General features: G+C 58.9%; 60 protein-coding genes (1 of these 60 only partly in view). 45 read left to right on the top strand and 15 right to left on the bottom strand.

The window, feature by feature from the left end:
• Positions 1-532, top strand: the 3' portion of a protein-coding gene (ispD, locus tag ACQKPC_RS21005; RefSeq protein WP_427626117.1) for a 2-C-methyl-D-erythritol 4-phosphate cytidylyltransferase. 176 nt of this gene lie to the left of the window's left edge; only the last 532 of its 708 coding nucleotides appear in the window; its start codon lies off the left edge, out of view; its stop codon occupies positions 530-532.
• Between the two features lie 154 nt (positions 533-686).
• On the opposite strand, the gene ACQKPC_RS21000 is transcribed toward ispD, so the two are convergent.
• Positions 687-1583: a LysR substrate-binding domain-containing protein gene (locus ACQKPC_RS21000; protein WP_008072678.1), complete on the bottom strand. Its 897-nt coding sequence runs from the start codon at positions 1581-1583 to the stop codon at positions 687-689.
• A 106-nt stretch (positions 1584-1689) separates the two neighbouring features.
• Here ACQKPC_RS21000 and ACQKPC_RS20995 point away from each other — a divergent pair, with 106 nt between their 5' ends.
• The 8 genes from ACQKPC_RS20995 (at position 1690) to rpoS (ending at position 8835) form a co-directional block, all read left to right on the top strand.
• A complete protein-coding gene (locus ACQKPC_RS20995) occupies positions 1690-2802 on the top strand; it encodes an S-(hydroxymethyl)glutathione dehydrogenase/class III alcohol dehydrogenase (protein ID WP_007907184.1) in 1113 nt (370 codons plus the stop codon).
• Positions 2803-2810: 8 nt separating this feature from the next.
• Entirely contained in the window at positions 2811-3656 is an 846-nt protein-coding gene (gene fghA / locus ACQKPC_RS20990; protein ID WP_427626116.1) for an S-formylglutathione hydrolase, read from the top strand.
• Positions 3657-3709: 53 nt separating this feature from the next.
• Entirely contained in the window at positions 3710-4183 is a 474-nt protein-coding gene (ispF, locus tag ACQKPC_RS20985; RefSeq protein ID WP_038979164.1) for a 2-C-methyl-D-erythritol 2,4-cyclodiphosphate synthase, read from the top strand.
• Complete coding sequence (truD, locus tag ACQKPC_RS20980; RefSeq protein WP_008072681.1) at positions 4180-5238, top strand: tRNA pseudouridine(13) synthase TruD; 1059 nt, start codon at positions 4180-4182, stop codon at positions 5236-5238. The genes ispF and truD overlap by 4 nt, the downstream gene beginning before the upstream one ends.
• Positions 5226-5975 (top strand): 5'/3'-nucleotidase SurE, encoded by a 750-nt coding sequence (gene surE, locus ACQKPC_RS20975; protein ID WP_427626115.1) that lies wholly within the window; start codon positions 5226-5228, stop codon positions 5973-5975. The genes truD and surE overlap by 13 nt, the downstream gene beginning before the upstream one ends.
• 41 nt (positions 5976-6016) lie before the next feature.
• The gene (locus ACQKPC_RS20970; protein ID WP_177318845.1) at positions 6017-6652 is read left to right on the top strand and encodes a protein-L-isoaspartate(D-aspartate) O-methyltransferase; all 636 of its coding nucleotides are present in this window, start codon (positions 6017-6019) and stop codon (positions 6650-6652) included.
• A 211-nt stretch (positions 6653-6863) separates the two neighbouring features.
• Positions 6864-7721 carry a peptidoglycan DD-metalloendopeptidase family protein gene (locus tag ACQKPC_RS20965; protein ID WP_218398415.1) on the top strand — a complete coding sequence of 286 codons (858 nt, stop codon included), beginning with the start codon at positions 6864-6866 and terminating at the stop codon, positions 7719-7721.
• Between the two features lie 106 nt (positions 7722-7827).
• Positions 7828-8835: an RNA polymerase sigma factor RpoS gene (gene rpoS / locus ACQKPC_RS20960; protein WP_008072688.1), complete on the top strand. Its 1008-nt coding sequence runs from the start codon at positions 7828-7830 to the stop codon at positions 8833-8835.
• Between the two features lie 485 nt (positions 8836-9320).
• Here rpoS and fdxA read toward each other — a convergent pair whose 3' ends face one another.
• A complete protein-coding gene (gene fdxA / locus ACQKPC_RS20955; RefSeq protein ID WP_008154011.1) occupies positions 9321-9644 on the bottom strand; it encodes a ferredoxin FdxA in 324 nt (107 codons plus the stop codon).
• Between the two features lie 142 nt (positions 9645-9786).
• Positions 9787-12366, bottom strand: a complete 2580-nt coding sequence (mutS, locus tag ACQKPC_RS20950; RefSeq protein WP_427626114.1) for a DNA mismatch repair protein MutS — start codon at positions 12364-12366, stop codon at positions 9787-9789.
• Positions 12367-12564: 198 nt separating this feature from the next.
• Between mutS and ACQKPC_RS20945 the strand changes: the two genes are divergently transcribed.
• The 28 genes from ACQKPC_RS20945 to recX all read left to right on the top strand — a co-directional run bounded on the left by ACQKPC_RS20945 (position 12565) and on the right by recX (position 33851).
• Positions 12565-13299 (top strand): XRE family transcriptional regulator, encoded by a 735-nt coding sequence (locus tag ACQKPC_RS20945; RefSeq protein WP_008072692.1) that lies wholly within the window; start codon positions 12565-12567, stop codon positions 13297-13299.
• Between the two features lie 522 nt (positions 13300-13821).
• Positions 13822-14169, top strand: a complete 348-nt coding sequence (locus ACQKPC_RS20940; protein ID WP_427626113.1) for a phage holin family protein — start codon at positions 13822-13824, stop codon at positions 14167-14169.
• A gap of 129 nt (positions 14170-14298) precedes the next feature.
• Positions 14299-14883: a phage tail terminator protein gene (locus ACQKPC_RS20935; RefSeq protein ID WP_427626112.1), complete on the top strand. Its 585-nt coding sequence runs from the start codon at positions 14299-14301 to the stop codon at positions 14881-14883.
• Positions 14880-15062, top strand: coding sequence for a DUF2635 domain-containing protein (locus tag ACQKPC_RS20930; RefSeq protein WP_192344230.1), 183 nt, complete (start codon positions 14880-14882; stop codon positions 15060-15062). The genes ACQKPC_RS20935 and ACQKPC_RS20930 overlap by 4 nt, the downstream gene beginning before the upstream one ends.
• Positions 15062-16558 carry a phage tail sheath subtilisin-like domain-containing protein gene (locus ACQKPC_RS20925; RefSeq protein WP_427626111.1) on the top strand — a complete coding sequence of 499 codons (1497 nt, stop codon included), beginning with the start codon at positions 15062-15064 and terminating at the stop codon, positions 16556-16558. The genes ACQKPC_RS20930 and ACQKPC_RS20925 overlap by 1 nt, the downstream gene beginning before the upstream one ends.
• A gap of 67 nt (positions 16559-16625) precedes the next feature.
• Positions 16626-16973 (top strand): phage tail tube protein, encoded by a 348-nt coding sequence (locus ACQKPC_RS20920; RefSeq protein WP_007907215.1) that lies wholly within the window; start codon positions 16626-16628, stop codon positions 16971-16973.
• Complete coding sequence (locus ACQKPC_RS20915) at positions 16970-17266, top strand: phage tail assembly protein (RefSeq protein WP_427626110.1); 297 nt, start codon at positions 16970-16972, stop codon at positions 17264-17266. The genes ACQKPC_RS20920 and ACQKPC_RS20915 overlap by 4 nt, the downstream gene beginning before the upstream one ends.
• Positions 17212-17397, top strand: coding sequence for a hypothetical protein (locus ACQKPC_RS20910; protein ID WP_105340307.1), 186 nt, complete (start codon positions 17212-17214; stop codon positions 17395-17397). The genes ACQKPC_RS20915 and ACQKPC_RS20910 overlap by 55 nt, the downstream gene beginning before the upstream one ends.
• Positions 17397-19172, top strand: a complete 1776-nt coding sequence (locus ACQKPC_RS20905; RefSeq protein WP_427626109.1) for a phage tail protein — start codon at positions 17397-17399, stop codon at positions 19170-19172. Before ACQKPC_RS20910 ends, ACQKPC_RS20905 begins: the two co-directional genes overlap by 1 nt.
• Positions 19159-20397 (top strand): DNA circularization protein, encoded by a 1239-nt coding sequence (locus tag ACQKPC_RS20900; RefSeq protein ID WP_427626108.1) that lies wholly within the window; start codon positions 19159-19161, stop codon positions 20395-20397. The genes ACQKPC_RS20905 and ACQKPC_RS20900 overlap by 14 nt, the downstream gene beginning before the upstream one ends.
• Before the next feature lie 3 nt (positions 20398-20400).
• Positions 20401-21444, top strand: coding sequence for a phage baseplate assembly protein (locus tag ACQKPC_RS20895; protein ID WP_427626107.1), 1044 nt, complete (start codon positions 20401-20403; stop codon positions 21442-21444).
• Between the two features lie 228 nt (positions 21445-21672).
• A complete protein-coding gene (locus tag ACQKPC_RS20890) occupies positions 21673-22182 on the top strand; it encodes a phage baseplate assembly protein V (protein WP_427626106.1) in 510 nt (169 codons plus the stop codon).
• A complete protein-coding gene (locus tag ACQKPC_RS20885) occupies positions 22182-22580 on the top strand; it encodes a phage GP46 family protein (protein WP_123719829.1) in 399 nt (132 codons plus the stop codon). Before ACQKPC_RS20890 ends, ACQKPC_RS20885 begins: the two co-directional genes overlap by 1 nt.
• A complete protein-coding gene (locus ACQKPC_RS20880; RefSeq protein WP_427626105.1) occupies positions 22570-23613 on the top strand; it encodes a baseplate J/gp47 family protein in 1044 nt (347 codons plus the stop codon). Before ACQKPC_RS20885 ends, ACQKPC_RS20880 begins: the two co-directional genes overlap by 11 nt.
• The gene (locus ACQKPC_RS20875) at positions 23601-24200 is read left to right on the top strand and encodes a YmfQ family protein (protein ID WP_007907236.1); all 600 of its coding nucleotides are present in this window, start codon (positions 23601-23603) and stop codon (positions 24198-24200) included. Before ACQKPC_RS20880 ends, ACQKPC_RS20875 begins: the two co-directional genes overlap by 13 nt.
• A gap of 11 nt (positions 24201-24211) precedes the next feature.
• A complete protein-coding gene (locus ACQKPC_RS20870; protein WP_063342657.1) occupies positions 24212-25360 on the top strand; it encodes a hypothetical protein in 1149 nt (382 codons plus the stop codon).
• Positions 25357-25872, top strand: coding sequence for a phage tail protein (locus ACQKPC_RS20865; protein ID WP_427626104.1), 516 nt, complete (start codon positions 25357-25359; stop codon positions 25870-25872). The genes ACQKPC_RS20870 and ACQKPC_RS20865 overlap by 4 nt, the downstream gene beginning before the upstream one ends.
• 137 nt (positions 25873-26009) lie before the next feature.
• Entirely contained in the window at positions 26010-27050 is a 1041-nt protein-coding gene (locus ACQKPC_RS20860) for a phage tail protein (protein WP_427626103.1), read from the top strand.
• Between the two features lie 7 nt (positions 27051-27057).
• Positions 27058-27630, top strand: coding sequence for a tail fiber assembly protein (locus ACQKPC_RS20855; protein ID WP_063342660.1), 573 nt, complete (start codon positions 27058-27060; stop codon positions 27628-27630).
• 85 nt (positions 27631-27715) lie between these two features.
• Positions 27716-28612 (top strand): gp53-like domain-containing protein, encoded by an 897-nt coding sequence (locus ACQKPC_RS20850; RefSeq protein WP_063342661.1) that lies wholly within the window; start codon positions 27716-27718, stop codon positions 28610-28612.
• A complete protein-coding gene (locus tag ACQKPC_RS20845; RefSeq protein WP_427626102.1) occupies positions 28613-29059 on the top strand; it encodes a phage tail assembly chaperone in 447 nt (148 codons plus the stop codon). It begins immediately after the preceding gene.
• Positions 29060-29165: 106 nt separating this feature from the next.
• The gene (locus ACQKPC_RS20840; protein ID WP_427626101.1) at positions 29166-30374 is read left to right on the top strand and encodes a carbohydrate-binding protein CenC; all 1209 of its coding nucleotides are present in this window, start codon (positions 29166-29168) and stop codon (positions 30372-30374) included.
• Positions 30375-30386: 12 nt separating this feature from the next.
• Positions 30387-30584, top strand: a complete 198-nt coding sequence (locus ACQKPC_RS20835; protein WP_427626100.1) for a hypothetical protein — start codon at positions 30387-30389, stop codon at positions 30582-30584.
• 10 nt (positions 30585-30594) lie between these two features.
• Positions 30595-31158 carry a glycoside hydrolase family 19 protein gene (locus tag ACQKPC_RS20830; protein ID WP_427626099.1) on the top strand — a complete coding sequence of 188 codons (564 nt, stop codon included), beginning with the start codon at positions 30595-30597 and terminating at the stop codon, positions 31156-31158.
• A complete protein-coding gene (locus ACQKPC_RS20825) occupies positions 31140-31658 on the top strand; it encodes a lysis protein (protein ID WP_427626098.1) in 519 nt (172 codons plus the stop codon). Before ACQKPC_RS20830 ends, ACQKPC_RS20825 begins: the two co-directional genes overlap by 19 nt.
• A gap of 80 nt (positions 31659-31738) precedes the next feature.
• Positions 31739-32239 (top strand): CinA family protein, encoded by a 501-nt coding sequence (locus tag ACQKPC_RS20820; protein ID WP_008072702.1) that lies wholly within the window; start codon positions 31739-31741, stop codon positions 32237-32239.
• Between the two features lie 83 nt (positions 32240-32322).
• Positions 32323-33375: a recombinase RecA gene (gene recA / locus ACQKPC_RS20815; protein ID WP_007907270.1), complete on the top strand. Its 1053-nt coding sequence runs from the start codon at positions 32323-32325 to the stop codon at positions 33373-33375.
• An 8-nt stretch (positions 33376-33383) separates the two neighbouring features.
• Positions 33384-33851 carry a recombination regulator RecX gene (recX, locus tag ACQKPC_RS20810; protein WP_008010154.1) on the top strand — a complete coding sequence of 156 codons (468 nt, stop codon included), beginning with the start codon at positions 33384-33386 and terminating at the stop codon, positions 33849-33851.
• Between the two features lie 42 nt (positions 33852-33893).
• Here recX and ACQKPC_RS20805 read toward each other — a convergent pair whose 3' ends face one another.
• Positions 33894-35012: a TIGR00730 family Rossman fold protein gene (locus ACQKPC_RS20805; RefSeq protein WP_427626097.1), complete on the bottom strand. Its 1119-nt coding sequence runs from the start codon at positions 35010-35012 to the stop codon at positions 33894-33896.
• Positions 35013-35500: 488 nt separating this feature from the next.
• Between ACQKPC_RS20805 and ACQKPC_RS20800 the strand changes: the two genes are divergently transcribed.
• Complete coding sequence (locus ACQKPC_RS20800) at positions 35501-35695, top strand: hypothetical protein (protein WP_007907277.1); 195 nt, start codon at positions 35501-35503, stop codon at positions 35693-35695.
• On the opposite strand, the gene ACQKPC_RS20795 is transcribed toward ACQKPC_RS20800, so the two are convergent.
• On the bottom strand, positions 35696-36121 hold the full coding sequence (locus tag ACQKPC_RS20795) for a PA3611 family quorum-sensing-regulated virulence factor (protein ID WP_008072709.1): 426 nt from the start codon (positions 36119-36121) through the stop codon (positions 35696-35698).
• A 189-nt stretch (positions 36122-36310) separates the two neighbouring features.
• Between ACQKPC_RS20795 and ACQKPC_RS20790 the strand changes: the two genes are divergently transcribed.
• The 3 genes from ACQKPC_RS20790 (at position 36311) to ACQKPC_RS20780 (ending at position 38382) form a co-directional block, all read left to right on the top strand.
• A complete protein-coding gene (locus tag ACQKPC_RS20790) occupies positions 36311-37054 on the top strand; it encodes a tRNA-uridine aminocarboxypropyltransferase (RefSeq protein ID WP_427626096.1) in 744 nt (247 codons plus the stop codon).
• A 239-nt stretch (positions 37055-37293) separates the two neighbouring features.
• Positions 37294-37944 (top strand): response regulator transcription factor ErdR, encoded by a 651-nt coding sequence (gene erdR, locus ACQKPC_RS20785; RefSeq protein WP_007907284.1) that lies wholly within the window; start codon positions 37294-37296, stop codon positions 37942-37944.
• A gap of 75 nt (positions 37945-38019) precedes the next feature.
• Positions 38020-38382 carry a diacylglycerol kinase gene (locus ACQKPC_RS20780; protein WP_007907286.1) on the top strand — a complete coding sequence of 121 codons (363 nt, stop codon included), beginning with the start codon at positions 38020-38022 and terminating at the stop codon, positions 38380-38382.
• Here ACQKPC_RS20780 and ACQKPC_RS20775 read toward each other — a convergent pair.
• Entirely contained in the window at positions 38379-39305 is a 927-nt protein-coding gene (locus ACQKPC_RS20775; protein WP_007907288.1) for a LysR family transcriptional regulator, read from the bottom strand. The genes ACQKPC_RS20780 and ACQKPC_RS20775 overlap by 4 nt on opposite strands.
• Before the next feature lie 121 nt (positions 39306-39426).
• On the opposite strand from ACQKPC_RS20775, the gene fpr reads away from it, so the two are divergent.
• Positions 39427-40206 carry a ferredoxin-NADP reductase gene (gene fpr / locus ACQKPC_RS20770; RefSeq protein WP_427626095.1) on the top strand — a complete coding sequence of 260 codons (780 nt, stop codon included), beginning with the start codon at positions 39427-39429 and terminating at the stop codon, positions 40204-40206.
• Positions 40207-40304: 98 nt separating this feature from the next.
• On the opposite strand, the gene tsaA is transcribed toward fpr, so the two are convergent.
• From tsaA to rimO, 6 genes are all read right to left on the bottom strand, one after another.
• A complete protein-coding gene (gene tsaA, locus ACQKPC_RS20765; RefSeq protein ID WP_427626094.1) occupies positions 40305-41009 on the bottom strand; it encodes a tRNA (N6-threonylcarbamoyladenosine(37)-N6)-methyltransferase TrmO in 705 nt (234 codons plus the stop codon).
• Positions 41010-41194: 185 nt separating this feature from the next.
• Positions 41195-41965, bottom strand: a complete 771-nt coding sequence (locus ACQKPC_RS20760; protein ID WP_427626093.1) for an SDR family oxidoreductase — start codon at positions 41963-41965, stop codon at positions 41195-41197.
• Positions 41966-42128: 163 nt separating this feature from the next.
• Complete coding sequence (locus ACQKPC_RS20755) at positions 42129-42599, bottom strand: DUF1456 family protein (protein ID WP_008010137.1); 471 nt, start codon at positions 42597-42599, stop codon at positions 42129-42131.
• A 75-nt stretch (positions 42600-42674) separates the two neighbouring features.
• Positions 42675-43385 (bottom strand): rRNA pseudouridine synthase, encoded by a 711-nt coding sequence (locus ACQKPC_RS20750; RefSeq protein ID WP_427626092.1) that lies wholly within the window; start codon positions 43383-43385, stop codon positions 42675-42677.
• Between the two features lie 187 nt (positions 43386-43572).
• Positions 43573-44046: a GNAT family N-acetyltransferase gene (locus ACQKPC_RS20745; RefSeq protein WP_427626091.1), complete on the bottom strand. Its 474-nt coding sequence runs from the start codon at positions 44044-44046 to the stop codon at positions 43573-43575.
• 104 nt (positions 44047-44150) lie between these two features.
• Positions 44151-45488, bottom strand: a complete 1338-nt coding sequence (gene rimO, locus ACQKPC_RS20740; RefSeq protein ID WP_123499342.1) for a 30S ribosomal protein S12 methylthiotransferase RimO — start codon at positions 45486-45488, stop codon at positions 44151-44153.
• A 290-nt stretch (positions 45489-45778) separates the two neighbouring features.
• Here rimO and ACQKPC_RS20735 point away from each other — a divergent pair, with 290 nt between their 5' ends.
• Positions 45779-47680: a potassium transporter Kup gene (locus ACQKPC_RS20735; RefSeq protein ID WP_008072725.1), complete on the top strand. Its 1902-nt coding sequence runs from the start codon at positions 45779-45781 to the stop codon at positions 47678-47680.
• Positions 47681-47922: 242 nt separating this feature from the next.
• Here the strand turns inward: ACQKPC_RS20735 and ACQKPC_RS20730 are convergent, their stop codons facing one another.
• Positions 47923-48249: a DUF3077 domain-containing protein gene (locus ACQKPC_RS20730; RefSeq protein WP_427626090.1), complete on the bottom strand. Its 327-nt coding sequence runs from the start codon at positions 48247-48249 to the stop codon at positions 47923-47925.
• A gap of 515 nt (positions 48250-48764) precedes the next feature.
• Between ACQKPC_RS20730 and ACQKPC_RS20725 the strand changes: the two genes are divergently transcribed.
• Both ACQKPC_RS20725 and ACQKPC_RS20720 read left to right on the top strand, forming a co-directional pair.
• The gene (locus ACQKPC_RS20725; protein WP_008010129.1) at positions 48765-49055 is read left to right on the top strand and encodes a Phd-YefM; all 291 of its coding nucleotides are present in this window, start codon (positions 48765-48767) and stop codon (positions 49053-49055) included.
• Between the two features lie 11 nt (positions 49056-49066).
• Entirely contained in the window at positions 49067-49354 is a 288-nt protein-coding gene (locus ACQKPC_RS20720) for a type II toxin-antitoxin system RelE family toxin (protein ID WP_123360592.1), read from the top strand.
• 204 nt (positions 49355-49558) lie between these two features.
• On the opposite strand, the gene ACQKPC_RS20715 is transcribed toward ACQKPC_RS20720, so the two are convergent.
• On the bottom strand, positions 49559-50854 hold the full coding sequence (locus ACQKPC_RS20715; protein ID WP_427626089.1) for an AcvB/VirJ family lysyl-phosphatidylglycerol hydrolase: 1296 nt from the start codon (positions 50852-50854) through the stop codon (positions 49559-49561).
• Positions 50854-53496: a bifunctional lysylphosphatidylglycerol flippase/synthetase MprF gene (mprF, locus tag ACQKPC_RS20710; RefSeq protein WP_427626088.1), complete on the bottom strand. Its 2643-nt coding sequence runs from the start codon at positions 53494-53496 to the stop codon at positions 50854-50856. The genes ACQKPC_RS20715 and mprF overlap by 1 nt, the downstream gene beginning before the upstream one ends.
• Positions 53497-53868: the final 372 nt, after the last annotated feature.

The raw sequence follows: 53868 nt of genomic DNA, 5'->3' as shown, positions 1-53868 counted from the left end.
TATCGATGATCCTTACTGGCCGAACCTGGCATGTGCTGGCGATCCGCGTATTCAGCGGGTCGAAGGTGGCGCAGAGCGCTCCGGATCGGTACTCAATGCCTTGCTGCATTTGCATGCCCAAGGCGCTGACGATGAGGATTGGGTGTTGGTGCACGATGCTGCACGACCGAATCTGGCGCGTGATGATCTCGATAAATTGCTCAGTGAGCTGGCTGATGATCCGGTTGGCGGTCTATTGGCGGTGCCTGCGCGCGACACCCTCAAGCGGGTCGACAAGCATGGGCGCGTGCTGGAAACGGTGGATCGCAGCGTGATCTGGCAGGCCTATACGCCGCAGATGTTTCGCCTTGGCGCGTTGCATCGGGCATTGGCCGATAGTCTGGTGGCCGACGTTGTCATCACCGATGAAGCTTCGGCCATGGAATGGGCGGGTTTGGCGCCGCGCCTGATTGAAGGGCGATCCGATAACATCAAAGTCACTCGCCCCGAAGACCTTGAATGGTTGCGCCAGCGATGGGCTAACCGTCGCTAAGCCCGAGTCGCGCCTTTCGCGAGCAAGCCCGCTCCCACATTTGATCTCCGTCGGTTATGTGTTTGGGGTATGAAACAGAACCAATGTGGGAGCGGGCTTGCTCGCGAAAGCGGTGGTCCAGTCAACGAATCTATCGCTGAATGCATTGGCAGGTCTAACCCCGATACTCCGGCCGTTCAGCCAACCCTTCCTTCAAGTAGTCCACCAACTTGCGCACCTTCGGCGACAGATGCCGTTGCTGCGGATAAAGCGCCCACACGGCGGTGTTCGGCGGCTGATGGGCTTCCAGCAGCGAAATCAATTCGCCGTTTTTCAGGTATTCCAGCACGTAGTAATCCGGTAACTGACACAACCCAACCCCTTGTAATGCGGCATCCAGCACTGCCTGCCCACTGTTGCAGCGCCAGTTTCCCTGTACTCGCTGGGAAAATTCCCGCCCGTTCTGTTCCAGTTGCCAGATGTCCGAGCTACCGATGAGGCAGTTATGGCGACTCAATTCCGACAAGCTGTGTGGGCGACCATACCGTTCCAGGTAGGACGGTGAGGCGCACAGGTACATGCGCCGTGGTGCCAGGCGCGTCGCGACCAATCTGGAATCCTGCAAGCGGCCGAGGCGGATGGCCAGGTCCAGCCCTTCATGCACCAGATCGAGCGGGCGATTGCTCAGCTCGATGTCGACGCGCAGTTGTGGATACAGCCCCATGAAGCGCGTCACCAGCGGCACGATGAATCGTTCGCCGTAGGCCACGGCACAGGTCATGCGCAGCATGCCCTTGGGTTCGCTGGTCAGGTCGCCGACAGCGCGCAAGGCTTCTTCGCGACCGTCCTGCAAACGCTGGCAATGCTGCAAAAAGGTTTGCCCGGCCTCGGTCAGCGTGACTCGGCGGGTGCTGCGATAGAGCAAACGGGTTTGCAGGCGCTCTTCCAGCCGTACGATTTGGCGACTGATATGAGAAGAAGACACCCCAAGGCGTTCGGCCGCGGCAGTGAATTGGCTGCACTCAGCGACGGCGACGAACTCATCGATGCCTTCCCAGCGGTTTTCGGACATCAGGATTATCCCTGTGTGGCAATAATGTTTTGCTTTTGTCCCGATTATTCATCGTAAGCCGCTGTATTACACTCCTTGTCTTGTTTTTATTCACTGGAGAGTCAGCATGATCAAGTCGCGCGCCGCCGTTGCCTTCGAGGCCAAGAAACCCCTCGAGATCGTTGAAGTCGATGTCGCCATGCCCAAGGCTGGGGAAGTTCTGCTGCGCGTCGTCGCCTCCGGTGTTTGCCATACCGATGCCTACACCCTCTCGGGCGCTGACCCGGAAGGTATCTTCCCGTCGATCCTGGGTCATGAAGGTGGCGCGGTGGTCGAAGCGATTGGCGAGGGCGTGACTTCGGTCGCGGTCGGCGACCATGTGATCCCGCTGTACACCCCGGAATGCGGCAAGTGCAAATTCTGTCTGTCGGGCAAAACCAACCTCTGCCAGGCAATTCGTGCGACGCAGGGTAAAGGCCTGATGCCGGATGGCACTTCGCGTTTTTCCTACAAGGGCGAAACGATTTTCCACTACATGGGTACCTCGACTTTTTCCGAGTACACCGTGCTGCCGGAAATCTCCGTCGCCAAAATTCCTAAAGAAGCACCCTTGGAAAAAGTGTGCCTGCTGGGTTGTGGCGTCACCACAGGCATCGGCGCGGTAATCAACACCGCCAAGGTCAAACCGGGTGACACCGTCGCCATTTTCGGTCTGGGTGGCATCGGTCTGTCGGCTGTGATTGGCGCGGTCAAAGCGAAGGCTGGGCGGATCATCGCCATCGACATCAACCCGGCCAAGTTCGAGATCGCCAAGCAACTGGGTGCGACCGACTGTGTGAACCCGAAAGACTTCGATCGTCCGATTCAGGAAGTGATCGTCGACATGACTGATGGCGGCGTCGACTTTTCCTTCGAATGCATCGGAAACGTCCAGTTGATGCGTGCTGCACTTGAGTGCTGCCACAAAGGTTGGGGGGAGTCGGTAATCATCGGCGTGGCCGGCGCCGGTCAGGAAATCTCTACCCGTCCGTTCCAGTTGGTGACCGGTCGAGTCTGGCGCGGTTCGGCGTTTGGTGGTGTGCGCGGGCGTACCGAGTTGCCGAGCTATGTCGAAATGGCCCAGACCGGCGAGATCCCGCTGGATACCTTCATCACCCACACGATGGGCCTCGAAGATATCAACAAGGCGTTTGACCTGATGCATGAAGGCAAGAGCATCCGTTCCGTCATTCATTTCTGAGGTCGGTCATGAGCCTGGAAAATATCTCCTGTCAGAAAAGCTTCGGCGGCTGGCACAAGCGCTATCGGCACCGCTCCGACGTGCTCGGTTGCGACATGGTGTTTGCCGTGTACTTGCCGCCGCAAGCGGAGCAGGGCGGTAAGCTGCCGGTGCTGTACTGGTTGTCCGGCCTGACCTGCACCGACGAGAACTTCATGCAAAAGGCCGGCGCCATGCGCATGGCCGCCGAGCTGGGGCTGATCATCGTCGCACCGGATACCAGCCCACGCGGCCCAGATGTGCCGGGTGACCCGGATGGCGCCTGGGACTTCGGTCTCGGTGCCGGATTTTATCTGAATGCTACGCAGGAACCGTGGTCCCGGCACTATCGGATGCATGACTATGTCGTGCAGGAATTGCCGGCATTGGTCGAAGCGCATTTTCCGGCATCGGACAAGCGTGGCATCAGCGGTCACTCCATGGGTGGCCACGGTGCGCTGGTCTGCGCGTTGCGCAATCCGGGGCGTTATCTATCGGTGTCGGCGTTCTCGCCGATCAACAATCCAATTGATTGCCCTTGGGGCCAGAAAGCCTTTTCCCGTTACTTGGGCGAAGACCGTTCGAAGTGGCGCGAGTGGGATGCCTGTGTGTTGATCGCCGAGGCGGAAGAGAAATTGCCACTGCTGGTCGATCAAGGTGATCGCGATGATTTCCTGGCCACCCAGCTCAAGCCTGACGCCTTGCAACAGGCCGCCAAACTGGCGGGGCATCCGCTGACGTTGCGTCTGCAGCCGGGCTACGACCACAGTTATTTCTTCATCGCCAGCTTCATTGACGACCACCTGCAACATCATGCGCGCGCGCTAAGCGCCTAATGTCCGACAAAGCAGGTAGAATCACGCCCTGACAAAAATCGGGGCGTTTTTTTATGCGTATTGGCCACGGCTATGATGTGCACCGTTTCGCTGAAGGCGATTTCATCACTCTGGGCGGCGTGCGGATTGCACACAGCTTCGGGCTGCTCGCCCATTCCGACGGCGACGTCCTGCTGCACGCCTTGAGCGACGCGTTGCTCGGCGCTGCCGCGCTGGGTGATATAGGCAAGCATTTTCCGGACACCGACCCGCAATTCAAGGGCGCCGACAGCCGTGTGCTGTTGCGTCATGTTGTCGCGCTGATCCACGCCAAGGGCTGGAAAGTCGGCAACGTCGATAACACCATCGTCGCCCAGGCCCCGAAAATGGCCCCGCATATCGAATCGATGCGCGCGCTGATTGCCGCGGATCTTCAAGTTGAGTTGGATCAAGTGAACGTGAAAGCTACCACCACCGAAAAGCTTGGCTTCGTCGGTCGCGAAGAAGGCATTGCCGTGCACTCCGTTGCCTTGTTGCTGCGCGCATGAACGAGGCGCAATTGCTTGGCCCCCGGGCCTATGGTGAAGCCCTGGGCAGCGCGGTACTGAAAGCCACAGCAGAAGATTTCCAGGTCGACGAAGTCCTTGATATCCCCCTCAGTGGTGACGGCGAACACCTGTGGATCTGGGTGGAAAAGCGCGGTCTGAATACTGAAGAAGCGGCACGGCGCATCGCCAAGGCAGCGGGTGTGCCATTGCGCACCGTCAGCTATGCCGGCCTCAAGGACCGTCAGGCGCTGACGCGCCAGTGGTTCAGTGTGCAACTGCCGGGCAAGGCTGATCCTGATCTGTCGGCGGCGGAAAACGACACGCTGAAAATCCTCAAGACCGGTCGGCATAAACGCAAACTGCAACGCGGTGCCCACTCGGCCAACGGCTTCACCTTGCGCTTGACCCAGTTCACCGGTGACAAGGCGGCTATCGAAGAGCGTCTGCAACTGATCGCCAAACAAGGTATTCCCAATTATTTCGGTGCCCAGCGATTCGGCTTTGATGGCGGCAACGTCGTCGACGCCCGTGCCTGGGCCGCGCGCAAGGCCCTGCCGGAGCAACGCAATGTGCGTTCGCGGCTGCTCTCCACCGCCCGTAGTTTTCTGTTCAATCAAGTGTTGGCGGCGCGCGTCGCCGATGGCACCTGGCAGCGCGCGCAGGTGGGTGATCTGCTGGCGTTCACCGACAGCCGCAGTTTCTTCCCGGCGGGTGAAGCCGAATGCAGCGATCCTCGTCTGGCGATTCTCGACCTGCACCCGACCGGCCCGCAGTGGGGCGAAGGTGACTCGCCGACGTCAGGCGCAGTCCATGAACTGGAGCAGGCAATCGCCGCGCGCGAAGCGGATTTGCGCGATTGGTTGATTAACGCCGGAATGAGCCACGAACGTCGCATCCTGCGGCTGCCCATTGGCGGGTTGACGTGGCATTATCCCGAGCCTGACATTCTGCAACTGGAATTCGTCCTGCCGGCCGGATGCTTCGCCACCGTATTGGTGCGTGAACTCGTCGATCTGGTGCCGGTGGGGCAGACGGACAGCCCATGCGTATTCTGATTTCTAACGACGATGGGGTAACCGCACCCGGTCTCGCCGCGCTTTATGCTGCGCTGGCGGATTACACCGAATGCGTGGTTATCGCCCCGGACCAGGACAAAAGCGGCGCCAGCAGCTCGCTGACGCTCGACCGTCCTTTGCACCCGCAAACCCTGGTGAACGGCTTTATCAGTCTTAACGGCACACCCACCGACTGCGTGCACCTGGGCCTTAACGGCTTGCTGGAGCTTGAGCCGGACATGGTGGTTTCCGGCATCAACCTGGGGGCCAACCTGGGGGATGATGTGCTGTATTCCGGCACTGTGGCGGCGGCCCTCGAGGGACGTTTCCTTGGGCGTCCTTCGTTTGCCTTTTCGCTCGTCTCACGGCAAGTAGAGAACCTTCCCACAGCCGCTTATTTTGCGCGCAAACTGGTAGAGGCTCACGCGGACCTTGATCTGCCACCGCGCACGGTACTGAACGTGAACATTCCCAACTTGCCGCTGGAGCACATCCGCGGTATCCAGCTGACCCGCCTCGGCCATCGCGCCCGCGCCGCGGCACCGATGAAAGTGGTCGACCCGCGTGGTAAATCCGGTTACTGGATCGCCGCGGCGGGGGACGCTGAAGATGGTGGCCCGGGTACCGATTTCCATGCGGTGATGCAAGGCTATGTTTCAATCACGCCACTGCAACTGGACCGCACCTTTAATGATGCCTTCAGAAGTCTCGATGGCTGGCTGGAGGGTCTGCGTTAATGTCTCGTGAACAAGACCATATTCTGCATCGCGGTATCGGGATGACCTCCCAACGGACCCGTGAGCGTCTGATTCAGCGCCTCTATGAAGAGGGAATATCCAACGCCAAGGTGCTGGAAGTCATCCGCCGCACCCCGCGTCACCTGTTCGTCGATGAGGCGCTGGCTCATCGCGCCTACGAAGATACAGCGTTGCCGATCGGGCATAACCAGACCATTTCCCAGCCTTATATGGTGGCTCGCATGAGCGAGTTGCTGCTGGAGGCCGGTCCGTTGGACAAGGTAATGGAAATCGGTACCGGTTCGGGTTACCAGACGGCCGTGCTGTCGCAATTGGTCGAGCGGGTTTTTTCCGTGGAGCGCATCAAGGTTCTGCAGGACCGGGCCAAGGAGCGCCTGGTGGAACTGAACCTGCGCAACGTGGTGTTTCGCTGGGGCGATGGTTGGGAAGGCTGGCCGGCATTGGCGCCTTACAACGGCATCATCGTCACCGCCGTGGCCACCGATGTGCCTCAGGCACTGCTCGATCAGTTGGCACCGGGTGGGCGACTGGTGATTCCGGTCGGCTCCGGTGAAGTTCAACAATTGATGTTGATCATCCGTGAGGAACAGGGCTTTTCCAGACGTGTTCTGGGGGCTGTGCGCTTTGTGCCATTGCTCAATGGGCCGTTGGCCTGAGCATTTGTTTAAGCACGCTGAATTCTCTTCGAATGCCCGGGTCTTACAGCGGCATCGATTGGTTAAACGCAATTCATCTTCAGGCAGCAAACGTGTGCGCGAAGCGAATCCGCTTCATTAAAGTTAAAGCCTGTTCGGCCCGTTATACTTGCGACATTTCGTGCCGGAGCACGGCAATCCATATTTTCAGCCACCACAAAGGGAGCGGCGGGTGAGTCTCACAGTCATTGCGCAGCGAATGGGTATAACGAGCTTTCAGCGTCTGGTGACTGGCCTTGTCTTGAGTACCTTGCTGGTCGGATGTTCCAGCACCAAATCAGGTAGTGCGAGCGTCGTCGATCGCAACAACGCGGTCGCCCAGCGTCCGGCCGTGACCACCGGCCAATATGTTGTCCGACCCAAGGACACTTTGTTCTCCATCGCTTTTCGCTACGGTTGGGACTACAAAGCCCTCGCAGCACGGAACAACATTCCTACGCCTTACACGATCCATCCGGGTCAGACGATTCGCTTCGACGGTCGCAGCGGTTCAACGCCGACGGCGGTAGTGAGTTCGTCCAGTTCCTCGCCTTCGTCGTCGAGTAAAACCACCGTAATTCGGCGCCAGGCAAATGGCGCTACAACCACTACAACAGTGCTTGCACCGTCCGTCGCCAACAAGCCGGCACCCGCTCCACTGCCTCCTGCCGGTCCGGCCCCGACGGGCTGGGGGTGGCCTTCTAATGGCATTCTGATTGGTAAATTCTCTTCAAACGGTAGTTTGAATAAAGGAATTGATATCGCCGGAGATTTGGGACAGCCTGTTTTAGCTGCGTCTGATGGGACGGTGGTATACGCCGGGAGTGGCTTAAGGGGCTACGGCGAATTAGTCATCATCAAACACAGCGATACCTACGTCAGTGCCTACGGACATAACCGCAGGCTGTTGGTTCGGGAGGGGCAGCAGGTCAAAGTCGGACAGACAATTGCCGAAATGGGGTCAACGGGTACAGACCGGGTGAAACTGCATTTTGAGATTCGCCGACAAGGTAAACCTGTAGATCCGCTGCAATTCCTGCCACGTCGTTGATTTGTTAGCCAGCCTGTTCCGTCACGTAGAGGGAACAGGCTCCAGCGTTGCCAGGGATCAAGGCGCCGCTTGAGCTTGAGGTCGAACTCACCAAAGGACTATAACAATGGCTCTCAGTAAAGAAGTGCCGGAGTTTGACATCGACGATGAGGTTCTCCTGATGGAGACCGGCATCGCCACGGATTCGATGTCGAATGATGAAGGGGATGCACCACCTTCCGTTCGTGCCAAATCCAAACACTCCGCTTCGCTTAAGCAACACAAGTACATCGATTACACACGGGCACTCGATGCCACTCAGCTGTACCTCAACGAAATCGGCTTTTCCCCATTGCTCTCCCCGGAGGAAGAAGTTCATTTTGCGCGCTTGTCGCAAAGTGGCGATCCGGCCGGGCGCAAGCGCATGATTGAAAGCAACCTGCGGCTGGTGGTGAAAATCGCCCGTCGTTACGTCAATCGTGGGCTGTCGCTGCTGGACCTGATCGAAGAGGGCAACCTCGGCCTGATCCGGGCAGTAGAAAAGTTCGATCCTGAACGCGGTTTCCGCTTTTCGACCTACGCCACCTGGTGGATTCGTCAGACCATCGAGCGCGCGATCATGAATCAGACCCGGACCATCCGGTTGCCGATCCATGTGGTCAAAGAGCTCAATGTGTACTTGCGGGCTGCACGGGAGCTGACTCAAAAGCTCGATCATGAACCCTCACCCGAAGAAATCGCCAACCTGCTGGAGAAACCGGTAGGCGAGGTCAAGCGCATGCTAGGCCTGAACGAGCGGGTTTCTTCGGTCGACGTCTCGCTGGGTCCGGATTCGGATAAAACCCTGCTGGACACCCTTACCGATGACCGCCCGACCGATCCATGCGAACTGTTGCAGGACGACGATCTGTCACAGAGCATCGATCAGTGGCTCTCGGAGCTGACCGACAAGCAACGCGAGGTGGTCATTCGCCGCTTCGGCTTGCGAGGTCACGAGAGCAGCACGCTTGAAGACGTAGGCCTGGAAATCGGCTTGACCCGGGAGCGGGTCAGGCAAATTCAGGTTGAAGGCCTCAAGCGTCTTCGGGAGATTCTCGAGAAAAACGGCCTGTCGAGTGAGTCGCTGTTCCAATAAGCAATTCGCTCAACCGGTAACAAATAGCCCCGACTGGTTTGGGGCTTTTTGTTGCCGGGAATATGAGAGGTGCGTTGTTTTTTGCACCACCTCAGGTTTGTAGTCTCGTGTTGTAAGTCTTTGCTTACTCTTTCGTAAGTGTTCGTTATTTTTACACCCTGGCAGTTGTCTATTTGACTTGCGGTATTCGTTTATGCCATTGATTTATATGATTATTTTTTTAGATTAACAGCGTGTGACAGACGCTTTCAGCGACAGAGGCCGATTGCTCTTAATGGGAAATTCTCTAGTATCTGAACTGTGTCGACGGATAGACACGCCCTTCAAGGAAGAGGGGAACGGACATCGCAGGAAGCGATTCATCAGGACGATGAAAAGGAACACAAGGAATAGGGAAAAAATGTGGGCGGGTCATACCGCCCCTTTTTTTTGCCTGCAGAAAAGCAAAAAGGCCCACAAGGGGCCTTTTCGAGAACACGGGGTAATCAGCGTTCGAGGTCTTTGATCTTGCCTTTGACGCCATCCCACTCTTCGGCATCGGGCAACGATTCTTTCTTCTCGGTGATGTTGGGCCAGATTTCCGCCAGCTCAACGTTCAGCTGAATGAATTGCTGCATATCTTCCGGAACTTCATCTTCGGAGAAGATGGCCACGGCAGGGCATTCTGGTTCGCACAGTGCGCAGTCGATGCACTCATCCGGGTGAATCACCAGGAAGTTCGGGCCTTCGTAAAAGCAGTCCACCGGACAGACTTCTACGCAGTCGGTGTACTTGCACTTGATGCAGTTGTCGGTGACGACGAAGGTCATTTCTAATTTTCTCCTCAGGCGGCGGCAGCGGAGCCCCTTCACGTTGGGGTCGCCAGGTTCGGGAGCGATAGTCTGCAGGTCAGGCTATTGGCCTGCAGCATCCCAAACCGCGCGAGATTCTAACAGCTTGCAGGCAAGTGCGTTAGATCCGTGTCTTTAGTGTATAGAGCATTTCGAGCGCACGACGCGGTGACATGTCGTCCAGATCAAGTTTGGCCAGTTCATCCAGCACCGGATGTGGCAGGCTGGCGAACATGTCGCTCTGCTGCGGCGTAACCGGTTTGCCTTTGGCAGGCTTCGGAACTTCATGAGGCAGCGCTGTGGATTCCAGTCGGCTCAGATGTTCGCGAGCACGCACGATCACTTCGCTCGGCACACCGGCCAACTGCGCAACCGCCAGGCCATAGCTCTGGCTGGCAGGCCCAGGCAACACGTGGTGCAGGAACACGATGCGTTCGTTGTGTTCGGTGGCATTGAGGTGCACGTTGGCCACCAGTGGCTGGGCTTCCGGCAGCACCGTCAGCTCGAAATAGTGGGTGGCGAACAGGGTGTAGGCCCGCAGGTGCGCGAGACGCTCAGCCGCCGCCCAGGCCAGGGACAGACCGTCGAAGGTGCTGGTGCCGCGACCGACTTCGTCCATCAGCACCAGGCTGCGTTCGGTGGCGTTGTGCAAAATGTTCGCGGTTTCGCTCATTTCAACCATGAAGGTCGAACGCCCGCCCGCCAAGTCATCGCTGGAACCGATCCGGGTGAAGATTCGGTCGACCAGGGACAATTCGCAACTGGCCGCCGGCACGAAACTGCCGATATGCGCCAGTAGCACGATCAACGCGGTCTGACGCATGTAGGTGGATTTACCGCCCATGTTCGGACCGGTGATCACCAGCATGCGGGTATTGTCGTCAAGGCTCAGGTCATTGGCCACGAATGGCGTAGTGAGTACTTGCTCGACCACCGGGTGACGACCCTGGGTGATGCGCATGCACGGCTCGCTGACGAAGCGTGGGCAGTTCAGGTCCAGATTCAGTGCACGCTCGGCGAGGTTGCTCAGCACGTCCAGCTCGGCCAATGCGGCGGCGGTGTCTTGCAAGGGCGGCAGCTGGGCAATCAAGTCTTCGAGCAACGCTTCGTAGAGCATCTTCTCGCGGGCCAGGGCGCGGCTCTTGGCCGACAGCGCCTTGTCTTCGAACGCCTTTAGCTCCGGCGTGATGAAGCGCTCGGCACCTTTGAGGGTCTGCCGGCGAATATAGTCTGCGGGCGCCGATTCGGCCTGCTTGCTCGGCAACTCGATGAAGTATCCGTGAATCCGGTTGTAGCCGACCTTAAGGTGCGACAGGCCGGTGCGGGCCTTTTCGCGCGCTTCGAGATCGATCAGGAACTGCCCGGCGTTTTCGCTGAGCGATTGCAATTCGTCGAGTTCGCTGTCGTAACCGGTTTTCAACACACCGCCGTCACGGATAACGGCGGGCGGGTTATCGATAATGGCTTTTTCCAGCAATGCCGCCAGTTCCGGATAGGTACTGGTGGTCGTCGCCAATTGAATGATGTGCGGGGCTTCAAGCTCGGCCATCGCCACTTGCAACTCTGGCAGTGCACCGAGGGCGTCGCGAAGGCGCGCCAAGTCACGAGGACGGGCATTGCGCAGGCCGATCCGCGCCAGAATCCGCTCGATGTCACCGATTTCCTTGAGCTGCGGTTGCAGTTTTTCGAAGCGGTAACCATCGAGCAGGCAGGTGATCGAACTCTGACGCGCCAGCAATACGGTCAAATCCCGCAGCGGACGGTTCAGCCAGCGAGTCAGCAGGCGGCTGCCCATGGCGGTCTGGCAGCGGTCGACCACCGATTGCAAGGTGTTGTCACGACCGCCGGCCAGGTTGGTGTCCAGTTCCAGGTTGCGACGGCTCGCGCCGTCCAGCACCACGGTGTCATCCAGACGTTCATGACGCAGGCTGCGCAAATGCGGCAGGGCGGTGCGCTGGGTTTCCTTGGCGTAGCTGAGCAGGCAACCGGCGGCGCCGATCGCCAGGGTCAGGTTCTCGCAGCCGAAACCTTTCAGGTCCTGGGTGGAAAACTGCTGGCAAAGACTTTTCAGTGCCGAGTCACGTTCAAAATCCCACGGCGCACGGCGACGAACCCCACGACGTTTTTCCGCCGGCAGGTCTTTCGGCCAGTCGTCCGGGATCATCAGCTCTACCGGATTGACCCGCTCCAGTTCCGCCAGCAGGTTTTCCCAGCCTTTGATCTCCAGCACGGTGAAGTTGCCGCTGGTAATGTCCAGCACCGCCAGACCGAACAGACGCTCATCACCCAGCACCGCTGCGATCAGGTTATCCCGACGTTCATCCAGCAGCGCTTCATCGCTGACTGTGCCGGGGGTAATGATCCGCACCACCTGACGATCCACCGGGCCTTTGCTGGTGGCCGGGTCGCCGACCTGCTCACAAATCACCACTGACTCGCCGAGCTTCACCAGTTTCGCCAGATAACCTTCCGCGGCGTGGTAAGGAATCCCACACATCGGAATCGCCTGACCCGCCGATTGCCCACGAGCCGTCAGGGTGATGTCCAGCAACTTGGCGGCCTTCTTCGCGTCTTCATAGAAGATCTCGTAGAAGTCACCCATGCGATAGAACATCAGCTGATCAGGGTGCTGGTTCTTCAGGCGCCAGTACTGCTGCATCATCGGCGTGTGGGAGGACAGATCGGAGAGGGCTTTATTCATCGGATATAGGCAAATTCGTTGAAAGGTGTGGGGCAAAAGGAGGGCATCGGCCCGGCTTTTCCGCGATGGGCGCAAGGTTAACATGGGCAGTCCGACCTACGCAGGCATGAAAGCTCCAAGGCACATTTCTGCTGTCTATGCACGATCTATGCAAATCAGCATTTGTCTTCCGAAAAAAGATCAAGCACTATGCGCGTTATGCAAAAACGCAACGTTTCTACCGTCTTAAGAGCACTGCTCGATCAGCACGGGATCTCCCCCACGGAGCTTCACCGTCGCACCGGCGTGCCTCAATCCACTCTCTCGCGGATCCTCAGCGGGAAGATCGTCGATCCTTCGGATAAACATATTTCGAAGATTGCCGAATACTTCGCCGTGAGCACCGACCAGTTGCGTGGCCGTGCGGATGTCGCGCACGCCGCCAGCGCCGGGCGCGATGAGTCGCATTCGGAACTCAAGGACATAAGCCTGTGGGACGACGATACGCCAGTCGATGACGACGAGGTGTCGGTCCCCTTTCTTCGCGAGGTTGAATTGGCTGCTGGATCAGGAAGATTCGTCATCGAAGAGAGCGAACGCTCTAGCCTGCGCTTCGGCAAGCGCAGCTTGCGCCACAACGGCGTGCAGTTCGACCAGGCCAAATGCGTGACTGTGCGCGGCAACAGCATGTTGCCGGTGCTGCGTGATGGCGCCACGGTCGGGGTGAATGCCGGTAAATGCGGGATTGGCGACATCGTCGACGGTGACCTCTACGCCATCAACCACAACGGCCAGTTGCGGGTGAAACAGCTTTATCGCCTGCCGACAGGGATTCGCCTGCGCAGCTTCAACCGCGATGAGCACCCGGACGAGGACTACAGCTTCCAGGAAATCCAGGAAGAGCAGATCGTCATCCTCGGTCACGTCTTCTGGTGGGGCATGTACGCCCGTTAACCTCACCGCTGTCAGATAAAACCCGCTGCCCGGCGGGTTTTTTTTCGCCTATCGAACAACCGCCAACGCCTTTGCTTGTGGGGCTTTCATGCGTCTGTGCATTTCTTGTGCATAAATAAATGCATTTATGCATTGACTGTATATGCATCCATGCATATTCTTTGTCTCAAGCCGCCCAACAAGGCGGCTCGAAACGAAGCTCTTTAGTTCCACCACAAAGGCAGCGATGAACCGGCCTCAACGGTTCAGAGGGTTGGCAACTGACCCGGGTGTGCAGCGTAAAGCACCAGAAGCAGTTATCCGGCGGGCAGGGACCGCGGTCGGAAAAACAATTTGAATGGACTCGTACCGCGCCAGTAGCGCCGAAAGGTCAGCTTCCTTTTTTGTACACAGGATTAAAGGAAGGCGAAGGACCGCATTACTGAAAAGCCTGGGCGACCGGGCTTTTTGGAATGCCTGCCTCAAGAGACATCGCTTGAATCCAACACACATCACTCATCAATCACCCCCAGGAGGCGTGACATGACAAACGAGCAACAAGCGTTGCTGGACATGCCGATCTGGCTGGTCATCGTTCTCGCCCTGGTGGGCGGGGTGTCCGGCGAAATGTGGCGGGCCGACAAGGAGGGCGCCCGTGGCTGGTCGCTGCTGCGGCGCCTGGCGCTGCGCTCCGGGGCCTGCATGATCTGCGGGGTCTCGGCCATCATGCTGCTGTACGCCGCCGGCGTGTCGATCTGGGCTGCTGGTGCCTTTGGCTGTCTGACGGCGATGGCCGGGGCGGACGTGGCCATCGGGCTTTATGAACGCTGGGCCGCCAAGCGGATTGGCGTTTGCGAAGTGCCACCGCGTGATACGCCTCAGGATCATTGAGACCCCAACCTGAAGGAGCGTCATCCACAGTGCAAACCGCACTGACCCGCAAGGACGCGGGTTTCCCACGGCCAGTACCGTTCACTCAAACCCGCCGCGACGGGTTTTTTTATTGCCCGGTGAAATTTTATGAAGATCACAGCCCTGATCACGCAGTTGCGTGAGCAATGCCCGACTCTGGCCAATCGCATCGCGGCCGGCATCGACCTCGCCACGTTACAAGCCAACACCCCGCTGCAAACACCTTGCGCTTATGTGGTGCCCCTCGCCGATGTGGCGAGCAAGAGCCTCGCGCAAAACCTGATGCTGCAATCAATCCGCGACCGCTTCGAAGTGACGCTGGTGCTCGATACCGCGGACGCCGCAGCAGCGCTGGATCAATTGCACAACTTGCGTGCCGAGCTGTGGCGCGCACTGGTGGGTTTCAAGCCCGGCAGCGACTACGACGACATCGAGTACGACGGCGGCGAACTGGTTTCCATCAACAGCAGCCGCGTGCTGTATCGCCTGCGCTTTTTCGCCGAATTCCAGCTCGGGCGCAATCTGCCGGGTCAACCGGCGGAGAGCTGGCACGAGCGTGAACTGGACGGTTTGTCGTCCTTTACCGGGGTCACCGTGCGGGTCGATGCGATCGATCCGGCGGACCCCAATCTGCAACGCCCAGGCCCCGACGGGCGCCTGGAACTGACTTTCTCTGGAGACGTAACCCCATGAGCAAACGCATCACCGTGCTGCCGGCCCCTGGCCGTGTCGTGCCGGACCCGGAAGCGGGCGATCTGTTGCCCCCGGAGGGCCGTGAAGTGCCGGACAACGCCTGGTGGCGTCGACGTCTGGCCGATGGCGATATCACTACCAAAGCCGTGAAAGCGGCGAAACCACAGGGAGCCAAATAATGGCGATCGGATTCAGCAACATCCCCGCGGACATTCGTGTTCCGCTGTTCTATGCCGAAATGGACAACTCGGCCGCCAATAGCGCGTCGTCGGCCATGCGCCGCCTGATCGTCGCTCAGGTCAACGACAACATTGCGCCGGCCGATGTCGGCAAACTGGTGCTGGTGTCCAGCGTGGCGCTGGCCAAAAGCATTGGCGGCCAGGGCTCGATGCTCGCCTCGATGTACGAAACCTGGCGCAAGACCGACCCGATCGGCGAGATCTGGTGCCTGCCGCTGCACAACACTGAAGGCAGCATTGCCAAAGGCGTGCTGACCCTGACCGGTGCGGCGACCCAGAGCGGTGTGCTCAACCTGTATGTCGGCGGCGTTCGTGTTCAGGCGGCCATCGTCAACGGTGCCACTGCGGCGCAAGCGGCCACGGCCCTGGCGCTGAAAATCAATGCCTCCGCCGACCTGCCGGTCAGCGCTGCAGCGGTCGAAGGTGTGGTCACCCTGAGCGCCAAATGGACTGGCGACAGCGGCAACGACATCAGTCTGCAATTCAATCGCCTGGGCAAGAGCAACGGCGAAGAAACCCCGGCAGGCTTGACCTCGGCTATCACCGCCATGACTGGCGGTGCCGGTGTGCCGGATCAAGTGGCCGCTGTGGCGGCGCTGGGCGATGAACCGTTCGAGTTCATCTGCATGCCGTGGTCGGATCTGTCGACCCTCAACACCTGGCAAGCCGTCATGGATGACAGCACCGGACGTTGGTCCTGGGCCAAGCAATTGTTCGGTCACGTCTACAGCGCCAAGCGCGGCACCATCGGTACTCTGGTGGCGGCCGGTCAGGCGCGTAACGATCAGCACATGACCATTCAGGCGCTGGAACCGGGCGTACCGCAACCGTTCTGGGTGCAGGCCGCTGCATTGGCTGCGCGCACTTCGGTGTTCATCTCTGCCGACGCCAGCCGTCCGACCCAAAGCGGCAGCCTGCCCGGTCTCGACCCGGCACCGGCGAGTGAGCGTTTCACCCTGACCGAGCGTCAGTCGTTGCTCAACTACGGCATCGCCACCGCGTACTACGAAGGCGGCTACGTGCGCATTCAGCGTTCGATCACCACCTATCAGAAGAACGCCTACGGCCAGGCAGATAACTCCTACCTGGACAGCGAAACCATGCACCAGTCGGCGTTCATCGTGCGTCGTCTGCAAAGCGTGATCACCAGCAAATACGGTCGCCACAAACTGGCCTCCGACGGTACTCGTTTCGGCGCCGGCCAGCCGATCGTGACCCCAAGCACAATTCGCGGTGAGCTGATCGCCCAGTACGCCAAGCTCGAACTGGAAGGCCACGTGGAAAACGCCGAACTGTTCGCCGAGCACCTGATCGTCGAGCGCGACGTGCAGGACCCGAGCCGGGTCAACGTGCTGTTCCCGCCGGATTACATCAACGGCCTGCGCGTGTTCGCGCTGCTCAACCAGTTCCGTCTGCAGTACGACGACGCAGCCTGATCGCTGCCTTTGACTGTGTGATTTCAGCCCACCTCGCGTGGGCTTTTTATTTGAAGGGAGAAACACCATGGGTCAACTGATTGCGGGCACCTGCTACGTCAAAGTGGACGGCGCTCAACTGACCATCAACGGCGGCTGCGAAGCGCCCTTGATGGCCGTTAAACGGGAAACCGTCGTGCCGGGCTTCTACAAGGAAACCGATATCGCGCCGTCGTTCAAAGTGACGGCGCTGCACACCGCGGACTTCCCGCTCAAGCAACTGATCGCAGGCACTGACATGACCGTCACCTGCGAATTCAGCAACGGCAAAGTTTACGTATTGGCCGGCGCCTATCTGGTGGAAGAACCGGTATCGAAAGGCGATGACGCCACCATCGAACTGAAATTCGAAGGCATCAAGGGGACCTGGCAATGAGCAGCGCCGTGAAGCTTCAAGTGGCGATCGAAGCCCACGGCGAGTCCTTGACCGAACTCAACCTGCGCCGTCCGACGGTGCAGGAAGTGCGGGCGATCAAGGCGCTGCCGTACAAGATCGACAAGAGCGAAGAGGTCAGCCTCGACATGGACGTCGCGGCCAAATACATCGCCGTGTGCGCCGGCATTCCGCCGTCGTCGGTCAACCAGCTGGATCTGGCTGACCTCAACGCGCTGAGTTGGGCCGTCGCGAGTTTTTTCATGAGTGCGGCGTCGGCGCCATCACCGACCTGATCGCAGTCGCCTATGACCTGGCCTGGTTCTGGAAGGTTGACCCCGAACAGATGATGGCCAGGCCACTGGATGTGCTCCGCGAATCGCTGGAGCACGCGCAACGGATCAATGCGATGCAGCAGGTGCAGTGATGGCGAACATACAACAAAGCATGAACCTGACGAACATTCAGACCACGGTGAACATGTCCGTGGTCGTGATTAACGCCCAGAAACTGGACACCCAGCTCAAGGGCATCAAGGCCAGGATCGGCGCATTCAAGAAAAGCATCGAGGACAGTCTCGGCACTCTCGATGCGGGCGCTTTCATCAATGGGGGCGGGCTGCTGGAGCCCTTCATCAGCGGCATCAAAAAGGCAATCAAGGCAGAAGATGAACTCGAGGGAAAATCCAGTAAAACCACGACGCTGAAAGCGCCTGAGGTCTCGCTCGGTAATACAGCGACCAACCTCAAGCAGTTCAACGATGCGGTAGATGGTATTTCCTTGAAAATGGGGCAGGCGCTGCTGCCGGCCGTCAACAGTGTGGTCACCGGCCTGATGCCGTTGATCACTGCCGTTGGCGAATTTGTCGCCAATAACCCTTCACTGGTCGAAGGGTTGGCGGCGGCAGCCGTGGCCTTTACGGTGGTCACCGCTGGGGCCATGGGGCTCGTTGCTGTGATGGGGCTGCTGACTTCGCCGATTGGCATCGTCGCGGCAGTGATTGCCCTGACAGCGGGTTTGATTGTGGCTTACTGGAAGCCGATATCGGGATTCTTCAAAGGTATCTGGCAAGCGATGCAAGGGGCGGCGGAGTCGACGTTTGCAGCGTTCCAGAGCCTGTTCAACTGGAAGCCGCTCGAGGCGCTGAAGGAGGCGTGGGCACCGATCAGTGGCTTTTTCGGTTCGCTCTGGCAGGAAGTAAAAAACCTGTCCGCACCCATCTTCGATTTTTTCAAGACGCTGTTTTCCTGGCATCCGCTCGTCATCGTTGCCAGTAATTGGCAGCCGCTGGTGGGGTTGTTCTCCGCGCTCTGGGATTTGCTCAGGGCTTTGGCGGTACCGGTGATCAGCTTTTTCAAGAAGCTCTTTGACTGGAGCGTGCTGGACAACGTCGCCCGTACCTGGCAACCGGTGGTTGCGTTCTTTTCGGCGACATGGGATGTGCTTCGTGCGCTGGCCGCGTTGGCGGTCGATTTTCTCAAAGGCCTGTTCGACTGGTCGCCGTCTGAGGCGTTCCGTGCAGCCTGGGACCCGGTGAGCATTTACCTCTCGGGGATGTGGCAGAACCTGCAAGTGCTGGCGCAACCGACGGTGGACTTTTTCAAAGGCCTGTTCGACTGGTCGCCGTCTGAAGTGTTTCGTGCAGCCTGGGACCCGGTGAGCAATTACTTCTCGGGGATGTGGCAGAACCTGCAAGTGCTGGCGCAACCGACAGTGGATTACTTCAAGGGACTCTTTGATTGGTCACCCCTGGACATGTTCAAGGCAGGTTGGGAGCCGGTCACCGAATGGTTCTCCACTTGGTGGGGCAAGCTGCAAGAACTGATCGCGCCGGTCAAGGAAATGTTCAACGGTGGCTTTGGCGGTTTCATTACCAGTGTTACCGGTCAGGTCGAAGGCCTGACCGCGGCGCAACAGAAAACCAATGCCGAAGGCAAGGGCGAGCTCTCACCTGCGTTCTTTGGTGCCAGCAATGACACGGCGCTGCTGCCGAACAACCTGGCCCAAGGTTCCAACGCCTTGGTGCAGCAAACCGCCGCCAACAACCGCACGCAACTCGAAGGCGGCCTGACCGTGCGCTTCGAAAACGCGCCGGCCGGGCTGCGCACCGACCAACCGCAAACCAATCAACCGGGGCTGTCGCTCAATTCGCGCATCGGCTATCGCTCGCTGTCTCTGGGAGGTTCCAATGAACTGGCGTGACCGTTTGTTGCCGGCATCCTTTCGGGGAGTCGGTTTTTGGGTCGATCAGGCGAAAACTCCGGTCGGCCACAAAGGCCAGTTGCATGAGTATCCACAACGTGACCAGCCGTTTTTCGAGGGCCTTGGCCAGCAGGCGAAGATCCACGACCTGACGGCATTCATTGTCGGTGCCGACTGCCTGGAGCAGCGCGACAAACTGCTCAAGGCGTTGGAGCAGGGCAGTGGTGAACTGGTCCATCCGTGGTTGGGGCGGATGCAAGTCAAGGTCGGTGAATGCGACATGATACAGACCCGCCAGGACGGCGGGCTGGTGACTTTCGCCCTGAAGTTCTACCCCGATCAACCGCTGCAATTTCCGACGGCCACGGTCAGCACGCAAAAGGTGCTGCTGTCATCGGCGGACACGCTGCTGGGCTCGGCGGTGGCGCGTTTCGAACAGGCCATGATCCTGATCAAGGCCGCGCGGATCGGCATCGCCAATCTGCGCAACAGCCTGACCAGGGTCTATGAAGTGATCCAGGAACAGCTCAAACCGTTGATCGAGGAGTACCGGCAGATCAGCGAGCTGGTCAAAGCGGTCAAGGAGTTGCCCAAGGAAGTGGCGGCGGAATTCAAGGGCTTGCTCGGCGACATCCAGGAACTCAAGGACTTCGCGAAGGAGGGCTATCGTGGCGTGATTGCCAACGTTTCCCAGCAGATCGAAGCCATCCGCAAAGCCGATGCACCGAAGCTCACCACCGGCAAGGACACCACGGCCGCGGCGCAAGCCATGGCCGATCTGGTGCAAGACACGCTGCTGGTGAAAGTGGCGCAATGGGTCGCGTCGATGCCAGTGGCGTCGACGCCGGTGAAACTGACGTCGCAGCCGTCGCTGGATCATCAGACGCTGCAGCCGGTCACCCGTCAGGAAGTGCCGGTCACCGACGATTTGCAGTTGTTGCAAAAGGAGTTGAACGAAGCGATCCAACTGGCACTGAACAAGGCCAGTCCCGCGCACTATCAAGCCATCAATGACCTGAAGCAGAACTTGAACGCGCACCTCAAGGCGGTGGCGTCGTCCGGCGTGCGGCTGGTCAGTAAATCCTTTCAGGGGAGCTTGCCTGCCGTCGTCGTGGCCTATCGGCAATTTGCCGATGCCACGCGGGTCACGGAAGTGACTCAACGCAACGGTGTTGCCCATCCGTTGTTCCTGCCGCCGAACGATGTGAAAGTCTCCGGGGAGTGAACCATGAACGACATGGATAACCGGGTCACCCTGACCGTCGGCGGCCTGGAATACGGTGGCTGGAAAAGCGTGGAAATCACTGCGGATCTGGAGCGCCAGTTCCGCACCTTTAAACTCAACATCACCTGGCAATGGCCGGGGCAGACCGTGGACAAACGGATCCAGCCCGGTGACGCCTGTGAAGTGCGCATCGGCCAGGATCTGGTGCTGACCGGGTATGTGTTCAAGGCCCCGATCAGTTATGACGGACACCAGATCAGCCTGAACATCGAAGGCAGTTCCTGCACCCAGGATCTGGTGGATTGCGCCGCGACCAACCGACCGAATCAATGGCATGAGCAATCGCTGTTGAGCATCGTCGAAGCGTTGGCGATCACCTACAAGGTCTTTGTGGTCAGCGAAATTCCCGAGACCGCCCGGCTCAGCAGTCACACCATCGTGCCGGGGGAAACGGTGTTTCAATCCATTGACCGCTTGCTGACCTTGTTCCGGGTGTTTTCTACCGATGATGCCCAGGGCCGGCTGGTGCTGGCCCGGCCCGGCAGTGGTGGCCGGGCCAGCGATGCGCTGGAGTTGGGCAAAAATATTCTGTCGGCCAACGCGCCGATGGATTACAGCCAGGTGTTCTCCGAATACCGGGTGATCGGCCAGCACAAGGGCACCGACAAGAAGAGCGGGGCAGCGGTCAGCGAGGTTGAATCGGTGTCCGCCGACCTGAGCTACAAACGTCGGCGGGTCACGGTGATCAACGAAGGCATGCAGATCAATCCCGATCTCGCCTTGCAACGGGCCAACTGGGAAGCCGCCACCCGCGTGGGCAAGGCGTTGACCACCACTTACCAGGTGCAAGGCTGGCGCCAGTCGAACGGCGACTTGTGGCGCCATAACACGCTGGTCAGGGTCAAGGATCCGGTACTCGGGTTCGATGACGACATGTTGATCTCGAAGGTGACCTACTCGCTGTCGGCGCAAGGCTCGGTCACCACCCTGCAAGTCGCACCGCCGCATACCTTCGACGCCAATCCCGAGCCTCCCAAAAAGGCCTGAGCCCGGCACCCGACCCTGTGGGAGCGGGTGTGGCGAGGGGGCTTGCCCCCGTTGGGGTGCGAAGCACACCTAAAACCAGTCAACGCGATCATGAATTAGAAAGCAGTTACCGGTTTTGCGACTGCTTCGCAGTCGAACGGGGCGATGCGGCGTTCCGACAAGCCCCCTCGCCACACAAGCCCGCTCCCACACTCGGCTGCGTCCGACCTGATCATTGAAGGACCCCCAATGAGCCTACTGACACGCCTCCTGGCGCGCGGCACTGTCGTGCTCGCCAACTCGGCCACCAAGCTTCAATCGCTGCAAATGCGCCTCACCGCCGGCGAAGTGAACGACGACATGGAGCACTTCGAACCCTACGGTTTCACCAGCAATCCGCTGGCCGGTGCCGAGGGTATCGCCACGTTCCTGGGCGGTGATCGCTCCCACGCCATCGTGCTGGTGGTCGCCGACCGTCGCTATCGCCTGCAGTCCCTGGCCGCTGGCGAAGTGGCGATCTACACCGACGAAGGCGACAAAATTCACTTCAAGCGCGGGCGGGTCATCGACATCGAAACCACCACGCTCAATATCCGCGCCAGCAGCGCGGTGAACATCGACACGCCGGTCATCAACCAGACCGGCAAGATCGTCTCCCAGGGCGACCAGATTGCCGGCGGCATCAGCCAGATCAAACACGTGCATGTCGGCGTTCAAGCAGGCAACGGCCAGACCGGCGTACCGGCAGGAGGGCAGTGATGTTGATCAGCCAAAACCTCCACGCTGCGCTGACCCGTTCAGTACTGATCAGCCTGTTCACCTGGCGCCGCGCCGCCGATGACGATGCCCTCGATGACGAAGAACGTTTCGGCTGGTGGGGCGACACTTTTCCTACCGTTGCCGACGACCGCATCGGTTCGCGCCTGTGGTTGTTGCGCCGGGTCAAGCTGACCCGACAAACCCAGATGGACGCCGAGTTCTATGCCCGCGAAGCCCTGCAATGGCTGATCGATGACGGCCATTGCAGCGCCATCGACATCATCAGCGAACGCCTCGACGCCCAGCGCCTGAACCTGCGCACGGTCCTGACCCTGGCCGACGGCGAACGCCTGGACATCAACCCTGATAACAGTTGGCAGGTGATCTATGCCGTTTGAAACCCCTTCGCTGCCGGTGCTGATCAAGCGCACCCAAAGCGACCTGGCCAGCGATTCGCTGCGCCAGTCCGATGCGCAAGTGCTGGCCCGCACCCTCGGTGGCGCCGCCTATGGCCTGTATGGCTACCTGGACTGGATCGCCGAGCAGATCCTCCCGGACAAGGCCGATGAATCGACCCTGGAACGGATCGCCGCACTGCGTCTGAACCAGCCGCGCAAACCCGCACAAGCGGCCAGCGGCAGCGTCAGCTTTACCGCCAGCGCCGGTGCCGTGCTGGACGTCGACACCTTGCTGCAATCGAGCGACGGTCGCACCTACAAAGTGACCGCCGCGCGCACCACCAGCAATGGCCTCAACAGCACCACCATCGCCGCGCTTGAGGCCGGCAGCCTGGGCAATGCCGAGGCTGGCATGGCGCTGATTCCGGTGCAGCCGATTGCCGGCATTGTCGGCAATAGCTTTACCGTTCTGGCGCCGGGACTGAACGGCGGTGTGGCGCGGGAAAGCCTGGAGTCTCTACGTTCGCGCGTGATTCGCTCCTACCGCATCATCCCCCATGGCGGTTCGGCCCAGGACTATGAAACCTGGGCGCTCGAATGCCCGGGCGTGACCCGCGCCTGGTGTCGTGGCGGCTTTCTGGGGCCGGGTACGGTCGGTCTGTACATCATGCGTGACGACGATCCGCAACCGGTGCCGAATGAAGAGCAACTGGCCGAAGTCCAGGCTTACATCGAGCCGCTGCGCCCTGTCACCGCCGAAGTACATGTGCGCCCGCCAGTGCAGGTGCCGGTCACGTATCGCCTGACATTGACCCCCGACACCAGTGCCATACGCGCCGCCGTCGAAGCGCAACTGCGCGACCTGCACAACCGCGAAGCCGACCTTGGCCAGAAGTTATTGATCAGTCACATCCGTGAAGCGATCAGCAGCACCAGCGGTGAAAACGACCACACACTCATCACGCCCGTCGCTGATGTAGAAGCCGAACCCAACGAACTGCTGACCTTCGGAGGTTGCGTATGGGGGGCATAAGAACCGCCGCGCAATACCACGCCCAATTGCGCAGCCTGCTGCCCAGCGGCCCGGCCTGGGACCCTGAACGGGTGCCGGAACTCGAAGAAGTCCTTGAAGGCGTCGCCCAGGAACTGGCCCGCCTCGACGCCCGTGCCGCCGACCTGCTCAACGAAATGGACCCGGCCGGCGTCAGCGAACTGGTGCCGGACTGGGAGCGGGTGATGAACCTGCCCGACCCGTGCCTCGGCGCCACACCACTGTTCGATGACCGCCGCCTCGCAGTACGCCGCCGCCTGCTCGCGGTCGGTAGCCAGGCCGTCGGCTACTACCTCGAAATCGCCAAAAGCCAGGGCTACCCGAACGCCACCATCACCGAACTGGAAGCCCCGCGCATGGGGCGCTCGCGTTTCGGTGCGGCGCACTGGGGCACTTGGGAAGCGCAGTTCATGTGGACGCTCAACACCGGTGGGCGATTGCTGCTGGGACGACGTTTTGGCGCCAGTTACTGGGGCGAGCGCTTCGGCGTGAACCCGGGCTCGGCACTGGAATGCCTGATCCACCGCAGCGCACCGGCGCACACCAAGGTGCACATCAATTATGACTAGGGAATAGAGAGATGGATTATCCGAAAAGTGTGCCCAGCGCCGGGCTGGTGAATGGGAAGTTTGTGGATGAGAACCCGCTGACCGGGACGCCGGGGTCGTTGATTCCGGCGGATTGGGGGAATGGGGTTACGCAGGAGATTGTGAACGTCATCAAGGCCGGGGATTTGATGCCGGATGAGACGAAGTACGATCAGTTGCTGCAAGCAATTCAGAGCGTGTCCGCCAAGGGTTGGAATCTGGATTCGGCATTGCCGATCGGCTCGTTGCCGTCGGCCACGGTGGCTACGGCGGATGGGCGTTTGGCGGTAACCCCGGCGGCAGTTTCGACCAGCGGCGGCCGGGTGTCGATTCCGGCGGGGGTATTGGTCAGCATTGGACAGGAAGTCGTCGCGGGACAGTTGGGCAGGGCGCGGACGTTTACCACCCAAGCGTGGAGCAGTGATTTGTTGGCGACCTCCAGCTACTTCCTGCGGGCGCAGGTGATCGGTGGTGCGCTGACGTTCTACATGCAACGAGGAACAATCTATGACGTCGCGCCCGAAGGTCTGAAGGGCGCTGTCAATGGCGGAGCGGGGGGCGGTTTTCAATCCACGCCGCTGGACATCTGCATTGCCTGGGTGATGACGGGAGCACCGGGGTCCGTTCCGGTCGTCAGGCCGATCTACAACCGTAACCGATTGGCGTGGACGCAAACCGTCAACGGCAGCGGTGTGGTTTACCTGCCTCTGGATCCTCATGCCCGGGCGGCACGTCTGGTGGTGGGGAACCCGACGCCTTCGGCGACCGAGATCACTGGGGTGTCGTTTGCGCCAACGGGTTGGGTTGGCGGCAACTACTGCTTTCTCTCACCGGCGCTGACCACAAGCTCCAATCACGATGGTGGTTGGACGAACCCGATGCCGTGCGTGATCTTTACCAATAACTTTGTCAACGACGCCACGGTCACGACCCTGACCGCCAGTTTCGACCATTTGCAATTGCGCTCGTTGTGGCAGTCCTATCAGGCCGAACACATGCTCGGTTCGACCAGCGCCGTCAGCGATGAATTGCTGTTCAGTATGGGGATCAAAAACCACCCCGTGTCTGATTACGCCACTGGAATCGCGGTCAACTTCTCGGCGGCAGTCAATGTCAGTCTTTCTTGGGAGTTGATTCGATGAATGTTATTCAAGAGCTTCATCAGTTCGAGGACGGACTACGTCCTGCGCAGCCTTCTGCAGCCCATGATTGGGACGGTGAAAAATGGGTGGTTGATGCCGCGAAAGTCGCCCTGCTGGAACAACATGAAACCGAACGCCTGTGCGCCAAAGTCGATGCTGCCGCAGACAGCGCGCGCACTGCTCTGGCCGGTGATCCTCTCAAAGCCATGGAATACGCCCAGGCCGCCGTCGACGCCCAAGCTTTTCAGGATGCGGGTTACCCGAAAAAAGACGTGCCGCTGGCCGTCTCCGCATGGGTCGTTAAAGGCCGGACGGCCAAACAAGCCGCCGAGCAGATCCTGAGCAAAGCTGCACAGCTGAGCGACAACCTGTTGACCCTGCGCACATTGCGCCTCAAGGCCAAGACACAAATCCGCGCGCACGTGGCCAAGGGCAAGATCGATCTGGCCCGTAGCGTTGGCGATGAGGCCTTGCTGGCCATTCGAGAACTCGCCAGCGGTCAGGCCGACTAGCCGCTAGCCCTTCGTTCTGCTTGACCTAAGCCCACTTCAATGTGGGCTTTTTTATTTCCAGAAAAAATCGTGGATGAGGGTGCACCGACAACCGCATCGATACGGTTCATTTGTTATTTCAGAGGAACAAAAGACGTATGGATTATCCAAAAAGCGTCCCCAGCGTCGGACTGGTCAATGGCCAGTTCGTCGATGAAAACCCCGTCGCCGGGACGCCGGGATCGTTGATTCCGGCGGTGTGGGGAAACAGTGTGACCGAAGAGCTTCTGGCTGTTATTACAGCGGCCGGAATGACGCCATCCGAGGGTGTTAACGATCAATTGTTGGCAGCCTTGAAGACGCTCCTGAATCTGGCCAGTCCCATGTCTTCGCGGGTGACTGAAGTATCGACATCAAAGGTGTTGATGCCAGAAGAGTTGGGGCTGGTACTGATTAACGCCAGTGCGACGGAGACGACTGTTTCCCTGCCGGCAGCGAGTTCGTTGTCAGGTGTTCGGGATGTCGTTGTTCGACGGACTGACAACAGTGTTAACCGCTTGGTAGTACAGGCCTCGGGTAATGATCGAATCAAGTTCCACACTCATTTGTCGCCAAACGGATACCCGTTTCTGGTTTTGATGGGGGCGGGTGATTGGTGGCACTTACGAAGCGATGGAGCGAGCAATTGGTGGCCCGTCGGGCGCTTCGATGCAACGCCATTGGGAAGGATTGTTCTTGAGACGACAACCGCGTTCAGTCCCGGCGGTTATGGCGCGTTGAACGGCAGGGAGTTTCTTCGCTCCGAATGGCCCTGGCTTTGGGATCACGCCGTTCAGTCCGGAATGTTGCGTGCAGAAGTCGACCGCGCCGGAGGTTGGAGCAGTGGCGATGGGATCAAGACGTTCCGCGCCCCGGAAGTTCGAGGTGAGTTTGTCCGCGTTCTCGATGAACAACGCGGTGTCGATACTGCGCGCGCAGCCGGCACCTGGCAGATGGGTACCAACATCACGGGTGATAACGGCGCCGCTCCAGCGGTTCAGGGGATTGCCAACATCGCGACAGTAGGGGCTGACCCAACAACCTTTACCGGTCTCTGTTACTACGTATCGGCCACCATGACCGAGAATCTGGGCAGTACTTACTGGGGGATGACTCGCCCCAGGAACATTGCTTATCCAGGTCGATTGAAACTGATTTGAGGGGCATATGGCTTATTACTATTTAAATGAAAGTTCTCAAGAGTTGACCGGTCCCGTCGAGTTGCCGGTCATTCCTGGTATGGGCGTTGTATTGCCGGGCAATGCGATCGAGTTGCCTGAAATTCTGCCACCCGCCGAAACCGGTTATGTATGGGTTTGGCGTAACGGTGCCGTTTCGCAACTGATCGATTTGCGCAACCGCCCGGTGTATCGCAAAGACACGGGTGACCTTAAATTCTGGTACGAGTTGGGCCCGTTGCCTGACTATCTGACCGTCAAACCTCGCCCCGGCGAATACTATGTTTGGCTCAATGATGACTGGGCGCTGGACTTGGCTGCCGAACGAACAGGCAAAACCGCTCAAGCCGGTGCCGAGCGAGACAATCGTCTGCGTGAGGTGGTTATTCGCGTCGCACCGCTGCAATACGCCTATGAACTGGGCGAGGCCACCAATGTTCAACTGGCCACTCTGCAAGAGTGGAAACGCTATACGCTCAAGTTGATGAACATTGAACAGCAACCGGACTTTCCGCTGATCATTGACTGGCCAGCTTCACCTGTCAGCGTCCTGGCCGTATAAGCCCTGAAACTTATTAATAACTGCAAGTGCAGTCTTGTGTTGCGAGCACGCGGCTGCCTGCAAAATACCAACGGAAGGATATACCGTGGATTATCCCAATAGCGTTCCCAGCGCCGGTCTGGTGGACGGCAAGTTTGTCGATGAAAACCTGATCACTGGGACTCCGGGTTCTTTGATCCCAGCCAGCTGGGGAAACGGTGTCACGCTGGAGTTGTTGAAGATTATCGAAGCTGCCGGTATCAAACCGTCAGAGGCGAGTAACGATCAACTGTTGACGGCGTTGCGCAGTAACAAACTGTTTGTGACTGCGCCACAGTTCGACAGCGATCAGTCGGTCGCCACCACTGAATTTGTGACCCGTAGCGGTCTACAGTTTTCAGGTTTCAACGTCTTTCCCGCGAGCGCTGCGCTGACCGCGGCCAACGTGGGCGGGGTGGCGAGTTTTGCCAGCGCCACGCCGATCACGGCGACGTTGCCGTCCATCAATGGACTTGCCCATGCCAGCACGATCCATGTCATCAACGCCGGAAACGGCGTGCTGACCATCAACCCGGCTGGCGTCGAACTCATCGAGACCTGTAACGGCACGTTCGGGCCGGTCAAGCTCGGCCTCGGTGATTCCGCTCACTTCATCAAACTGGGTAGCGAGTGGCGCCTGTATGGAGGCTCGGTCAGCGACAAGTACGCTTCGTCCTTCTCCGGCGTCTACGGCAACGTCGGTTACCAAAAGTATCCCAGTGGCAACATTGAACAATGGGGCGTTGGCACCACGGATGCCAATGGCGATGTCTATATCACTTTCCCTATCTCGTTCCCGACGTCTTTTTCTTCGCTTGTGGCCACCCACGTGGGCGGCGACGGGGCGATGGTCATCCTGATTGGGGGCACCGGGACCAAACAGGGCTGCCGCCTGAAAGTCCGGAGTTTTTCCGGTCAAGTGCAAGCGGGATGGAGCGTGAATTATTTTGCAAAGGGCTATTGAATGAACGCGTTCAATGTTTTGTTTAGCGCAAGTACCTGTGGTGTTTATGTTCCAGGAATCAATGCGTCGGATATCCCTTCCGATGTCATAGGAATCCCTCAGGCTTATTGGATTTCGTTACTCCAACAGTTGGCTGTAACCCCGAAAATGATTTCGGTGCGGGCCGATAACGGCTATCCCGTCCTTGTGGATACACCACCCCTTGCGCCGGAGGAAGCCGCGAAGGCCGAGCGTCTTTGGCGTGATAGCCAGTTATCGGCCACTGACAGTATGGTCGCCCGCGACAGGGACGAGCTGGAGGACGGCGGCGGCACCACATTGAGTACCGATCAATACGCCGAATTGCAGGCCTATCGCCGTGCACTTCGGGATTGGCCGCAAGGGTCATTCTTTCCTTTCAGCGAGCATCGACCCGGTACGCCACTTTGGCTGGCTGGATATCTTTGACACGACCTGAATATCACTACCGGTCATACATCTGCCAACGCGTTATTTCTGAGCGTTTTGACATGCGTGCGCTGGGCTTTATCAGGTAATACAGGAATCAAAACAAATGGATTATCCAAAGAGCGTACCCAGCGCCGGGATGGTTAACGGACAGTTTGTGGACGAAGATCCGATCGCCGGGACCCCGGGTTCGCTAATTCCTGCAAGTTGGGGGAATGCTGTTACACAAGAGATTTTGAGCGCGATTAGCGAAGCGGGTTTATCCCCGACAGAAAATCAGAACAATCAACTGGCAATGGCGATCAGGCAACTTTCGAAACCTGACCCCCTGCAACATTTTCCGGTTCAGGTCTATCGTAGAAACCTGCTGATTAACGGTGGTTTTGATATTTGGCAGCGCGGTGCTGCGAACCTAGCGCCTAACACGGGAGGGTACGTGGCTGATCGTTTTCGTTGCGACTGGAGCGGAAATGCCGGGGTCAATATTTCCCGACAGGGTTTTGTATTGGGGCAAACCGAAGTGCCGGATGAACCACGATACTTTCTTCGGTGGCAACAAGTGACTGCCGGCGCCGGCGCTACTATCCACAAGATTTCCCAGAACATTGAATCGGTCAGAACGCTGGCCGGAAAAACCGCCACAGTGTCCTTCTGGGCGAAATCCGATGCGGCACGTCCATTGAAGGTAAGCATTGCCCAGTACTTCGGACCGAGCGGTTCGGAATCTGTTGAAAAAAACGTCGGTGATTTTCTGCTGACAACTTCATGGGCGCGCTATACCACGACCTTCCAGGTTCCCTCGCTCGCCGGAAAAATGTTGGGTAACACCAACGGTGACTGTTTGCGCCTGGCCTTCGACTTGCCGCTGAACGCATTGCAAACGGTTGATCTGGCGCAGGTCCAGCTTGAAGAAGGGCCAATTGCGACGCCGTTTGAATATCGCACGGCGGCCCAAGAGCTGATCAATTGTCAGCGGTATTACGAAAAGTCTTTTAATACCTGGCTCCCGGTGCAAGCAGGTAATGGTTCAAATACGTGCTTGTCGACCTTTACTCAGATCCCGGCAGGGAATACCGGTCAATATGGAATGACGATTGGCTTCCTGGTACAGAAAAGGGCTCAGCCAACTGTGTTGGCGTTTTGTCCTGGAGAAAACAGCAGTCAGGTCTGGAACCTGACGCTGGGCAGGGCCTGCACAGGGACGACCCTTCAAAGCCTGACGAATCGAAGCATGTCGTTTGCAACAGTTACCGCCGTCGGAAGCGTGCCGGGTCAAACGTTACAGCTTGAATGGACAGCTGACGCTGAACTATAGGAATCGAACACGATGAGCTATCAACTAACCGCCAACGGCGTACTTCGTCTTTCTGACTCAGCCTTTATTCCTCAAGATCCGGATAATCGAGACTGGCTTGATTATCTGGACTGGGTTTCATCGGGAGGTGAGCCTTTGCCGATGGAATCGCTTCAGGGAAGCAAGGGAACAGAGCAAAGTGTTTTTGGTTTTCTTAAACGGATTATCTGATTGGGGTTCTATGAGCGTTACGCAGCAACAACTACAGATCGTTATGCCCAACGCCCGCCACCAAGCGGGCGTTTTCATTTCTGCCCTGAACACCGCCATGTCTCACCGCAACATCAACACCCCCAAACGCATCGCCGCCTTCCTCGCGCAAGTCGGTCACGAATCGGGGCAATTACAGTACGTACGTGAACTGGGCAGCACTCAATACCTGGGCAAATACGACACCGGCACCCTGGCCGCCCGCTTGGGCAACACTCCAGAGCCCGACGGCGACGGTCAAAAGTACCGTGGCCGAGGGCTGATCCAGATCACCGGTCGCAACAACTACCGGCAGTGCAGCCTCGGTCTGTTCGGCGATGAACGTCTGCTGTCTCTGCCTGAATTGCTGGAACAGCCCCAATGGGCCACCGAATCAGCGGCATGGTTTTGGGAGCAAAATGGTTTGAATGAGTTGGCCGACCGCGACCAGTTCAACAGCATCACCCGCGGTATCAACGGTGGGTTAAACGGCTTGCAGGGTCGTCTGGAAATCTGGGCGCGGGCGAGGGCGGTGTTATGCCAGCCTTCGGTCTGATCGGCTGGCGACTGATCGGTCTGCTGGTGTTGGCCGGTTGTTCGGCGGCACTGGCCTGGCAGCTTCAGGATTGGCGCTACGGCCGGCAACTGGCGGAGCAGGCCAGGCTGCACGCCAAAACCCTCAATCAACTGACTCTGGCCGCCGCTACCCAGCAACAGGCCGAGCAGAACAAGTATCTGGCCCTGGAGCAGCGGCTTTCGGCCAGTGAGCAAACCCATTATCGAGCGCTTAGCGATGCCGAACGTGATCAAGGTCGCTTGCGCGATCGTCTTGCCACTGCTGATGTGCGCTTGTCAGTCCTCCTCGATGCCCATGACGCTGCCGCAACCTGTGCAATGTCAGCCGCCTCCAGCGCCGGCGGCGTGGATCATGGCCCCCCGCGAGCCCGACTTGACCCGGCGCATGCTCAACGAATTATCGCCATCACCGACGCAGGCGATAGCGGGCTGATTGCCCTGCAGGCGTGTCAGGCCTATGTCAGAGCCCTCGTTCGCTAACATTTTGATCGATCCTGAACCTTGCAAGCGTGATCGGCTCGTGTACGGTAGGCCTCATTCCGCTCGATCAGGAGAGAGCCGTGAAAGATATCACTCAGCTGGCCGCTGAACTTGGCAGACGCTTGCAGGTTCTCAATGCCCACGTCACCACCGCCGAATCCTGTACCGGTGGCGGGATTGCCGAGGCGATCACCCGTATTCCGGGGAGTTCGGCGTGGTTCGAGGCCGGTTATGTCACCTACTCCAACCGCCAGAAAACCCAGCAACTGGATGTCCCGGCCGAGTTGTTTCCAACTGTCGGGGCGGTCAGTCGCGAGGTGGTCGAGGCCATGGTCCGCGGCGCGCAGGAAAAAAGCCGGGCGCGTTTTGCCGTGGCGGTCAGCGGTGTGGCCGGGCCGGATGGCGGTTCGCCGAGCAAGCCCGTGGGCACGGTGTGGCTGGCCTGGGGCGTGGGTGAGCAGGTGTTCAGCGAGGTGCAGTACTTTGCCGGTAACCGTGACGAGGTCCGCCGACAAACGGTGAAGGCCGCGCTAGAGGGGCTGCTGCGCCATGCCGCTGGAGAAATCTCAAATCAGGGGTAGGCGATCCTGAAACGCTGTGGAATAATACTGGCTACTTATACAGGTGTTGGCCGTCAGGCCTTATTGATTACGTGAGGACTTTAATGGACGACAACAAGAAGAAAGCCTTGGCTGCGGCCCTGGGTCAGATCGAACGTCAATTCGGCAAGGGTGCCGTAATGCGTATGGGCGATCAGGACCGTCAGGCGATCCCGGCTATTTCCACTGGCTCTCTGGGTCTGGATATCGCGCTCGGCATTGGCGGTCTGCCAAAAGGCCGTATCGTTGAGATCTACGGTCCTGAATCCTCCGGTAAAACCACCCTGACACTGTCGGTGATCGCCCAGGCTCAAAAAGCCGGCGCGACCTGCGCATTCGTCGACGCCGAACACGCCCTCGACCCTGAGTACGCCGGCAAACTGGGCGTCAACGTCGACGACCTGCTGGTTTCCCAGCCGGACACCGGCGAGCAGGCCCTGGAAATCACCGACATGCTGGTGCGTTCCAACGCGGTAGACGTGATCATCGTCGACTCCGTGGCCGCTCTGGTGCCAAAGGCTGAAATCGAAGGCGAAATGGGCGACATGCACGTGGGCCTGCAAGCCCGTCTGATGTCCCAGGCGCTGCGTAAAATCACCGGTAACATCAAGAACGCCAACTGCCTGGTGATCTTCATCAACCAGATCCGTATGAAAATCGGCGTGATGTTCGGCAGCCCGGAAACCACTACCGGTGGTAACGCGCTGAAGTTCTACGCTTCGGTTCGTCTGGACATCCGCCGTACTGGCGCGGTGAAAGAAGGTGATGAAGTCGTCGGTAGCGAAACCCGCGTCAAGGTTGTGAAGAACAAGGTGGCTTCGCCGTTCCGTCAGGCCGAGTTCCAGATTCTTTACGGCAAGGGCATCTACCTCAACGGTGAGATGATCGACCTGGGTGTTCTGCACGGTTTCGTCGAAAAATCCGGTGCATGGTATGCCTACGAAGGCACCAAGATTGGTCAGGGCAAGGCTAACTCGGCCAAGTTCCTGGCGGACAACCCGGAGATCGCCGCAAAACTTGAGAAGCAACTGCGTGACAAGTTGCTGACTCCAGCGCCGGACGTTAAAGCATCGCCAGTCAAAGAGACGGCTGATGACCTGGCTGACGCTGATATCTGATTGATCCGATGACCGCCGTACTCGATACACTCGTCGCGGTGCGGCGAACCGCAATGGACCTGCTCGCGCGACGCGAGCACGGTCGAGTCGAGCTGACGCGTAAACTGCGTCAGCGCGGCGCCCTCCCTGAAATGATCGACACAGCACTCGACCGTTTGACGGAAGAGGGCCTGTTGTCCGAGTCCCGTTACCTCGAGAGCTTCGTTTCCTACCGCGCCCGTTCAGGTTATGGCCCTTTGCGAATTCGTGAAGAGTTGAGCCAGCGCGGTCTGCAACGTACCGATATCGAACTCGCCTTGCGCGAGAGCGGTATCAACTGGCAGGAACAACTGGAAGACACCTGGCGGCGAAAATTCTCCGGGCACTTGCCGATAGACGCCCGGGAACGTGCCAAACAGGGCAGGTTCCTGAGTTATCGGGGATATTCCATGGAAATGATCAGCCGCTTGTTCAGCGGCCGAGGGATGGACGATTGAATGAACGGCTCGCTATTTCGATAGCGGGCCGTTTTTTTTGCCTCACGTTACCTTGGACGGTTCCCGTGTGCGTTGTTGCGCCTGGGGTTTGGACTGGGCCCAGTTTTCCGGCAGGTTGATGTAGTCCACTAGATCCCGCAGACGGCCATGATCACGGGCGTTGAAGGTGAAGGCCAGTCGCGCCAGATGGCTGAACTGTGCTTCGTCGTGCTCCTCACCGCTGTAGGCGTGCTGATGGAAATGGTCACTCAGGCACAGGTCAGCGAATGCCTCCTGCATGTGTTCGAGCGCCCGGTCGCTGAGTTTGTGGTTCATGCGAATCACGAACTGATGCTTGAGCCAGCGGCTGGAGTGGAAGTTGCTGTAGAACTGATTGATCTGCTCCACTGCCTCTTCGGCACTGTAGACCAGGCTCAACAGTTTCATATCGGTTGGCAGGATGTAGCGATTTTCCTCCAGTTGCTGATGAATGAAGTCCAGCGCGCCTTGCCAGAACTTGCCGCCCGGCGCATCCAGTAGCACCACGGGCACCAATGGGCTTTTGCCGGTCTGGATCAGGGTCAGCACTTCCAGCGCTTCATCCAGCGTACCGAAACCGCCTGGGCACAGGACCAGCGCATCGGCCTCCTTGACGAAGAACAGTTTGCGGGTAAAGAAAAAGTGGAAGGGCAGTAGATTCCCGGTGCCATTGACCGTGGGATTGGCATGTTGCTCGAAGGGCAAGGTGATATTGAATCCCAGGCTGTGTTCCAGGCCGGCACCTTCATGAGCCGCCGCCATGATGCCGCCGCCGGCACCGGTGATGACCATCATGTCCGAGCGCGCCAGAGCGGCGCCAAGCTCTCGGGCCAAACCATACAGTGGGTGTTCTATCGGCGTGCGGGCCGAGCCGAAAACAGTGACTTTGCGTCGTCCTTTGAACTGCTCCATCACACGGAAGGCATGTTCGAGTTCGCGCAAGGCTTGCAGGGTGATCTTGGCATTCCAGCGGTTGTGATCTTCCTGGGCCATGCGCAGCACAGTCAGGATCATGTCGCGGTAAATCGGGATGTTGGGGCTGTTGGGTGAAACCAGGTTGAGTTGTTCTTCGACCTTGCTGGTGAGGTCGTGGCCGCTTTCTTGAAAATGACGGCTCAGGAGGTCATTCGGTTGGTAAGGCATTCAACTTCTCCTTCTGCACAGAACCCTTGGCCCGACAAAACAATCGTCGGCGCCGCGACACCCCTTGTGTCGCTGTCTGCCCAAGCCCTTGCCTGGGCGCTCCACCTGACTCGTTTGCAATCGAGCCATCCATACGGGCTCTGCTTATCCCTTGAATGAAAGAAACGTTCGCACAATAAGACACGCAATGGGCAGCCCCTTTTCTGCCCTGAAAAAAACCACATGAACACTTTGAATTTAGACCCTCGCGACGATTTTTGCTGCTTGATCATTGCGCCGCAAAGTCTTTCCTGGCAACCGCTTATTGACGATTTGCAAGGTGCTTTCACCGCTCGTCTGAACGCAAGCCGTATGTCCTGCGCTCTGATTTACTAAGTTACAGGCGTGACACGACAACTTTGCGTCAATGGCAGGACGCAACGTTCAAGCAATTCAGGGATTTTTCGCGTGATCAACGACGATCAATGCGTGCAGGGAGGCGGGAAACCATGCCCAGAGTCACTCTGGAGATCGATGCGCAACTGTATCGATTGCTGAAATTATCGGCCGAGACCAATCATTTGAGTCTCGAGGAGGAGTGCTGCCGGCGTCTGGAGGGCGGGGAGCGACGTTCGCGCTACTTGCAGGCGTTGTTGGCAGAATTGCGCGCCGAGGATGAACAGCGGCGCGCCAATTCCCGTTGATTACTTTTTCTTGGCCGGTGTGGCTTTCGGGCAATCCGATTCCTGGAAGCTTGCAGAGCCGACCGGGCGATTGGTTTTCACTTCGGTGAAGTCATAACGCATGACCGCCCCCTTGGCCATCAGCTTGCGGAACCCGTCGTTTCTGCAGACGGAGGCGCCAAGCTGGAAGTACACGGCTTTCGGATCAGCGCGCATTTTGTCGGCGTGGCTGCTCTGAACGCTCAGATGATTGATCAGCTGATTGCCTTCGACGGTATAACCCTGATCAAGAATGTCTTCGTTGATCGCCCGTGGCGTGCCGACACTGCTTTGTACGGCGACGTTTCGCAGCTCTCTGTTGAGATTCTGCTCACTCAAGGACGCAGCCTGAGCGTTGAAGGACGACGCCAGCAGAATGGCAGCGGTGGGAACGATAAGGCGCAGCATGAAACTCTCCTGGTTCAGTGACTGGTGGTTCGACCAGCCACGTGACTGTGCGTTCAGTGGCGGCGAATTATAGGGGAGCCCGCCTGGACGGTACAGGCTTGCGCTGGCCGCTCTGGTAAACTGCTGGCCTTTATTGCCTTGCCGAGTGCCGTTTGTGTCGAGTTTTCCTGTCTGCCGGTGTTGCCAACGATGAACCACGCCCCCAACGCCGTAGCCCGCTTGCGCGATCAGCGAGAGGAAGAGGGCATCAAGCCGATTCAGGCCCGTGGCTGGCGCGCAACCCGTTGCCGTGCCTGCCGTGTGATCGAGAGTCACTGCCTATGCGCCTGGCGCCCACAGGTCGACACCCGTAGCGGCGTGTGCCTGATCATGACCAATAAAGAAGTGTTCAAGCCAAGCAACACCGGTTGGCTGATTGCCGATGTGGTGCGCGACAACCATGCATTCATCTGGTCGCGCACGGAAGTCGATGAACAACTGCTGGCGCTGTTGGCCGACCCGCAATGGCAACCCTATCTGGTGTTTCCTGGCGAATACGTCGAGCCCGAGCGAGTTACCCACAGCGTCGAGGTTGATAGCATCAAGCGCCCATTGTTCATTCTGCTGGACGCCACCTGGACCGAAGCCCGGAAGATTTTCCGCAAAAGCCCCTATTTTGATGCGTTCCCGATTCTGAGCCTGCTTCCTGAGAAACTTTCACGATACCGATTGCGCAGGTCCACTCGCAGCGAGCACCTGTGCACGGCCGAAGTGGCGGCGCTGTGCCTCGATCTTGCCGGTGATACAGACGCTGCTTCGGCGCTGGACGCTTATTTTGATGTGTTCAGCCAGCATTATCTGGACGCTAAACATCAGCTGGATATGAATGTTGCAACACCGGCCCATGCCGAGCTGATGCCCTTTGTACAGCACGCGGCGCCCGTGATCTGCTGAGCATCGCCCATACTGCAAGGAACCAGGCTCGCTGGCAGGGCCACGCAACTTGACCACCCCGGTTTCGCTGGGCATGCTTGGCGCCGATTAGGGCGCGGCCAAGGTTTGAAACGCTGCTTTTTTTACGTAATTGGCGTTGAACGTGCCCTGTTGGTGCTGCTGCGTGGCTGCACCTCGAGTTGTTTTGGCGAGGCCTGAATGCATCAGGCGTCCCATAAAAAAACAGGATCATTTGAAAAATGGCCACATACGAAATCCTGATTGCCGATGACCACCCTCTTTTTCGTAGCGCCCTGCATCAAGCGTTGACCCTGGGCCTGGGCCCGGATGTCCGTCTGGTGGAAGTGGCGAGCATTGCCGAGCTGGAAACCCGTCTGGACGAAAAGGCCGACTGGGATCTGGTATTGCTGGACCTGAACATGCCGGGGGCTTACGGTTTTTCCGGGTTGGTGCTGTTGCGTGGGCAGTACCCGCAGATTCCGGTGGTGATGGTGTCGGCTCAGGAAGAAGCGTCGATCATGGTGAAATCCCGTGAATTCGGCGCCAGCGGTTTCATTCCCAAGTCCAGTGATTTGAGTGTCATTCAGAAAGCCGTACGCGCGGTGCTGGATGGCGACGTTTTCTGGCCGCCACAGGCCTTTGAAGCGGTGAGCGTTTCCGCCGAAGCCAAAGCCGCCAGCGAGGGCCTTGCCAGCCTGACACCCCAGCAGTTCCGGGTATTGACCATGGTCTGTGAAGGTTTGCTGAACAAGCAGATTGCTTACGAGTTGAGCGTTTCCGAAGCGACGATCAAGGCCCACGTCACGGCCATTTTCCGTAAGCTGAATGTGCGGACCCGGACTCAGGCAGCGCTGCTCTTGCAACAACTTGAGTCAATTTCGAGCAACTAAGGAGCTATGTGTTCACGCTTTTTTGACTTTGCTTAATCTAGCTTTCCCACTCCTTTTTGGTCAGTTGCCTACTCTATGTCACCTTTCAAAGGCCAGACCGGCCTCAAACGCATCCTCAACGCCTCTGGTTACTCCCTGGACGGCCTGCGCGCGGCCTTCACCGGTGAAGCGGCCTTCCGGCAGTTGGTGTTGCTTAATGCCATCCTGATTCCGTTGTCATTCTTCCTCAACGTCAGCCGTGTCGAGCAGGCGCTGCTGATTGCGGTCTGCCTGTTAGCCTTGATCGTCGAGTTGCTCAATTCGGCGGTGGAAGCGGCCATCGACCGCATTTCCCTTGAGTTGCATCCACTGTCCAAGAACGCCAAGGACATGGGCAGCGCTGCTCAATTCGTGGCGTTGAGCATGATCGCGCTAGTGTGGGCGGTGATTCTGCTTTAAGCGATGGTGGGCAGAACGATCTCGTCGCTGCGCTGAACCCCGGCGGTGAACGCGCGGCACAGTTCGAGGAATTCGCGCATCGCCGATGTTTGATATTTTTGTTTGTGCCAGATGAAATAGAACTGTCGCGCCAGGTCCAGATCCGGTGTTTCCACTGGCACCAGGCTGCCGCGGCGGAACGCATCGCGCAGCGCCAGGCGCGAAATGCAGCCAATCCCCAAACCTGATTCCACCGCGCGCTTGATCGCTTCGGTGTGTTCCAGCTCCAGGCGAATGTTCAGCGCGCTGCGATGGTGTCGCATGGCCTGGTCGAACGTCAGCCGTGTGCCCGAGCCTTGTTCGCGGAGAATCCACGCCTCATGACTCAGCTCCTCCATGGTCGCGATGCCACGTTTGGCCAGCGGATGCTGGGGCGCGCAGAACACCACCAGCTCATCTTCGACCCAACTCTGCACTTCGATGTCCGGATGGCTGCAGTCGCCTTCGATTAGACCCAGATCAATTTCATAATGCGCGACCTGTTGCACGATGTTGGCAGTGTTCTGCACATGCAGTTTCACCTGGCTTTCCGGATGACGTTGCATGAAGCTGCCGATCAGCAGGGTGGCGAGGTAATTGCCGATGGTCAGGGTCGCGCCGACCGCCAGGGAGCCGAAACCGGACTTGCCGTTGAGCAAGTCTTCGATCTCCTTGGCCTGATCGAGCAGGGCCACCGCCTGCGGCAACAGTTGTTTGCCGAGGGCGTTGAGGCTCAGCCGTTTGCCGGCGCGATCGAACAGTTGGCAGCTGCACTGACGCTCTAGCTCGGTGATCGAGGTGCTGGCCGCCGATTGCGAGAGGTTGAGCGTTAATGCAGCACGGGATACGCTTTCCTGCTGGGCGACGGCGACGAATACTTGAAGTTGACGGAGAGTAAATCGCATATCGATATAACCGATAACCCTTATCTTAATAATCCAGTTAACAGATATTGTCGCTGCCATTAGAATGCGCTGCAATTGCGCACATCATCGGCGCAGGCAAATCTCCAGGAGTCCCACGTACATGAGCAACATGAACCACGAGCGTGTCCTCAGTGTTCACCACTGGAACGACACTCTGTTCAGCTTCAAGTGCACCCGCGATCCGGGCCTGCGCTTTGAGAACGGTCAGTTCGTGATGATCGGCCTGCAACAGCCCAACGGCCGCCCGCTTCTGCGCGCTTACTCGATTGCCAGCCCGAATTGGGAAGAGCATCTCGAGTTCTTCAGCATCAAAGTGCCTGATGGCCCGCTGACTTCCCAGTTGCAGCATCTGAAGGAAGGCGACGAGATCATCATCAGCAAGAAGCCTACCGGCACCTTGGTGCTGGATGACTTGAAGCCTGGCAAACATTTGTACCTGCTCAGCACCGGTACCGGTCTGGCGCCGTTCATGAGCGTCATCCAGGACCCGGAAACCTACGAGCGTTTCGAAAAAGTGATCCTGTGCCACGGCGTGCGTTACGTCAATGAAGTCGCTTACCGCGAGTTCATCACCGAGCACCTGCCGCAGAACGAGTTCTTCGGCGAAGCCCTGCGTGACAAGTTGATCTACTACCCGACCGTGACCCGCGAGCCGTTCGAGAATGAAGGCCGCCTGACCGACCTGATGCGCAGCGGCAAGCTGTTCAGCGACATCGGTCTGCCACCGATCAACCCGCAGGACGACCGCGCCATGCTGTGCGGCAGCCCGAGCATGCTCGACGAAACCAGCGAAGTGTTGAACAGCTTCGGCCTGAAAGTTTCGCCGCGGATGCGCGAGCCGGGTGATTACCTGATCGAGCGTGCGTTCGTCGAGAAGTAAGCCGTTGTTTGGGTGACGCAGAGCGTCACTGGATGCATTCCCACGCGGAGCGTGGGAACGATCAGCCCCCATTGCCTGTGCAGGCAATGGGGGCTTTTTTATGCCTGATTGGATACGGGAATGACTTCGAGGACGCGGATCAGGTCAGGCGTGGGATAATGCCAGCGTACATCCACATCCCAGAACTGCGCTCCGTATTCCCTTTCTGGCGTAGGAATCTGGTACGCCGGGCGTGGGTCTTGTGCCAGGCATTGCTCGATCAGCTCGACCAAGGGCTCATCAAGCCGCTGAGCGTGGCTGTGAGCCTGTTGCAGTGCTGAGTCTGTCCACTGCACGGGAATCAGCGATGGCGGGGCGCTGGCGATGCTGTTGGACGCCGTATCGATGATGTCTGCGTAAGGCACATAGGGTTTGATGTCGAGCACCGGCGTCCCGTCGAGTAGGTCGATGCCGGAGATCCACAGCCGATTGGCTTCGACTTTGTCCAGTTTGACCACCGATTGACCGATGCCATTGGGTCGATGTGTCGCCCGAGTGGCAAATACGCCCATGGATTTGTTGCCGCCCAGGCGGGGAGGGCGGACTTTCAGGCGTGGTTTTTCTTCCAGGGCCTGATGGAACAGGAACAGCAGCCAGACATGACTGACCTGTTCCAGCCCCTGCACCGCATCACCCTGATCGAACGGCGCCACCAGTTCCAGCACGCCTCGAGCGGCCGGGGCCAGTTGCGGTTGGCGCGGAATGGCGAACTTCTCCTTGAAGCAGGAGCGCACGAAGCCGATGGGGGAAACGCTGTAGGTCATGGTCTAGGGTCGAGGCGGGGATAAGGGCGGCATGATAACCCGAGCGGCCTCGAGATCGGTGTTGCCTATCAGTCCGTCATCGCGGGCAAGCCACGCTCCCACAGGGTTCTCGAGTGAACACAAGTTTTGTGTACGGCATAAAACCTGTGGGAGCGTGGCTTGCCCGCGATAGCCTCACCGCCGATCTAGAGACTAAACCCACCATCCAAAGGAATAATATTCCCAGTCATATACGCGCCTGCCGTACTCGCCAAACTGATCGCCAAGGCAGCCATCTCTTCCTCCCGCCCCCAACGCTTCATCGGAATCAGCGCCGTGTCCTCGGCAAATGCCTGCTCATCATTGCCAATGTGCTGCGTCATCTTGCTCGGGAACCGTCCCGGTGCAATCACATTGACGTTGATGTGTTGGCTCACCAGCTCCCGCGCCAGAATCCGCGACAGTTGATGCAGGGCAGCCTTGCTCGGGCCGTAGGCATACGCCTGTTCGCCGAAGGATGAAATCCCGGCGACCGAACCAATGTTGATGATCCGTGCCGGATTCGCCGCCGAACCGGCCTTGCGCAGCAGCGGCAGAAATTGCTGGATGCAGTTGAACACCGAGGTCACGTTGAGCTGCATGACCTTTTCCCAGCCCTTGACCGGGTAACTCTCCAGCGGCGCGCCCCAGGTGGTGCCGGCGTTGTTCACCAGAATGTCCAGCTGACCGATCTGTTCACTCAGGTGAGCAGCCAATTGCTGGACGCCTTCTTCGTGGGCCAGGTTGGCAGCTACCGCGTGACAAACCCCGAAGGCACTCAGTTCGTTGGCAGTTTGCTGACAGGCGTCGGCATCACGGGCACACACGTAAACGGTGGCGCCGGCCTCGACGTAGGCCTTGGCGATCATTTTGCCGATACCGCGGGTGCCGCCGGTCACCAGAGCGGTGCGGCTTGCGAGAGAAAAATACGGGTGCATAGGGCGAGTCCTGAGGGCAAAGGGTCAGTACACCCTAGCCGTCAGCCGCCAGAAGCGGAGCCACTATTTTTGCGAGGAATGAGCGGCCATATAGCCCTGTAGGAGCTGTGTAGGAGCTGTCGAGCTCCTACACAGCGTTCACAGATCAGATCCGTCCCGCACGTTACTGCGGGCGAACGCGCAGGGTCAGACCCTTGAGGAAATTGCGCAGCAACTGGTCGCCGCAGGTGCGGTAGTTGGTGTGGCCGAACTTGCGGAACAGCGCGCTCAGCTCAGGCTTGGACACCGGGAACTCGGCGGCCTTGAGGATCGCGTGCATGTCGTCTTCTTTCAGTTCAAAGGCTACGCGCAGTTTTTTCAGGATGATGTTGTTGGTCACCGGCACTTCGATCGGCTGTGGCGGACGGCTTTCGTCCTTGCCGCGCTTGAAGATCACCAGGCCATCGAGGAAATGCGCCATGACCTCGTCCGGGCAGCGTACGAAGCCTTCCTCGTCTTCCTCTTTCTTGTCGAGGTACGTCAGCAGGTCTTCCATGGACACGTCCATGCCGCCGAGCTTGATGATCTCGATGACTTTCTTGTCGCTGATGTCGAGCATGTAGCGCACGCTGCGCAGTACGTCGTTATGAATCATGGTGTGCAGTCCTGATATTCAGCAGTGGGCGTCGCATAAGCCGCGGCGCCGAAATGTATGGCGGCGTGAAAAGTCTTAGAACTTCTCTTTGCCGGACAGGTAGCGCCATTGCCCCAACGGCACTTTGCCGATGGACACGCCGCCGATGCGGATGCGGCGGATGGCGACGACCTTCAGGCCCACGGCCTGGCAAAACAGGGCGATCACGCCCGGTTGTGGGTTCTTCATCGCAAAACGCAGACGGTTTTCGTTCTGCCAGCTGGCTTTGACCTGCGGTAGTTCCTTGCCCTTGTAGGTCAGGCCGTGGTTCAGGCGGTTGAGGCCGTGAGCCACCATGTCGCCTTCAACTTCCACCACGTATTCCTGCTCGATTTTGGCGGAGTCGGCAGTGAGTTTGCGCAGGATCTTCCAGTCCTGGGTGAACACCAGCAGACCGCTGGCATTGGCCTGCAGATCGGTACTGGCGGTCAGGCGCAGGAAGTGGCCCTTGAGCGGGCGTTTGCCGTAGCGGTGTTCTTCGCTCAGGGTCTCGGCGCTGATGGTCGCCATGGCCGTTTCCGCGTCCATGCCCGCAGGGACGTTGAACAGAATGGTCACCGGCTCCGGCGCAGTGGCCTTGGCCTCTGGGTCGAGCTCGACTTTTTGGGTGTCGACCTTGAACTGCGGCTCGTCGATGACTTCGCCGTCCACGGTGACCCAGCCGCCCTCGATGAACAGCTCAGCCTCCCGACGGGAACAGCCGACGAGTTCGATGAGGCGTTTGGAGAGACGAATCGGGTCAGTCATGACAGGGCCGTAACAAAAAAAGGGTGGGCATTGTACCTGCTGGGCGCCGGTTAATCCCGGCTCCATTTGCGCAGTATCGTTTTTTGTGGGAGTTGGCTTGCCTGCGATGCAGACGACGCGGTATGTCAGTTGCACCGAGGTGATGCAATCGCAGGCAAGCCAGTTCCCACATTTGTTCTATGGTGTGTCAGCCATTACGCGTCAGTTGTTGAGATTGACGTAAGCGCATGTGCAGCAACGGATACGGCTGACCCATACCGTCGTGCTCGGAGCGACCGATCACCTCAAAACCCTGCTTGAAGTAAAACCCCAAGGCCTGCGGATTTTGCTCGTTGACGTCCAGCTCATCGGCGTTCAGGTGTTCCAGGGCATAGCGCAGCAATTGCTTGCCCAGGCCTTTGCCACGATGCGCCGGGTCGATGAAGAGCATTTCGACCTTGCCCGCCGCCACGCCGGCGAACCCGGTGATGCGCTGGCGTGAGTCTTTGGTACAGATCAGCATCACCGCGTCGAGGTAGCGGGTCAGCACCAGATTCTTCAGCAGGTCGATGTAGCTGTCGGGCAGAAAGTCATGGGTGGCGCGCACCGAGGCTTCCCACACTTGGGTGAGTTCTTCGTAGTCGCTCTGTTTCGGTGTGTGAATGACCGAGTGTTGGCGCATGCCCGCTGGCCTCTCTTCCGTGGAGTTCTTTCTCTCACAAAACGATAGACGTAAAAAAGCCCCGCATCTCGTCAAGAGAGCGGGGCTTTTTACATTTTTTGCGTTTAGATCTGTTCAGCCCACAGGTCGTATTCGTCGGCGTCGGTCACTTTGCACCAGACTTTGTCGCCTGGTTTCAAGTTGCTGCCGTTGTCGATGAACACGTTGCCGTCGATCTCCGGGGCATCGAAGAAGCAGCGGCCGACCGCGCCTTGCTCGTCGACTTCATCGACCAGCACTTCGATTTCACGGCCGATGCGCATTTGCAGGCGCGCCGAGCTGATGGCCTGCTGGTGCGCCATGAAGCGGTCCCAACGGTCTTGCTTGACGTCGTCCGGCACAATGGCCGCGTCCAGCAGGTTGGCCGGTGCACCTTCGACCGGCGAGTACTGGAAGCAGCCAACGCGGTCCAGCTGGGCTTCGGTCAGCCAGTTCAGCAGGTACTGGAAGTCTTCTTCGGTTTCGCCAGGGAAGCCGACGATGAAGGTCGAACGGATAATCAGGTCCGGGCAGATTTCGCGCCAGTTCTTGATCCGCGCCAGGGTCTTGTCTTCGAAGGCCGGGCGTTTCATGGCTTTCAGGACTTTCGGGCTGGCGTGCTGGAACGGGATGTCCAGGTACGGCAGGATTTTCCCGGCGGCCATCAGCGGGATCAGCTCGTCGACGTGCGGGTACGGGTAAACGTAGTGCAGACGCACCCAGACACCGAGGGTGCTCAGGGCTTCGCAGAGTTCGGTCATGCGGGTTTTCACCGGCGCGCCGTTCCAGAAGCCGGTGCGGTATTTCACATCGACGCCGTAGGCACTGGTGTCTTGCGAGATCACCAACAGCTCTTTGACGCCGGCCTTGACCAGGCGCTGAGCCTCGTCAAGCACGTCGCCGACCGGGCGACTGACCAGTTTGCCGCGCATCGACGGGATGATGCAGAAGCTGCAGCTGTGGTTGCAGCCTTCGGAAATCTTCAGGTAGGCGTAGTGGCGCGGGGTCAGCTTAATGCCTTGCGGCGGCACCAGGTCAATCAGCGGGTTGTGATCCTGGCGCGGCGGCACGGCGTCGTGCACGGCGTTGACCACTTGCTCGTACTGCTGCGGACCGGTCACGGCCAGCACGCTTGGGTGTACGTTGCGGATGTTGCCTTCTTCGACGCCCATGCAGCCGGTCACGATGACCTTGCCGTTTTCCTTGATGGCTTCGCCGATCACTTCCAAAGACTCTGCCTTGGCCGAGTCGATGAAGCCGCAGGTGTTGACCACCACGACATCGGCGTCCTGATAGGTGGACACAACGTCATAGCCTTCCATGCGCAGCTGGGTAAGGATGCGCTCGGAGTCGACCAGTGCTTTCGGGCAACCCAGGGATACGAAGCCAACCTTTGGATTGGCCGGCGCAGGAGTGGTGGACATGTCTAACCTCGGTATTTGGGACGCCTCCAGCCGAAGTCGGCAAGGCGACAGACGGACGCTATGTTGCGTCTCTGGTCAAAAAGTGCGCAATTCTAGCGATGAGAGGCGCACTTGACCAGCTTTATGCAGGGAAATACGACGAGTGCTGCGCTATGCTTCGCGCCGTTACGCTTTACCGATTTTCTATAGTCAATAAAACGTCTGTAACAACACGTAAAACAGCGCATGCTGCGCCACAAAGCATAGTGCTTTTTATAAGAAGTCCGAGTCTGAGCAGTAGGAGTTTTTGGATGGGGCAGGCAAGTAGTCAGGTGGCGGCCAGCGAGCATTCGGCGGCGAAGCCGATCGGCATGCTGGTCGCAGCAGTCGGGGTAGTTTATGGCGATATCGGCACGAGCCCGCTGTACACCCTCAAAGAAGTGTTTTCCGGTGGCTATGGCGTGCCGGTCAACCATGACGGCGTGCTGGGCATTCTGGCGCTGATCTTCTGGTCGCTGATCTGGGTCGTCTCGATCAAATACATGATGTTCGTGCTGCGTGCCGACAACCAGGGTGAGGGCGGAATCATGGCCTTGACCGCGCTGGCGCGGCGGGCAGCGGCGGGGCATGCGAAGTTGCGTACCTTGCTGGTGGTCTGCGGGCTGATCGGCGCGGCGCTGTTCTATGGCGACAGCATGATCACCCCGGCGATTTCCGTCCTCTCGGCGATTGAAGGCCTTGGGCTGGCATTCGAGGGCATCGACCATTGGGTGGTGCCGCTGTCGTTGATCGTGCTGGTGGCATTGTTCCTGATTCAGCGTCACGGTACGGCGCGGATCGGCATTCTGTTCGGGCCAATCATGGTCACCTGGTTTCTGGTGCTGGGCGCGCTGGGCGTGTATGGCATCAGTCAGCATCCGGAAGTGTTGCAGGCGATGAATCCGGTGTGGGGCGTGCGCTTCTTCATGGTCCACCCGGGCATGGGGATCGCGATTCTTGGCGCTGTGGTGCTGGCATTGACCGGTGCCGAGGCGTTGTACGCCGACATGGGCCACTTCGGTCGCAAGCCGATCGCCCGGGCCTGGTTCATTCTGGTGCTGCCGGCCTTGGTGCTGAACTACTTCGGTCAGGGCGCGTTGCTGCTCGGTGATCCGGAAGCCGCCCGTAACCCTTTCTACTTGTTGGCACCAAGCTGGGCGCTGATTCCGTTGGTGGGGTTGTCGACCCTGGCCACGGTAATTGCCTCTCAGGCGGTGATTTCTGGTGCGTTCTCCCTGACTCGTCAGGCGATCCAGCTCGGCTACATTCCGCGCATGCACATCCAGCACACGTCCAGTGCCGAGCAAGGCCAGATCTACATTGGCGCGGTGAATTGGGCGCTGATGGTTGGCGTGATCCTGCTGGTGCTGGGCTTCGAGTCCTCCGGCGCGTTGGCTTCGGCCTACGGCGTGGCGGTGACTGGCACGATGCTGATGACCACCATCCTGGTGTCGGCGGTGATGCTGCTGCTGTGGAAGTGGCCACCGATCCTCGCTGTTCCGGTGTTGCTGGGTTTCCTGTTGGTAGACGGTCTGTACTTCGCCGCCAACGTGCCGAAAATCATTCAGGGCGGTGCGTTCCCGGTGATTGCCGGTATCGTGCTGTTCGTGTTGATGACCACCTGGAAACGCGGCAAGCAACTGCTGGTGGAGCGAATGGACGAGGGCGGGTTGCCGCTGCCGATCTTCATCAGCAGCATCCGCGTGCAACCGCCGCATCGGGTCCAGGGCACGGCGGTGTTCCTCTCCGCCCGTCCGGACGCCGTGCCTCACGCGCTGTTGCACAACCTGCTGCATAACCAGGTGCTGCACGAGCAAGTAGTGTTGCTGACAGTGGTGTACGAAGACATCCCGCGCGTCCCGCCGCAACGGCGTTTCGCGGTCGATTCCTATGGCGAAGGGTTCTTCCGGGTGATCCTGCACTTCGGCTTTACCGACGAGCCGGACGTGCCTGAGGCCTTGAAACTGTGCCATCTGGATGACCTGAATTTCAGCCCGATGCGCACTACCTACTTCCTCAGCCGCGAGACGGTTATTGCCTCCAAACTCGAAGGCATGGCCCGCTGGCGCGAGACGTTGTTCGCCTTCATGTTGAAGAATGCCAACGGTAATCTGCGGTTCTTCAATTTGCCGTTGAACCGGGTGATTGAGCTGGGTACACAGGTCGAGATGTAAGCCACAACGAAAAGCCCCCGTTGCCATGAAGGTAGCGGGGGCTTTTTTGTGTCCGATGACTTGAGTCCACTGACAATCCCCTGTGGGAGCGAGCTGTGGCGAGGGGGCTTGCCCCCGTTGGGCTGCGAAGCAGTCCCCAAATCTCTGATGTACCAAAAATTTGGTGAGTGCTACGCACTCAAACGGGGGCAAGCCCCCTCGCCACAGCTCGCTCCCACAAGGGATCTGCGGTGTTGGCGCCTTTACTGGCTTTCAGGTAGCTCTTCTTCAGATTCAGCCTTTGTCCGGGCAGGTCGCGGTGTCAGCACCTTCACCACATCATCAATCACTGCCTTACTCATTGCCGTCAGGTAATGCGCGGCCCAGGCGTGGCGGTCGGTGTCTTTTATATAGGCTGCATCCTCGGTAAATGATTTGGCGAGGAACAGCAGGTCGGAGGCTTGCGACAAGGCATCAACGATGGGGACGCCGGCGCGGACGTTGAATAGCGCCTGATCCGAGCAGTAGATGAGTGGGGTGTAGCCTATGGTTTTTAGTTCTGAAATCGCGGATGAATCTATTTTAGTCATATCAAAATCCTAGTCGAGGAGCTGACACATTCGTTTCCAAGCGAATGGGTGACAGCTGTACGCAGGTTGGAAAACCGGGAACTAGGAACCGGCACGCCCGAGGACGTCCCACGCACAGCTGCCATAACTCATGATCACAAAACGCATGCAATCATGACGGGGCGCTGTTGCGGCTAGTATCCGACGGGTTTCCAAGCCCGATCGCTGAAAGGTCAGCGACGTCCGGAGAGTATCCCGTCGAAGAAAAGCGCAACAAGGCATCAAAGAGCCCAAAAAGGACGATTAGGAGTTTGCCTACAGGGTCTGCGGGCGTCATCCGATATTGCGATACCTTAAGTAAACGAAACTAAACGTGGCGAAAGAATTCACAAGTCGTTCGGCTCATTTTTTGTAGGCATGGAAAAACGCAGGTTGGTAGATTCGCGTTTTTTGCAGCTTGCTGTATGTATAATTCGACGCGATACTCTACGTAGAAATGTGTGTTCAAATTTGCATGAATGTGTAGAGAGGTGAGTATGACGGCATTACTGGAGCGTGCTGACCAAGCGATTTCTGTGACGGCAATGGTCAGGGGGTTCAGCGCGAGGCTAAAAGAGATTTCCAGCCGAGCCACTGAGCGGCTGGTCATTTTCAAGGATAATCAGCCGGCGGCGGTCATTATCAATGTCGATGCGTATCAGGAAATGCTCGACGAACTTGAGGACCTTCGGGTTGAAGCAGCGGCTCGGGAGCGATTGATCGGTTTTGATCAGGCCAAGGCCATAAGCCACGACGATATGCGGGCGCGGTACGCCAGGAAAGACTAAAGGAGCTGTGGATGGTTTGGGGCGTTATCTATCATCCGGAGGTCCAGAAGGATCTGGATCTGCTGGGAGCTGTGGCGGCGAATCGCATTCTTGATGTTATCGAAGAGCGGATCATCAACGGCGAGCCGGACAAGAGCGGCAAGCCTCTAAGAGCCAGTCTTGCAGGTTGCAGACGGATCCGCACAGGTGACACGCGTATTGTTTATCGAGTCGATGGACAGGCGATCCAGGTTTTGATCGTCGCCGTCGGTGCGCGGCGTGATGAAGAGGTTTACGACGCGGCAGAGCGCCGTCTCTAACGACGAAACTCTTGAAGTTAGAGGTTATCCCCTGTGGGAGCGAGCCTGCTCGCGATTGGGGAGTGTCAGCCAACGCACATGTTGAAGGTGACGGCCGCATCGCGAGCAGGCTCGCTCCCACAAGGGATCTGTGGCGTCTGTGAGAATGAAAAAAGCCCCCGCAACCATAAGGCAGCGGGGGCTTTTTCGTGAGCGCGGCTCAGCTCACTCCTGAGCCGCCGTCTCCTTCGCTTGACGCTTCTCGATAGCATCCACCAACCGCTGTGCCAAAGCCGGATAGTTCTCGTCGAAGTGATGGCCGCCAGGCAGTTTCATCGCTTCGCCCACGGCGGTCTTGTCGGTGCAGCCGCTCTCGTCGACTTCTTCTTCACCGTAGATGCACACCACTTTTGCAGGCGGTAGCTTGGCCATTTCCGGGCCGGTGGCGGCTTCTTTGCCGGCGTTGCCGAGCCAGCCTTCGACTTCGATTTCGAAGCTGCCGGTGCGGGCGAAGGCCAGCAGGATGATTGCGTCGACGCGCTGTTGTTCGGCTTCCGGCAGGCGGTTGTAGATGGCGGGCAGTACGTCGGCGCCGAACGAGTAGCCGGTCAGGATGAAGCGCTTGGTGCCCCATTTCTGCCGGTAGTGCTGCATCAGTTCGGTCAGGTCCAGCGCGCTTTGTTCCGGGCTCTTGTGCTGCCAGTAGTAGCGCAGGGTGTCGATGCCGACCACCGGGTAGCCGATCTTGGCCATTTCGCCGGCTACATCACGGTCCAGGTCGCGCCAGCCGCCGTCGCCGGAAAGGAACAGGGTGACGGTGTCCTTGGCTTGACCGGCCGGGACTTCGACCACCGGGATCTGCAGGCCACCAGCAGCTTTATCGCCGCCGACGAGGATTTTGCGCAGTTCGTTGTTCAGCACTTGCGGCAGGTTGATGTCGTAGTCGCTGATGCTGGTTTCGGCGTTGGGCTGGTCACGCACGAAGCCGGCGCTGGTATCGTCCGGGTTGTCGTTCCAGGCCACCAGCCAGTGACCGTGAGCGGCAATTTTTGGCAGCAGGTGCGTGCAGCCGGGTTTTTCCAGGGCCAGGTCAACCGAAATGGCCTGGGCCTTGTCGTCCTTCTGTTCGGCCAGCCAGCGCCACGCCAGCACGGCGCCAGGGCCGATGCCGCTGACCAGGGTTGCCGGGCCTTTGAGTTGCTTGAGGCCTGCTTGCAAGGCGCGACCTTGCTGGATGCAGTCCTTGGGCAGGATCACCTGGACGATCTGCGCTGAGCCGCTGCGGCTCAGGGTCAGCAATTGTTTGTCGCTGAGCTTCTGGTCTTCATTGACTGCCACCAGCACCTGGGCGCGCGGCGTGTTGCCGGGGATGACGCGGGTCATCGCGGCGCCATCGGCCGGCGTAAGCAGTTCGAGGGTCGGTTCTGGTGCCGGGCGTTTCAGGTACCAGTAACCGCCACCGACAATCAGGGCCAGCACTACCAGTGTGGCCAGTACGTACCGCAGGGAGCGTTGAATCATCAGCGTTTCACCAATCCAGTCAAGCCGCCTGCAATCAGGGCGGCAGTGTCGGCCAGGGCAACCAGCGGATCGAGTCCGGCGGGCACAGCCATATAACGGGGTTCCCAGTCGGGCTGGAACTTGTCTTTGAAGCGGCGCAAACCTTGGAAGTTGTACAGCTGCTCACCACGGCGGAATACCATCGAGCCCAAGCGCTGGGTCAGTGGTGCGCCGCGCCGGGGTTGCAACCCCGACAACGGCACCATGCCCAGGCTGAAGCGCGCGTATCCATGATTTTTATAATGTTGAATCAGGCCGACCATCATGAACTCCATGGTCAGCTTGGGGGCGTCGGGGTGCGCGCGCATCAGGTCGAGGCTGGCCAGTTCATGGCCGTAGGTCTCGAGCAGGTTGGCGAACGCCACCGGGCGCCCTTCGAAACGAATCACCGCGACACGGAAGTGCTTGAGGTAATCATCACTGAAACGCCCGAGCGAGAAGCCTTTCTCGCGCACGTTCTTGCCGGTCAGCCAGGCGTCCGAAATCACCTTGAGCTCATCCATCGGCGCTTGCCCCGGCTCATGGATCTCCAGTGACAGGCCGTCACGGGTGCCGCGGTTCCAGGTGTAGCGCAGGTCCTTCATCTCTTTGCCTTTGGCCTCGAGATCGAAACGCTTGAGGTCAACCCGGGCTTCTTCGCCGAGCTTGATCGCGGTCAGGCCGATGTCCATGTAATACGGCAGATTCTCCGCGCGCACTTGATAGAACACAGGGCGGGCGTGGTGGATATCGCAGAGGTCGCGGAACTGCCAGATCATTTCCGCCCGTTGCTGGGTCGGGCCGATCGGGTCATACAACGCCACCAGGCTGCGGCCACGGCGGGCGTACATCAGAAACGCCTCGTCGTTGGGATGAAACAGCAGCGCCTTGTCACCGGTCAGGGCCAGGCCGCCATCCGGTTGGGCCGAGGCCATGAGAATCTTTACCGCGCGGTCCAGTTCATCGGGTGTTGGCAGATGGATCACCGGGCGCGCGGTGCGCAGCAGCCAGGTCAGGGACACCACCACCAGCAGGACCGCGGCGCCGAGCAGCGAGCGCAGGCCTCGCGGGGCATCGGCGTCGAGGGTGAACTGCCACCAGAGTTGATGGCTATAGGGAACATCCTGATAGGCGAACAGCAGCAACCAGATCGATGCGCCGAGTACGCAGAGGCTGGCCACCAGATACAGCGGCGAAAACGGCACTTCGGTCAGGCGGCTGGGGCGATAGAACGAGCGCCGGAAAACCCCCAGCAAACTCGCCGTCAGGGTCATCAGGCAAGCCTCTTCCCAGTCGAACCCTTTAAGCAGTGAGAGCAGGGCGCCGACCAACAACAGAATGGTGGTCAGCATCCACGCGGCTGACAGGCGGCGACGCAGCCCCTGAGCCAGCAGCAGGCAGAGCACGCCCACCAGGCTGGCGCCGAAGTGCGAAGCGTCGACCAGTCGATGTGGTATCAGAAAACCGATGTGTTCAAGGCGGGTATCGATCTCCGGCGTCACGCCGGAAAACAGCAGCACCACGCCGGACAGGAACACCAGCACCGCCAGAATCGGTGCGGCCATGCCAGATGCAGCACGCAACGACTGGCGCGTCTGAAACAGGCGCTGGCCTTCGTTGATCAGCAGCAGTACGCAAGCCACCAGCAGCGGCAACACCACGTAGATCAGGCGGTAGAGCAACAGGGCGGCGGCCAGTGGTGCGGCGCCGAGCTTGTCGGCGAAGGCGGCGAGCAAAATCGCTTCGAACACCCCGACACCACCCGGTACATGGCTGAGCACGCCAGCGGCCAGGGCCAATAGATAGACCAGCAGGAAGGCACCAAAGGGCGGTGCTTCCGGCAGCAACAGGTAGAGCACCGTCGCGGCGGCGGCCACGTCCAGAGCGGTGATGACCAATTGCAGGAACGTCAGGCGGCGACCCGGCAGGCGCAAGGTGCGGCGACCGACCTTGACCAGCAGGTTGTCGGGATAAGGCTGTTCAGGCAAGCGACGGCGATAGATGCCGATGGCCAGTACTGTTGAGAGCAGCAGCACGGCCACTGCAATCGCACCCAGCAATGTCTCGGAAAAACCCAGGGCCACGGAAGCAGCGGACAGGTTGCTGAGGGTGGCGAGGGCGGCCAGGGGCGGAAGGGCGCAGCCGAGTGAGAGGCTGGCAAACAAAGTCATGTGCGCGACTTCCGAAGCCCCCACACCATGCCGTGCATATAAACGGTAGCGAACCGAGCCTCCCGACAACAGCGAAAGGCCGATGGCATTGCCAATGGCAAATGCGGTGAAGCCGCCCAATGCCAGTATTCGCGGCGCCAGCGTCACGCCGGCATAACGGCTGGCCGACCATTCGTAACCCAGCAGAATGATGAAGCCGATGACAGTCGCGGCGAGCGCGCCCAGCAAGGCCGGTTTCGGCACTTCCAGGATTGAGTCATGCAGCGCGTACAGATCGAGTTCGCTCAGCAGGTGACGACAGGCAATCAGCGCAATGGCGAACAACAGCAAAGTGACCGCCAGACCGATGGGTTGGCGATATTTGCTGATTCGATCCAGCAAGCGCAGGCGCTCGGCTTTGATCGGTTGTGTCGCTGTGACGGTGTCTTGTGGATCAGACGAGTTGGCGCGCATCAATCACCTCTTGGATTGTGCGCGACAGGATGGAGGTATCCAGCCAAGTTACCAATCCCTGTGGAAAAAAATAATCACAAATATTAACGCCTCTCACCAGATGTGGGCGATGGCGCGTTATCAGTCGTAGAGGGTTCTGCCTGTGGTTCAGCCTGGACTGAACTCACAGTCCGGCGATCCCGAACGGCTCACTGCACAGTGACAGATCATTGTTGCGAAAGGACTTTTTCAACAGATACAAAAAAGGCCACTCTTTCGAGTAGCCTTTTTTGATGTTTGGTTGCGGGAGCCGGCAAGCCCCCTCGCCACAAAGAGCTCACTGGCCTCAGGATTCGCGCCGTTCGGGACACGCAGTTATTTGCTGAACGGCGC

The organism is Pseudomonas sp. NPDC089918 (assembly GCF_050280605.1).
Lineage (GTDB): Bacteria > Pseudomonadota > Gammaproteobacteria > Pseudomonadales > Pseudomonadaceae > Aquipseudomonas.
Note: the sequence above shows the minus strand (reverse complement) of the source record. Positions and strands in the feature narration are given on the sequence as shown.

What these genes read in the sequence shown, in the direction of transcription:
- ACQKPC_RS20875 (WP_007907236.1), top strand. Translation starts at nt 23,601, where the DNA reads ATGGGGGGCATAAGAACCGCCGCGCAATACCACGCCCAATTGCGCAGC.
- fghA (WP_427626116.1), top strand. Translation starts at nt 2,811, where the DNA reads ATGAGCCTGGAAAATATCTCCTGTCAGAAAAGCTTCGGCGGCTGGCAC.
- ACQKPC_RS20715 (WP_427626089.1), bottom strand. Translation starts at nt 50,854, where the DNA reads ATGATTCAACGCTCCCTGCGGTACGTACTGGCCACACTGGTAGTGCTG.
- ACQKPC_RS20890 (WP_427626106.1), top strand. Translation starts at nt 21,673, where the DNA reads ATGAGCCTACTGACACGCCTCCTGGCGCGCGGCACTGTCGTGCTCGCC.
- ACQKPC_RS20750 (WP_427626092.1), bottom strand. Translation starts at nt 43,385, where the DNA reads ATGACTGACCCGATTCGTCTCTCCAAACGCCTCATCGAACTCGTCGGC.
- ACQKPC_RS20945 (WP_008072692.1), top strand. Translation starts at nt 12,565, where the DNA reads ATGCAAAAACGCAACGTTTCTACCGTCTTAAGAGCACTGCTCGATCAG.
- ACQKPC_RS20930 (WP_192344230.1), top strand. Translation starts at nt 14,880, where the DNA reads ATGAGCAAACGCATCACCGTGCTGCCGGCCCCTGGCCGTGTCGTGCCG.
- tsaA (WP_427626094.1), bottom strand. Translation starts at nt 41,009, where the DNA reads ATGACCTACAGCGTTTCCCCCATCGGCTTCGTGCGCTCCTGCTTCAAG.
- ACQKPC_RS20755 (WP_008010137.1), bottom strand. Translation starts at nt 42,599, where the DNA reads ATGATTCATAACGACGTACTGCGCAGCGTGCGCTACATGCTCGACATC.
- ACQKPC_RS20805 (WP_427626097.1), bottom strand. Translation starts at nt 35,012, where the DNA reads ATGCCTTACCAACCGAATGACCTCCTGAGCCGTCATTTTCAAGAAAGC.
- ACQKPC_RS20860 (WP_427626103.1), top strand. Translation starts at nt 26,010, where the DNA reads ATGGATTATCCAAAAAGCGTCCCCAGCGTCGGACTGGTCAATGGCCAG.
- ispF (WP_038979164.1), top strand. Translation starts at nt 3,710, where the DNA reads ATGCGTATTGGCCACGGCTATGATGTGCACCGTTTCGCTGAAGGCGAT.
- ACQKPC_RS20825 (WP_427626098.1), top strand. Translation starts at nt 31,140, where the DNA reads ATGCCAGCCTTCGGTCTGATCGGCTGGCGACTGATCGGTCTGCTGGTG.
- fpr (WP_427626095.1), top strand. Translation starts at nt 39,427, where the DNA reads ATGAGCAACATGAACCACGAGCGTGTCCTCAGTGTTCACCACTGGAAC.
- fdxA (WP_008154011.1), bottom strand. Translation starts at nt 9,644, where the DNA reads ATGACCTTCGTCGTCACCGACAACTGCATCAAGTGCAAGTACACCGAC.
- ACQKPC_RS20905 (WP_427626109.1), top strand. Translation starts at nt 17,397, where the DNA reads ATGGCGAACATACAACAAAGCATGAACCTGACGAACATTCAGACCACG.
- ACQKPC_RS20725 (WP_008010129.1), top strand. Translation starts at nt 48,765, where the DNA reads ATGACGGCATTACTGGAGCGTGCTGACCAAGCGATTTCTGTGACGGCA.
- ACQKPC_RS20720 (WP_123360592.1), top strand. Translation starts at nt 49,067, where the DNA reads ATGGTTTGGGGCGTTATCTATCATCCGGAGGTCCAGAAGGATCTGGAT.
- ACQKPC_RS20885 (WP_123719829.1), top strand. Translation starts at nt 22,182, where the DNA reads ATGTTGATCAGCCAAAACCTCCACGCTGCGCTGACCCGTTCAGTACTG.
- ACQKPC_RS20855 (WP_063342660.1), top strand. Translation starts at nt 27,058, where the DNA reads ATGGCTTATTACTATTTAAATGAAAGTTCTCAAGAGTTGACCGGTCCC.
- ACQKPC_RS20790 (WP_427626096.1), top strand. Translation starts at nt 36,311, where the DNA reads ATGAACCACGCCCCCAACGCCGTAGCCCGCTTGCGCGATCAGCGAGAG.
- mprF (WP_427626088.1), bottom strand. Translation starts at nt 53,496, where the DNA reads ATGCGCGCCAACTCGTCTGATCCACAAGACACCGTCACAGCGACACAA.
- ACQKPC_RS20895 (WP_427626107.1), top strand. Translation starts at nt 20,401, where the DNA reads ATGAACGACATGGATAACCGGGTCACCCTGACCGTCGGCGGCCTGGAA.
- ACQKPC_RS20745 (WP_427626091.1), bottom strand. Translation starts at nt 44,046, where the DNA reads ATGCGCCAACACTCGGTCATTCACACACCGAAACAGAGCGACTACGAA.
- ACQKPC_RS20935 (WP_427626112.1), top strand. Translation starts at nt 14,299, where the DNA reads ATGAAGATCACAGCCCTGATCACGCAGTTGCGTGAGCAATGCCCGACT.
- ACQKPC_RS20845 (WP_427626102.1), top strand. Translation starts at nt 28,613, where the DNA reads ATGAACGCGTTCAATGTTTTGTTTAGCGCAAGTACCTGTGGTGTTTAT.
- ACQKPC_RS20870 (WP_063342657.1), top strand. Translation starts at nt 24,212, where the DNA reads ATGGATTATCCGAAAAGTGTGCCCAGCGCCGGGCTGGTGAATGGGAAG.
- ACQKPC_RS20735 (WP_008072725.1), top strand. Translation starts at nt 45,779, where the DNA reads ATGGGGCAGGCAAGTAGTCAGGTGGCGGCCAGCGAGCATTCGGCGGCG.
- ACQKPC_RS20780 (WP_007907286.1), top strand. Translation starts at nt 38,020, where the DNA reads ATGTCACCTTTCAAAGGCCAGACCGGCCTCAAACGCATCCTCAACGCC.
- ACQKPC_RS20920 (WP_007907215.1), top strand. Translation starts at nt 16,626, where the DNA reads ATGGGTCAACTGATTGCGGGCACCTGCTACGTCAAAGTGGACGGCGCT.
- ACQKPC_RS20995 (WP_007907184.1), top strand. Translation starts at nt 1,690, where the DNA reads ATGATCAAGTCGCGCGCCGCCGTTGCCTTCGAGGCCAAGAAACCCCTC.
- ACQKPC_RS20925 (WP_427626111.1), top strand. Translation starts at nt 15,062, where the DNA reads ATGGCGATCGGATTCAGCAACATCCCCGCGGACATTCGTGTTCCGCTG.
- ACQKPC_RS21000 (WP_008072678.1), bottom strand. Translation starts at nt 1,583, where the DNA reads ATGTCCGAAAACCGCTGGGAAGGCATCGATGAGTTCGTCGCCGTCGCT.
- ACQKPC_RS20760 (WP_427626093.1), bottom strand. Translation starts at nt 41,965, where the DNA reads ATGCACCCGTATTTTTCTCTCGCAAGCCGCACCGCTCTGGTGACCGGC.
- truD (WP_008072681.1), top strand. Translation starts at nt 4,180, where the DNA reads ATGAACGAGGCGCAATTGCTTGGCCCCCGGGCCTATGGTGAAGCCCTG.
- ACQKPC_RS20880 (WP_427626105.1), top strand. Translation starts at nt 22,570, where the DNA reads ATGCCGTTTGAAACCCCTTCGCTGCCGGTGCTGATCAAGCGCACCCAA.
- erdR (WP_007907284.1), top strand. Translation starts at nt 37,294, where the DNA reads ATGGCCACATACGAAATCCTGATTGCCGATGACCACCCTCTTTTTCGT.
- recX (WP_008010154.1), top strand. Translation starts at nt 33,384, where the DNA reads ATGACCGCCGTACTCGATACACTCGTCGCGGTGCGGCGAACCGCAATG.
- ACQKPC_RS20865 (WP_427626104.1), top strand. Translation starts at nt 25,357, where the DNA reads ATGAATGTTATTCAAGAGCTTCATCAGTTCGAGGACGGACTACGTCCT.
- surE (WP_427626115.1), top strand. Translation starts at nt 5,226, where the DNA reads ATGCGTATTCTGATTTCTAACGACGATGGGGTAACCGCACCCGGTCTC.
- ACQKPC_RS20900 (WP_427626108.1), top strand. Translation starts at nt 19,159, where the DNA reads ATGAACTGGCGTGACCGTTTGTTGCCGGCATCCTTTCGGGGAGTCGGT.
- ACQKPC_RS20835 (WP_427626100.1), top strand. Translation starts at nt 30,387, where the DNA reads ATGAGCTATCAACTAACCGCCAACGGCGTACTTCGTCTTTCTGACTCA.
- recA (WP_007907270.1), top strand. Translation starts at nt 32,323, where the DNA reads ATGGACGACAACAAGAAGAAAGCCTTGGCTGCGGCCCTGGGTCAGATC.
- ACQKPC_RS20840 (WP_427626101.1), top strand. Translation starts at nt 29,166, where the DNA reads ATGGATTATCCAAAGAGCGTACCCAGCGCCGGGATGGTTAACGGACAG.
- ACQKPC_RS20800 (WP_007907277.1), top strand. Translation starts at nt 35,501, where the DNA reads ATGCCCAGAGTCACTCTGGAGATCGATGCGCAACTGTATCGATTGCTG.
- ACQKPC_RS20775 (WP_007907288.1), bottom strand. Translation starts at nt 39,305, where the DNA reads ATGCGATTTACTCTCCGTCAACTTCAAGTATTCGTCGCCGTCGCCCAG.
- mutS (WP_427626114.1), bottom strand. Translation starts at nt 12,366, where the DNA reads ATGAATAAAGCCCTCTCCGATCTGTCCTCCCACACGCCGATGATGCAG.
- ACQKPC_RS20970 (WP_177318845.1), top strand. Translation starts at nt 6,017, where the DNA reads ATGACCTCCCAACGGACCCGTGAGCGTCTGATTCAGCGCCTCTATGAA.
- ACQKPC_RS20730 (WP_427626090.1), bottom strand. Translation starts at nt 48,249, where the DNA reads ATGACTAAAATAGATTCATCCGCGATTTCAGAACTAAAAACCATAGGC.
- ACQKPC_RS20830 (WP_427626099.1), top strand. Translation starts at nt 30,595, where the DNA reads ATGAGCGTTACGCAGCAACAACTACAGATCGTTATGCCCAACGCCCGC.
- ACQKPC_RS20795 (WP_008072709.1), bottom strand. Translation starts at nt 36,121, where the DNA reads ATGCTGCGCCTTATCGTTCCCACCGCTGCCATTCTGCTGGCGTCGTCC.
- rpoS (WP_008072688.1), top strand. Translation starts at nt 7,828, where the DNA reads ATGGCTCTCAGTAAAGAAGTGCCGGAGTTTGACATCGACGATGAGGTT.
- ACQKPC_RS20940 (WP_427626113.1), top strand. Translation starts at nt 13,822, where the DNA reads ATGACAAACGAGCAACAAGCGTTGCTGGACATGCCGATCTGGCTGGTC.
- rimO (WP_123499342.1), bottom strand. Translation starts at nt 45,488, where the DNA reads ATGTCCACCACTCCTGCGCCGGCCAATCCAAAGGTTGGCTTCGTATCC.
- ACQKPC_RS20915 (WP_427626110.1), top strand. Translation starts at nt 16,970, where the DNA reads ATGAGCAGCGCCGTGAAGCTTCAAGTGGCGATCGAAGCCCACGGCGAG.